The organism is Nocardia abscessus, from assembly GCF_015477775.1.
In the GTDB taxonomy this organism is placed as follows: Bacteria; Actinomycetota; Actinomycetes; order Mycobacteriales; family Mycobacteriaceae; genus Nocardia; species Nocardia abscessus_A.
On sequence record NZ_JADLQO010000030.1, the window covers coordinates 1 to 52,049 of the forward strand.

The 52,049-nt window shown below is 65.8% G+C and carries 55 protein-coding genes; 14 read left to right on the forward strand and 41 right to left on the reverse strand.

Annotated elements, in window-relative coordinates; translation table 11 throughout:
• Positions 1-305: 305 nt before the first annotated feature.
• Entirely contained in the window at positions 306-482 is a 177-nt protein-coding gene (locus IU450_RS37875) for a hypothetical protein (protein WP_195154525.1), read from the reverse strand.
• Between the two features lie 651 nt (positions 483-1,133).
• Here IU450_RS37875 and IU450_RS37880 point away from each other — a divergent pair.
• Positions 1,134-2,435, forward strand: a complete 1,302-nt coding sequence (locus IU450_RS37880) for a methyltransferase domain-containing protein (protein WP_195154526.1) — start codon at positions 1,134-1,136, stop codon at positions 2,433-2,435.
• A 168-nt stretch (positions 2,436-2,603) separates the two neighbouring features.
• On the opposite strand, the gene IU450_RS37885 is transcribed toward IU450_RS37880, so the two are convergent.
• The 3 genes from IU450_RS37885 to IU450_RS40450 form a co-directional block, all read right to left on the reverse strand.
• Positions 2,604-2,963, reverse strand: coding sequence for an ASCH domain-containing protein (locus tag IU450_RS37885; protein ID WP_228835702.1), 360 nt, complete (start codon positions 2,961-2,963; stop codon positions 2,604-2,606).
• Between the two features lie 97 nt (positions 2,964-3,060).
• Entirely contained in the window at positions 3,061-3,408 is a 348-nt protein-coding gene (locus IU450_RS37890; protein ID WP_195154527.1) for a hypothetical protein, read from the reverse strand.
• Positions 3,409-3,485: 77 nt separating this feature from the next.
• Complete coding sequence (locus IU450_RS40450) at positions 3,486-3,722, reverse strand: hypothetical protein (protein WP_228835703.1); 237 nt, start codon at positions 3,720-3,722, stop codon at positions 3,486-3,488.
• A 181-nt stretch (positions 3,723-3,903) separates the two neighbouring features.
• Here IU450_RS40450 and IU450_RS37900 point away from each other — a divergent pair, with 181 nt between their 5' ends.
• Positions 3,904-4,107: a hypothetical protein gene (locus IU450_RS37900; protein WP_195154578.1), complete on the forward strand. Its 204-nt coding sequence runs from the start codon at positions 3,904-3,906 to the stop codon at positions 4,105-4,107.
• A 66-nt stretch (positions 4,108-4,173) separates the two neighbouring features.
• Positions 4,174-4,665, forward strand: a complete 492-nt coding sequence (locus tag IU450_RS37905) for a GNAT family N-acetyltransferase (protein ID WP_195154529.1) — start codon at positions 4,174-4,176, stop codon at positions 4,663-4,665.
• Positions 4,666-5,117: 452 nt separating this feature from the next.
• Here the strand turns inward: IU450_RS37905 and IU450_RS37910 are convergent, their stop codons facing one another.
• From IU450_RS37910 to IU450_RS37980, 15 genes are all read right to left on the reverse strand, one after another.
• Positions 5,118-5,846 (reverse strand): hypothetical protein, encoded by a 729-nt coding sequence (locus IU450_RS37910; protein ID WP_195154530.1) that lies wholly within the window; start codon positions 5,844-5,846, stop codon positions 5,118-5,120.
• Between the two features lie 4 nt (positions 5,847-5,850).
• Positions 5,851-5,991 carry a hypothetical protein gene (locus tag IU450_RS37915; RefSeq protein WP_195154531.1) on the reverse strand — a complete coding sequence of 47 codons (141 nt, stop codon included), beginning with the start codon at positions 5,989-5,991 and terminating at the stop codon, positions 5,851-5,853.
• 418 nt (positions 5,992-6,409) lie between these two features.
• Positions 6,410-8,401, reverse strand: coding sequence for an NAD-dependent DNA ligase LigA (gene ligA, locus IU450_RS37920; RefSeq protein WP_195154532.1), 1,992 nt, complete (start codon positions 8,399-8,401; stop codon positions 6,410-6,412).
• Positions 8,402-8,720: 319 nt separating this feature from the next.
• A complete protein-coding gene (locus IU450_RS37925) occupies positions 8,721-10,466 on the reverse strand; it encodes a hypothetical protein (RefSeq protein WP_195154533.1) in 1,746 nt (581 codons plus the stop codon).
• A 340-nt stretch (positions 10,467-10,806) separates the two neighbouring features.
• On the reverse strand, positions 10,807-11,316 hold the full coding sequence (locus IU450_RS37930) for a hypothetical protein (protein WP_195154534.1): 510 nt from the start codon (positions 11,314-11,316) through the stop codon (positions 10,807-10,809).
• Positions 11,317-11,442: 126 nt separating this feature from the next.
• Positions 11,443-11,940, reverse strand: a complete 498-nt coding sequence (locus tag IU450_RS37935) for a hypothetical protein (protein ID WP_195154535.1) — start codon at positions 11,938-11,940, stop codon at positions 11,443-11,445.
• Positions 11,941-12,246: 306 nt separating this feature from the next.
• The gene (locus IU450_RS37940) at positions 12,247-12,891 is read right to left on the reverse strand and encodes an NERD domain-containing protein (protein WP_195154536.1); all 645 of its coding nucleotides are present in this window, start codon (positions 12,889-12,891) and stop codon (positions 12,247-12,249) included.
• Positions 12,892-13,181: 290 nt separating this feature from the next.
• The gene (locus tag IU450_RS37945) at positions 13,182-13,937 is read right to left on the reverse strand and encodes a Fic/DOC family protein (RefSeq protein WP_195154537.1); all 756 of its coding nucleotides are present in this window, start codon (positions 13,935-13,937) and stop codon (positions 13,182-13,184) included.
• The gene (locus IU450_RS37950) at positions 13,937-14,179 is read right to left on the reverse strand and encodes an alpha-mannosidase (protein WP_195154538.1); all 243 of its coding nucleotides are present in this window, start codon (positions 14,177-14,179) and stop codon (positions 13,937-13,939) included. Before IU450_RS37950 ends, IU450_RS37945 begins: the two co-directional genes overlap by 1 nt.
• A 213-nt stretch (positions 14,180-14,392) precedes the next feature.
• The gene (locus IU450_RS37955) at positions 14,393-15,016 is read right to left on the reverse strand and encodes a hypothetical protein (RefSeq protein WP_195154539.1); all 624 of its coding nucleotides are present in this window, start codon (positions 15,014-15,016) and stop codon (positions 14,393-14,395) included.
• Positions 15,017-15,269: 253 nt separating this feature from the next.
• Positions 15,270-16,136 carry a Fic/DOC family protein gene (locus IU450_RS37960; protein ID WP_195154540.1) on the reverse strand — a complete coding sequence of 289 codons (867 nt, stop codon included), beginning with the start codon at positions 16,134-16,136 and terminating at the stop codon, positions 15,270-15,272.
• A gap of 367 nt (positions 16,137-16,503) precedes the next feature.
• Positions 16,504-16,704, reverse strand: a complete 201-nt coding sequence (locus tag IU450_RS37965; protein WP_195154541.1) for a hypothetical protein — start codon at positions 16,702-16,704, stop codon at positions 16,504-16,506.
• Positions 16,701-16,964: a Fic family protein gene (locus IU450_RS40800; RefSeq protein ID WP_195154577.1), complete on the reverse strand. Its 264-nt coding sequence runs from the start codon at positions 16,962-16,964 to the stop codon at positions 16,701-16,703. Before IU450_RS40800 ends, IU450_RS37965 begins: the two co-directional genes overlap by 4 nt.
• 329 nt (positions 16,965-17,293) lie before the next feature.
• Complete coding sequence (locus tag IU450_RS41160) at positions 17,294-17,527, reverse strand: hypothetical protein (RefSeq protein ID WP_324197972.1); 234 nt, start codon at positions 17,525-17,527, stop codon at positions 17,294-17,296.
• A 179-nt stretch (positions 17,528-17,706) separates the two neighbouring features.
• Positions 17,707-17,874, reverse strand: coding sequence for a hypothetical protein (locus IU450_RS37980; RefSeq protein ID WP_195154543.1), 168 nt, complete (start codon positions 17,872-17,874; stop codon positions 17,707-17,709).
• 463 nt (positions 17,875-18,337) lie between these two features.
• Here IU450_RS37980 and IU450_RS41165 point away from each other — a divergent pair, with 463 nt between their 5' ends.
• Positions 18,338-21,892, forward strand: coding sequence for a hypothetical protein (locus IU450_RS41165; RefSeq protein WP_324197974.1), 3,555 nt, complete (start codon positions 18,338-18,340; stop codon positions 21,890-21,892).
• A 123-nt stretch (positions 21,893-22,015) separates the two neighbouring features.
• Here IU450_RS41165 and IU450_RS37990 read toward each other — a convergent pair whose 3' ends face one another.
• Together IU450_RS37990 and IU450_RS37995 are read right to left on the reverse strand one after the other, a co-directional pair.
• The gene (locus IU450_RS37990; RefSeq protein WP_195154545.1) at positions 22,016-23,806 is read right to left on the reverse strand and encodes a zeta toxin family protein; all 1,791 of its coding nucleotides are present in this window, start codon (positions 23,804-23,806) and stop codon (positions 22,016-22,018) included.
• On the reverse strand, positions 23,803-24,042 hold the full coding sequence (locus IU450_RS37995; RefSeq protein ID WP_195154546.1) for a hypothetical protein: 240 nt from the start codon (positions 24,040-24,042) through the stop codon (positions 23,803-23,805). The genes IU450_RS37990 and IU450_RS37995 overlap by 4 nt, the downstream gene beginning before the upstream one ends.
• Before the next feature lie 315 nt (positions 24,043-24,357).
• On the opposite strand from IU450_RS37995, the gene IU450_RS38000 reads away from it, so the two are divergent.
• The gene (locus IU450_RS38000; protein WP_195154547.1) at positions 24,358-25,356 is read left to right on the forward strand and encodes a tyrosine-type recombinase/integrase; all 999 of its coding nucleotides are present in this window, start codon (positions 24,358-24,360) and stop codon (positions 25,354-25,356) included.
• Positions 25,357-25,636: 280 nt separating this feature from the next.
• On the opposite strand, the gene IU450_RS38005 is transcribed toward IU450_RS38000, so the two are convergent.
• The 5 genes from IU450_RS38005 to IU450_RS38025 form a co-directional block, all read right to left on the reverse strand.
• Entirely contained in the window at positions 25,637-26,095 is a 459-nt protein-coding gene (locus IU450_RS38005; protein ID WP_195154548.1) for a hypothetical protein, read from the reverse strand.
• Between the two features lie 232 nt (positions 26,096-26,327).
• A complete protein-coding gene (locus IU450_RS38010; RefSeq protein WP_195154549.1) occupies positions 26,328-26,510 on the reverse strand; it encodes a hypothetical protein in 183 nt (60 codons plus the stop codon).
• 13 nt (positions 26,511-26,523) lie between these two features.
• Positions 26,524-27,132, reverse strand: coding sequence for a hypothetical protein (locus tag IU450_RS38015; protein WP_195154550.1), 609 nt, complete (start codon positions 27,130-27,132; stop codon positions 26,524-26,526).
• A gap of 165 nt (positions 27,133-27,297) precedes the next feature.
• Complete coding sequence (locus IU450_RS38020; RefSeq protein WP_195154551.1) at positions 27,298-27,639, reverse strand: hypothetical protein; 342 nt, start codon at positions 27,637-27,639, stop codon at positions 27,298-27,300.
• A 293-nt stretch (positions 27,640-27,932) separates the two neighbouring features.
• Entirely contained in the window at positions 27,933-28,964 is a 1,032-nt protein-coding gene (locus IU450_RS38025; RefSeq protein ID WP_195154552.1) for a hypothetical protein, read from the reverse strand.
• A 496-nt stretch (positions 28,965-29,460) separates the two neighbouring features.
• On the opposite strand from IU450_RS38025, the gene IU450_RS38030 reads away from it, so the two are divergent.
• Together IU450_RS38030 and IU450_RS38035 are read left to right on the forward strand one after the other, a co-directional pair.
• Positions 29,461-29,841, forward strand: coding sequence for a hypothetical protein (locus IU450_RS38030; RefSeq protein ID WP_195154553.1), 381 nt, complete (start codon positions 29,461-29,463; stop codon positions 29,839-29,841).
• Positions 29,842-29,936: 95 nt separating this feature from the next.
• Positions 29,937-30,131, forward strand: a complete 195-nt coding sequence (locus tag IU450_RS38035) for a hypothetical protein (RefSeq protein WP_195154554.1) — start codon at positions 29,937-29,939, stop codon at positions 30,129-30,131.
• A 96-nt stretch (positions 30,132-30,227) separates the two neighbouring features.
• On the opposite strand, the gene IU450_RS38040 is transcribed toward IU450_RS38035, so the two are convergent.
• The 5 genes from IU450_RS38040 to IU450_RS38060 all read right to left on the reverse strand — a co-directional run bounded on the left by IU450_RS38040 (position 30,228) and on the right by IU450_RS38060 (position 33,819).
• Positions 30,228-30,827, reverse strand: coding sequence for a hypothetical protein (locus IU450_RS38040; protein WP_195154555.1), 600 nt, complete (start codon positions 30,825-30,827; stop codon positions 30,228-30,230).
• A gap of 259 nt (positions 30,828-31,086) precedes the next feature.
• On the reverse strand, positions 31,087-32,319 hold the full coding sequence (locus IU450_RS38045) for a DUF1173 family protein (protein WP_195154556.1): 1,233 nt from the start codon (positions 32,317-32,319) through the stop codon (positions 31,087-31,089).
• Positions 32,320-32,454: 135 nt separating this feature from the next.
• Entirely contained in the window at positions 32,455-32,850 is a 396-nt protein-coding gene (locus IU450_RS38050; RefSeq protein ID WP_195154557.1) for a hypothetical protein, read from the reverse strand.
• Positions 32,847-33,002 (reverse strand): hypothetical protein, encoded by a 156-nt coding sequence (locus IU450_RS38055; RefSeq protein ID WP_195154558.1) that lies wholly within the window; start codon positions 33,000-33,002, stop codon positions 32,847-32,849. The genes IU450_RS38050 and IU450_RS38055 overlap by 4 nt, the downstream gene beginning before the upstream one ends.
• 295 nt (positions 33,003-33,297) lie before the next feature.
• Complete coding sequence (locus IU450_RS38060) at positions 33,298-33,819, reverse strand: hypothetical protein (RefSeq protein WP_195154559.1); 522 nt, start codon at positions 33,817-33,819, stop codon at positions 33,298-33,300.
• Positions 33,820-34,109: 290 nt separating this feature from the next.
• On the opposite strand from IU450_RS38060, the gene ligD reads away from it, so the two are divergent.
• Entirely contained in the window at positions 34,110-35,072 is a 963-nt protein-coding gene (ligD, locus tag IU450_RS38065) for a non-homologous end-joining DNA ligase (RefSeq protein WP_195154560.1), read from the forward strand.
• A 126-nt stretch (positions 35,073-35,198) separates the two neighbouring features.
• Here ligD and IU450_RS38070 read toward each other — a convergent pair whose 3' ends face one another.
• From IU450_RS38070 to IU450_RS38090, 5 genes are all read right to left on the reverse strand, one after another.
• Positions 35,199-35,378, reverse strand: a complete 180-nt coding sequence (locus IU450_RS38070) for a hypothetical protein (RefSeq protein WP_195154561.1) — start codon at positions 35,376-35,378, stop codon at positions 35,199-35,201.
• A 289-nt stretch (positions 35,379-35,667) separates the two neighbouring features.
• Positions 35,668-36,864, reverse strand: coding sequence for a PucR family transcriptional regulator (locus tag IU450_RS38075; protein WP_195154562.1), 1,197 nt, complete (start codon positions 36,862-36,864; stop codon positions 35,668-35,670).
• A 42-nt stretch (positions 36,865-36,906) separates the two neighbouring features.
• Complete coding sequence (locus IU450_RS38080; protein WP_228835705.1) at positions 36,907-38,184, reverse strand: lipase family protein; 1,278 nt, start codon at positions 38,182-38,184, stop codon at positions 36,907-36,909.
• A 397-nt stretch (positions 38,185-38,581) separates the two neighbouring features.
• On the reverse strand, positions 38,582-38,923 hold the full coding sequence (locus tag IU450_RS38085; protein WP_195154564.1) for a hypothetical protein: 342 nt from the start codon (positions 38,921-38,923) through the stop codon (positions 38,582-38,584).
• A gap of 104 nt (positions 38,924-39,027) precedes the next feature.
• On the reverse strand, positions 39,028-39,816 hold the full coding sequence (locus IU450_RS38090; protein ID WP_249645300.1) for a class I SAM-dependent methyltransferase: 789 nt from the start codon (positions 39,814-39,816) through the stop codon (positions 39,028-39,030).
• On the opposite strand from IU450_RS38090, the gene IU450_RS38095 reads away from it, so the two are divergent.
• The 4 genes from IU450_RS38095 (at position 39,766) to IU450_RS41535 (ending at position 43,267) form a co-directional block, all read left to right on the forward strand.
• Positions 39,766-40,014: a hypothetical protein gene (locus IU450_RS38095; RefSeq protein WP_195154566.1), complete on the forward strand. Its 249-nt coding sequence runs from the start codon at positions 39,766-39,768 to the stop codon at positions 40,012-40,014. The genes IU450_RS38090 and IU450_RS38095 overlap by 51 nt on opposite strands.
• Before the next feature lie 776 nt (positions 40,015-40,790).
• On the forward strand, positions 40,791-41,603 hold the full coding sequence (locus tag IU450_RS41530; RefSeq protein WP_416382945.1) for a ricin-type beta-trefoil lectin domain protein: 813 nt from the start codon (positions 40,791-40,793) through the stop codon (positions 41,601-41,603).
• A 116-nt stretch (positions 41,604-41,719) separates the two neighbouring features.
• Entirely contained in the window at positions 41,720-42,379 is a 660-nt protein-coding gene (locus IU450_RS38105; RefSeq protein WP_195154568.1) for a hypothetical protein, read from the forward strand.
• A gap of 456 nt (positions 42,380-42,835) precedes the next feature.
• Positions 42,836-43,267, forward strand: a complete 432-nt coding sequence (locus IU450_RS41535; RefSeq protein ID WP_195154569.1) for a hypothetical protein — start codon at positions 42,836-42,838, stop codon at positions 43,265-43,267.
• Here IU450_RS41535 and IU450_RS38115 read toward each other — a convergent pair.
• The 5 genes from IU450_RS38115 to IU450_RS38135 all read right to left on the reverse strand — a co-directional run bounded on the left by IU450_RS38115 (position 43,238) and on the right by IU450_RS38135 (position 49,101).
• On the reverse strand, positions 43,238-43,666 hold the full coding sequence (locus tag IU450_RS38115) for a hypothetical protein (RefSeq protein WP_195154570.1): 429 nt from the start codon (positions 43,664-43,666) through the stop codon (positions 43,238-43,240). The genes IU450_RS41535 and IU450_RS38115 overlap by 30 nt on opposite strands.
• A gap of 15 nt (positions 43,667-43,681) precedes the next feature.
• On the reverse strand, positions 43,682-45,787 hold the full coding sequence (locus IU450_RS38120; RefSeq protein WP_195154571.1) for an integrase: 2,106 nt from the start codon (positions 45,785-45,787) through the stop codon (positions 43,682-43,684).
• Positions 45,784-47,319 (reverse strand): hypothetical protein, encoded by a 1,536-nt coding sequence (locus IU450_RS38125; RefSeq protein ID WP_195154572.1) that lies wholly within the window; start codon positions 47,317-47,319, stop codon positions 45,784-45,786. The genes IU450_RS38120 and IU450_RS38125 overlap by 4 nt, the downstream gene beginning before the upstream one ends.
• Before the next feature lie 233 nt (positions 47,320-47,552).
• Positions 47,553-48,629, reverse strand: coding sequence for a site-specific integrase (locus IU450_RS38130; RefSeq protein WP_195154573.1), 1,077 nt, complete (start codon positions 48,627-48,629; stop codon positions 47,553-47,555).
• A gap of 130 nt (positions 48,630-48,759) precedes the next feature.
• Positions 48,760-49,101: a hypothetical protein gene (locus tag IU450_RS38135; RefSeq protein ID WP_195154574.1), complete on the reverse strand. Its 342-nt coding sequence runs from the start codon at positions 49,099-49,101 to the stop codon at positions 48,760-48,762.
• Positions 49,102-49,142: 41 nt separating this feature from the next.
• Here IU450_RS38135 and IU450_RS38140 point away from each other — a divergent pair, with 41 nt between their 5' ends.
• Together IU450_RS38140 and IU450_RS38145 are read left to right on the forward strand one after the other, a co-directional pair.
• The gene (locus tag IU450_RS38140; RefSeq protein ID WP_195154575.1) at positions 49,143-49,568 is read left to right on the forward strand and encodes a hypothetical protein; all 426 of its coding nucleotides are present in this window, start codon (positions 49,143-49,145) and stop codon (positions 49,566-49,568) included.
• A 119-nt stretch (positions 49,569-49,687) separates the two neighbouring features.
• A complete protein-coding gene (locus IU450_RS38145; RefSeq protein WP_195154576.1) occupies positions 49,688-50,941 on the forward strand; it encodes a glycosyltransferase 87 family protein in 1,254 nt (417 codons plus the stop codon).
• The last annotated feature ends 1,108 nt before the right edge of the window (positions 50,942-52,049 follow it).

A 52,049-nucleotide genomic window follows, 5' to 3' on the forward strand; every position in this document is an offset into this window, starting at 1 on the left:
CGGGCACGATGGACCATGCGCTGGAAACCCGCGGTCAACGCCTTCGCGATCACCTTCGCCGACCGCTGGCCCAACGCCCAAACCTACTGATGGAGATCGCCGCAAACACCGTTAGCGAGATAGACCCGATTACTACTGGGACCCCTTTGTGCAGCGTTCAGGCCGGCCAGTGTGGTGATCGAGTGGGAGTTCACCTCGCTGGGAGATGCGCTGCTCGATGGCGTTGGTCTTCGCGGATTCATGAAGTCTTGGGTGCCATGCCAGGGGGTGGTTGTCAGGCTGTGACGAGAGTCTGGTGGGGCCGGTTAGTCGTTGGCGTCGATGGCGGGTGGCGGGGTGTTGCGGCTGCGCGACTGTTGAGGGCCCGGCGACACGGAGCCGGTGTCGATTGCTGCTGAGGCGAGGGTGGTGTTGCCCAGGCCGGTCGCCGCGATGGCCTCGCCGGTCTCGCGGCTGGGTGAGCGGCGATATCGCGCCAGCACGACCCCGAGCTCTCGGGTGTTCGACGCCGGTGTCAGTCCTCGCGTCCGAACAGGCGAGCAATCCATGCCGGAACGGCGACGACATCTACGCATTCACGGCAGCGGCGAGCAAGCAGTCGGTCGATGCGCGCGAACGGGTAGTAGGCGGCTGGGCCATACGCACCCGACAGTCGCCGTCGCAGCGAGAACAGCCTGATCGGTACCGGAATCGAGAGCTCACACAGCCATTTCCGGATCGGCCGGTACCGGTATGGCATCACGCAGTGACATGCGGGGCAGCGGTGGCGCTTGTCTGTGTTCTCGTGCAGGTAGCGTGTCATGTCGTATCTCCTTCGATTGCGAGGGAAGTGCTTCAGGTATTCGATGGACCAGTTCGCCCGGCTGCGTCGGTCTCGGGTGTGGATCTGTGGGCGATGCTTCGCACACGCCGGTTGCAGCGTCGTGGTGTGTCGCTACTTTCGGTCGTCGCACGCACCAGCAGACAGCCCACGCAGATGGTCGGCGATTTCCCATTCGGTCAGGTAAGCCACCAGAAGGGCGAGCTGTGCGCGAATGCCTTGTCCCGAGGCGGTGGTGGCTCGTTCATCGGCGCTGTCGTGGTCGGTGTCGTACACCTGTGGCGGCAGCGGTTTCCAGGTAGGAAGGGGCCTTATGGTCTCGGCATTCGATCGGCATTTGGACGCATTCCGCGGCTATCAGGCCACACCGTGGGGTCGGCTTCGCTACGAGCAGGTCGCAGCCAACCTTGGCCGCCACCTGCCGAACCGTCCTCTTGCGGTGCTCGACGTGGGCGGCGGCAACGGCCTGGACGCGGTGCGCCTGGCCGCCCTGGGCCACCGCGTCACTGTCGTCGACACGTCGCGGGCATCGCTCGAGGAGGCCGCGGCGCTGGCCGAGGCCCACGGTTGCGCGCAGCTAATCGAGACCCGCCTCGCAGGTGCTGCGGACTTGACCGAGATGGCCCCCCGGGAATCGTTCGACGTGGTCATAGCTCACAATGTGCTGCAATACGTGCCGCACCGAGCCGAAGCGCTCGGGGCGATGGCGTCGGTGCTGCGGCCGGGTGGCCTGATTTCGGTGCTCGTGCCGAACCCTGCCAGCGACCCGTTAACTGCGGCTGTGCGGCGCGGGGAGCTGGATGAGGCGGTGCGGCTGCTGGACGCTGCAACCCGGACGTCGGTCACCTACGACACCGAGATCGACGCGGTCACCGCGACCGAGTTGGCTGCCGAGTTGGTCGCCGCGGGCCTGGGTCGACCAGTCCGTTACGGGGTGCGCGCGGTGTGCGATCTGATCAGCGACGACGACGCCAAACACGATCCGCGGTTCTTCGCCCAGCTGCTGCGGCTGGAGAATCTGCTCGCCGACCGGCACCCCTATGTCGAAACGGCCCGCTTCGCCCATCTGATCGCGGCGAAACCCGAAGCGACACCACCGGACAATGTGGCCGACCTCGAGCCACGGCGGGTGCCGATGGATCTGGCCGGCTACGAACGGCGGGTGCGGGCCGAGCAGTGTTTCGTGTGCGCCTTCCTGGCCGGCGAGCCCGGCTACGAGCACCACACGGTCTTCGACGACGGCGAGCATGTCGCGTTCCTGAACCGGTACCCAACGTTGCCCGGCTACGTGCTGGTGGTGCCGCGCCGCCACGTCGAAGACGTGGTGGGCGATCTGACCACCGAGCAGTACCTGCGGCTGCAATCGGTGGTGCACCGGGTCGCCCGCGCTGTTGCCGCGGTGACGAATCCGGAGCGCACCTACGTGATGTCGCTGGGCGCGAAACTCGGCAACGCGCATGTCCACTGGCACATCGCCCCGCTGCCGCCCGGCGTGCCCTACGCCCATCAGCAGCTCTATGCGGTCGACGCAGCCAACGGCATCCTCGACTACAGCGACGCCGAGATGACGCAGTTCGCGACGCGGATCCGTGCAGCACTGGCCGACGACTCATGACTGCGATCCGCTCGGCTCAGGACGGCTCGGGCTGGACTCGGCGCTCACGCACAATCGGCGCGGCGATGAGCTGATCGCAGAGTTTCGCCAGCCGTGGGTAGCGGTCGATGAGCGTATACCTCTGCGGCGGATGCCATGTGCCAGCTGCTGCGGCGAGTTCGGCGGCGGTCAGCCCGGGGGATTCGCGCACGCGCAGGATCGGTAGCGCGAGGCCGTGACCGGCAGGGGGCGAGGTAGTCGTATACGGAGGCACCGTTGCCTGGTCGGGGCCTGTTCAGCGATCTGGGCGATCTCGGTCGGGCTGCCGGGAATCGGTGCGGCGAGGTCGATGACCGCGGTCAGTGTGCTGGTCGGCGCGGTCAGGTACACGTACCAGGCCGACGCGCCGGTGATCGGGTAGCGCTTGCGGTACTCGAAGACCTTCTCACCGCTCATGGTCAGGTCGTAATACTCGGCGTGCAGCGACATCAGAACCCTCGGCACCGGTGCGCGGAAGTCGGTGTCTGTGTCGTCGAAAAGGTCAGGCACTGTGCATCCCTTCGGAGGCCGACTGTCGGGCGGGTGCGCTTTCCGGCTGCTCTCACCGGCGGCAGAGCGTAGTGGATGTGCCGGAACCTGTTGTTCTTCAAGGTATCTGGCAGTAATCCGAGAGGAGGTGACTGGGCCCTGCTGAGACGTAGGTCAGGATTCCGAGCGCCGCGCCCACGCGTAGGGCGAGACTGCGTTGTTGGGCGGCCGGCAGGTCGGCGAAGCCGCGGCAGATTGCGGATCGCTCCTGGTCGAGGGTGGAGTGGCACACGATGTGTCCTTCGTCGCGGAGCGCGTCGCACACCATCTGTGACCGGCGGCCGGCCCGGAGCATCATCAGGTTTCCTGGCCGGAAGATGCAGGTGGTGCAGCGGCCTTTGCAGACGCGGACCTGATTGTCCGAGCAGACGATCGCGGGCTGTGTGTCGTCGTGCTCGGCATCCATGGCCCCCTCCTGTCTACGTCGTTTCGACCCCGGCGCGGCCCACGGGGCGGGGCGGTGACAGCGTCGCAGATTCCCGGTCAGATCGGTATCGTGACGTCGGTTGGATCGCGATCGGCCCTGATCCCTCGGAAGGAGGCGTGCCGCAGCACTCCGGCGAATTCGCGGTATCGGATATCGGCGACGAGCACCGGTTCTACCCAGTGAGCTTGTGCCGCAATGTCTTTCGGTGCCTGGTAAGCGAGTGGGCTGGTGTCGCGGGCGATGTCGTCGAGGGCGGACCACGAAACGCGCGTTCCCGCGTTGCCGCGGGTCATTGCCCAGGCTGGTGAGAGCGAAAACGGGAGGTAGGGCCGTCGATCGCGGCCGTAGGATGCGGAGGTGACCGGCCCGATTCCCATCCCTGTGCATGTTGGGCTTCCCGATCCCTCCTCTCCGTCCGAGGACGGTGAGTCGAGTAGCTCGCGGCCGGCCCGGGGGACGGTTGAGACGCGGAGAATGCCGCTGGCGGCTGCTGGGGTCGATTGGCAACTGGCGGTGTTGATCGACCATCTGCTCGACGACATCACCGCTCCGGCCGCCGATGCCTGCTACGGTGCCCCCGCCGAACTTCAGGCGCTGGTCGCGAAGAAGTGGCCCGCCGGGACAGCGCTGAGTCGATCAGAGTTCGAACGCGCCCGCGGCGGCGCCGGGCGAGTGTGAGTCCCTCGGATGTGGATTGTGCGGCGTGCGCGTGCAGGAGATGGGCCGAGGTTGCGGGTGTTGCGGATGCGGGCGCTGCGTGAGGCCGGGCAAGCATTCCTTGAGACCGTCGATGAGGCGGCAGGGCTGGATGCCGACGCGTGGGAAGCGCGGATCTGCCGCTACAGCCGCCGCGGCCGCCAGGTGCTGGCCGTCGTGGAAGACCCGGACCGGCGGGAGTGGGTCGCGATGGCGGGCGCTTTCGTGGACTGCGAGCGCGACAGCGACGAGTTCGACCTGCCGGATCCACCCGTCACCGTGGGTGATCGATGGGCGATGGTGTGGGGGATGTACGTGGAACCGTGCCACCGCGGCCGAGGCGTGGCCGATGCGCTGTGCGCCGAGCTGTATCGGTGGGCCGGCGAGGACGCCGGTGTCGACTGGTTGGGTCTGCATGTGCGCGACTGCAATACCGCTGCCATCGCGCTGTACCGCCGCCACGGCTACGAGATTGTCGCCCGCCACGCTCACCCTGCGCTAGGAGTGACATCGCTGGTGCTGGTCCGGCCGGTCACCTGACGCGGACGTCGTGCCCGCAGCGCATATGACGGGCCCGCGCAGACCTTCGGTGTGCCGACCGGACAAGATGCGCTACCCATACCGCAGGCCGCGCAATCTTCGGCGTCGAAGAAGACACGCCAGGGTGTCCAAGCATCGACGGCGCTGCGATCGTCGTCGCGGTGTGCACCGGCGAGGACACCGGCGTCGGTGTCTGGACTGTGCTCGGCCCGGTGGTTGCCGGGATGCGGTGCCTCAGGGTGTTTGGGATCGGCGAGGGTGTCCAGCAGCAGCTGGCACAGGTGATCGCGACGTCGACGGCCAGTCGCGCATGCCCAACCGTCAGGCTGCGAGAGATTTGGCTTGACTATGGCCGGTGCAACAGCCCTGGTCGCGCAGTTCGGGGACAGGGCGCGAGCGCTATGTGAGCGAACCGGAATATTATCTTGCGGCAACAACTTTCGGATGCGAGATCAGTCACTAGGTTCGGCGGCAGGCGGTGTGTCGTACGTGGTGAAACTGTCGGGGTCGGGTGTTGCGGCGGCGGGTGCGTTTGGTGGTGGCATCAGGGCGTCGCGCACTTCGTCGAGTGTGGGTGGTGGCGCGTTGTCGGTGATTGCCTCCAGGACCGCAGCGTGCTGGCGGGTGAGGTGGTGGCGAGCCAGCGCGTTGTTGACCTCTACTTCGCGGACGCGGCGGGGATCGTATGTGACGATCGCGGTGAATGGCCTCGCGCGCACCAGCGTCAGCCTGCCACCGATTTCGGCGACGAGTTGTTTGATCGCCTGCTCGTCGCCTTGGAGCGGAAGTTCGGCGTCGTTCAATGCCAGCCGCCGCAGGACGCGGTCTCGGATCTTGTCCAGGCCGTTGGCGGGGCGTGTCCGGTACCGCGCCCAGTCCAGGGCGTCGGCGAGCGCTTGCCGCCACAGATGCACCGCCTCGAATATGGCGTCGTGCTCGGGATTGTGATGCCGCCACTGGAGCCAGTCCGGGTGCCTGCTGCGACCGTTGTCGATCCAGAGGTTCGCGTAGAGGTCGTGGTCGGCTTCGGCGTAGCCCTCGACGGTAGTGGGGATCGGCAGGTCGGTCGGGGCGGGACTGTCGGGTGCGCGGTCGAGGACGGCTCGGATCGAGGTGTGGATGTCGGCCAGAACTGCCGCGGCCCTGGCGAACCGTTGGGGGTCGGGCGGGTATTTCGGCATGGTGTCAGCTTTCGACTGGATGAGCGGCGCAGGTGCAGCGGATGCGCCAGACGATCAACGGTTCCTCGGCCGCTTCCATCTGGACCTGGCGGACCGTGACTTCACGCGTGACCACACGTGACAGCCCGCAAAGCCACTTGGTCATTGGTGGTGGATCACCGGGTAGGGTCGCTGCTGCTCGGCGGTCTGGTCGCCGTCGTGTCCGGGCCACCGTCGCCGGCCATGCCGCAAGGGCAGCCGCGCTTGGTGCTGGTGTCGTCCACCTATGCTGAGGGGCTGAGTCTTCTCCCGTGTGCTGGCGGACCAGGCCCATGACGAGGAACGACTCCTGCTCGCCAGGCGTGGGATCTTCCTGGACGCCTCAGCCGCCTGCCTGACAAGTTGTGGCGCTGCGGCCTCGTGATCAGCTCCCAGGTCAGAATCGACCGCAGTGCTCGTAGCCGATGATCTCTTCGATTCAGGCGGCTACATGTGAGTGGTGGTTGTGGGGAGCTGACGGCGGTACACGGCATTGGTGAAACACGTCCCGGCCGGTCAAGCGCGGCCGGAACATGCCCGAGTCTTTAGACGACCCTCGCGGTGATCAGCTTGTTCCAGATCTCGCCTTGGCCGACGATTTCGACTCCCAGTTTCTGCGCCTTGGTCAGTTTGCTCTGACCGACGTTCGCGCCGGTGATGAGCAGGTGGGTGTTCGCCGAGACCGAGGATGCTACCGTCGCACCCGCTTTTTCGCACAGGCGTTGGAATGTCGGGCGGGCTACCTTCTCGCCGGAGCGCGGGTCGCTGAGAGTGCCGGTGATCACCACCGTTTTGCCTGCCAGGGGTGCGTCGGCCGCTACGGCAGGGGGGAGGTCTTCCTCGCGGACGTCTAGGTCGACGCCCGCGGCTCGCAGTCGCTTGAGTTCCTCCCGCAGGCGGGTGAGGTGTGCGACGAGGGAGGCGGCGACCTTCGGTCCGATGTCCTCCACCGCCACGAGCCGTTCCTCACCTGCATCGGCGACCTCCTCGAGGGAGCGGAATCCCGCGCGGGCCAGGCGTGCGGCGGTGCCGTCGGAGGCCATCGGGATCGCCAGGCCGATCAGTGCGCGGCGCAGGCCGACTCGGCGGCTGGCGTCGATCGAGTCGATCATGCGCGCGGCGGAGACTTCGCCGATGCGGTCGAACTCGAGCAGGCGCTTCTTTGTCAGGGTGTAGAAGTCCGAGGGTTGCTCCAGGATGCCCGCCTCGGCGAGGCGTTCGATCCAGACCGGCCCGATGGCGTCGATGTCTGCTGCCGCCCGCGATGCCCAGTGGATCAGCCTGCGCACTGTCTGCGCGGGGCAGGAGAGGTTGGTGCAGAACAGTTCTCGGCTGTTGCCCTGTTCGGTCACCGGTTGCTCGCAGGAGGGGCAGGTGGTCGGCGGCGCGATCTCGCGTTCTTCGCCGGTGCGTTGGGAGGCGTCGAGCACGCCTGCGACGAAGGGGATCACGTCGCCGGCGCGGCGCACCAGCACGGTGTCACCGATCTTGATGTCGCGGGCGCGGATCACCTCTTGGTTGGCGAGTGTGGCCTTCGTGACCGTTGTGCCGCCCACGAACACCGGCTGCAGCCAGGCGACCGGCACGATCTTGCCCGTCTTGCCGACGTCCCAGACCACCTCGGTCAGCAACGTGGTCTTCTCCTCGGCGGCGAACTTGAACGCCAGCGCGCCACGCGGGGAGTGCGACCGAGTCCCGGCCGCGGCGTAGGCGTCGCGGTCGGCCAGCCGCAGCACGGCACCGTCGAGGTCGTAGTCCAGCTCGTTGCGGCCTTGCTCGATCGCGGTGATCGCCGCCTGCGCCTGCTCGGCGTCGGCGCACAGCCGCATCGCCGCCCCTTCGACCCCCACTGCCCGCAGCCCCTCGGCGAGGTCGGCCGCGGCGCCGCCGAGGGAGGTGTCGAGGTCGAAGCCGAAGAACCGCAGGCGGCGTTCGGCGACTGTGGCCGGGTCCTTCGCGCGCAGTGTGCCCGCCGCGGCGTTGCGCGGATTGATCAGCGGCTTGTCCGGATGCGCGGTGTTGTAGGCGAGGAAGGTCGAACGCAGCATCACCGCCTCGCCCCGCACCTCCACCCGTCCCGCGAGGTCGATCCGTTCGGGGACGCCATCGACCAATGCGCTGACCAGCACGGTCACATCGTCACCGGTGGTGCCGTCACCGCGGGTAACGGCACGCACCAGCCGCCCGTCCTCGAAGACCAGGGCCAGCGACAAGCCGTCGAGCTTCGGCATCACCACCACGGGCTGACCGGGGAAGCGGTCGAAGAACGCCGCGACTTGCTCCGGCTTGGTCGCCTTCTCGAGCGACAGCATCGGACGCGAGTGCCGGACCGGGGCGTGCAGCACCGCGGGCGCGCCGACCTGCTCCAGCGGGTTCGGGTCGGGCGTGAGGTCGGGGTGCGCCTCGATCAGGCTACGCAGCTCGTCCTCGATCGCGTCGTACTCGGCGTCCGCGACCAGCGGCGAGCCCTGGTAGTAGGCGTCGCGCAGCGCCACGATCCGGTCCGCGAGCTCTCGGATATGTTCCCCAATGTCCACGGTGGTGACGCTACCGATCCCCACCGACGTCGAACGGGAACGCGGGTGTGGGCGCTGGGCCTGATCGCGATGTGCCTTTTGGTTGTGGGCTGGGCGGGTTTCTCTTTCGATGCTCATGAGGTCCTATCAGTGTTCATGGTCGTGGGCTGGATTCGATGGGAGGCCATCACCTATGCACCCCACCGTTGCTGAACGTGGAGGAAGCGCCACACGTGAAGGCTTCCGGCAGTTACCGAACAGCTGCATGGCTGGCGGCAGCGCGGCAGCTGGTGGCCTGCCTATCGCGGGTTTGGCGGTCGCTTCGAGTTGGGTGCGGTGTTCAGAGTGTGGGGCCTGCTTGCGGCCCGGGTGGTGGAGCAGCTGCGGATTCTGGTGACGCAGCAGGTGATGCCCAGGATGCGTGTGGCATCGCTGGCAGTGCGGCCAAGAGGTCTGTGGTACCGGCGGCCAGGCTGGGGCTGGTGCGGGAGCGGCCGGAGTTGCCTGGCGATTGGTGCGTGCCGATCCCGCGCGGCAGATCGGGACCGTGACCGCTCGCAGGGGTGGCCCAGTATTCGTCGCGTTCGATGCCGTCGTGGGCGTGGTGGTAGGCAAAGTCGATGGTGTCGTGCAGAGTGCGGAGAATGTCGGTGCGCGCCTCGCCGGGCACGCCGCCGTGGGTCAGCCGCCGACCGAACTCGTTTGCCAGCGTCGTGCATTCGGTGCGCGCCGTGTCGATGTCGACCGTCCAGCGGTGAGCTAACGCGCTGAGATGGATGCTGACCCGCTCCCACGAGCTGCGAATCGGCTCGGCGTCGGTGTTGGTCAGCTCCCGCACCCCGGTGCCGGCCGCGTCGAGGGCGGCGATGAGTCGGTGTTCGGCGACCTCAAGCGTGTCGCGGCCGATCCGGTCGTGTTGTTGTTGGTCGGCGAGGTGTTTGGAGTGCTGGTCGATCAGCAGCAGATCGGGTAGCGCGAAATCGCCGTGATCGATTTCGTGGACCAGGCAGCGGATCATGTCGCGTTCGAGACTGTGGAGTCCGGCGCTGTTGTCGGCGATCGAAGACAGGTCGCGCCGATGGTGGTCCATGCGAGCCAGAAGGTCGTCGATGTCGATGATGTGTTCACCGAGCGGCAGGTCGGGGTCCGCGGCCACGCGGTCGGCGTAGGCGGCCATCGTGGCCGCGGCATCGGCGTAGTCGCGCAGCATGCTTCGCACCTGGTCACGATCGACGTCACGACCCGGCGGCGCGGCGCTCCCTTCGGCCGAGACGGTTTCTGTGGGTGTGGTGTCGGCAGTGGGCCCGATGTTTCGCGCCGCCACGCCGGCCTCGGCGCGCCGGGCTCCGGGTTCTGCTGTGGATTGAGGGCTGGGGTCGAGGAGTGTCGGGGATGAGCGCAGGTCGAAGGTTTCCGGTTGCCATCCCGAAAGGTAGGTGAGCCCGAACTGGACGATCTCTCGAGTGGCAGGTGGGACTTCGGCGCGCTGCATCGCCGCGTCGATGTCGTGGCGGATGGCGTCGAGCCGGAGGCGTTCGGTGTGGTCGGCGGATCGGGAGAACGACATCGTCCACCGGTGCAGCTGCTGATCGATCTCGCTGCGGCGCTCGGCAGGGACCCCGGCCAGTGTGTTGTCGGCGAATTTTCTGGCTGAGATGCCTCGGTTGAAGGCGCTGACGCGCTCGCTGGTCCATTCCGCCCAGCCGGGGTCGACGGCGGGATCTACGGTGACCGTGCCGGTGTCGGGGTCGAGGATCAGCCCGGACTCGTCGTGAAAGCTCTCGATCAGGTTGGCGAGGGTTTCCGCGGCGAGCGTCGAGTCGCTACGCCACAGCCACGCGTCGGTCAGCGCGGCCGCCAGCTGCTCGTCCGAGCCTTGGTAGTCCAGCTGCAGCATCCGCTGGTGGGCCGCGGCACGCCGGCGGGAGATCATGTCGTCACCGCCGGTGAGCCCCGAACTGCTGTCGGGGTGGCCCGAGACCCACTGCGAGAGCAGCACGCTCGCGCGGTGCTGCGCCACTTTGATCAGCAGATGCGCCATCCGCTGTCCTCGCCCGGCCACTCCCGTCGCCAGCGGCGCGCTCATCACCGGACCCCCGCGGCCCTGGGCGCGAGCGCGTGGGGTGGGTGGTCACCGATGACTGTGGTGAGGTGGAGGTCCATCGTCGCTTCACTTCGCAGGCTGGATGCAAGGTCAACTCACCCGGGCCGGGCACACGTGATCGGCCGTCCGGCCGATGTGCCTGGGGGGCTGGATCAGCCGTCGACAACGCGGTGTCGGGTTCGGCTGTTCGGTTTCCATCACAGCTGCTGAGACCGAGGTCATGGCAGTGCTCGGTGCGCTGCATCCTGCATTGATGCGCGCCAGCCTCACAGTCGATGAGCGCTGTGCACTGATCAGGGCGGGGCGTCAATGGGCGCGGGAATCAGGGCCGGCCGGTTTTCGTGGTGGTGCCGGGTGCGGCGGGCAGCGCGTTGCTCTGCGGTAGCGGCATCCATGGTCGTCCGTGCGGGTGGTAGCGGCGATCGAGCCAGTGGATTTCCTGACCGCAGGTGGCGCCGACGACTCGCGCCCATGGCAGTTGGCGGTCCTGGTGGCGCTGTAGCGATTCGAGTAGGGCCCGTGCCGGCGGGGTGAAGCGATTGAGGATCGGGTGCTTCGAATCGGAAAGCATGAGTGTGCTGCCCGCCCGATCGGTCGGGGTTTTGGCTTCGCTGTCGAGGGCGCGCAGCACCCCAACCGAAAACCCCAACTCGGACATGATGACGGCGACCAGGCAGCACGCAGCGCCGGCGACGACGTAGCGCGGCGCGTGCCCGGTCGCGACATGCCGATCACGGCGATCCGGGTCAGCGGTGGTGACAGCGACGAGCACGGTGTAGACCTCGGTGACGTCGAATCGACGACGCGGGCCGCGGCGCGAGCGTTTGCCCATGAGACATCTTCCTTTCGTGATCGACACTTCGATGACAGCCGCTGCCGGCACCGCGGGAGTGCCGGGCCGGGTACAGGTTGCTGGTGGGAAGGTCGCCGGTGCTTGGGTGAGGCCGCGTCGACAACCTCAGACAGGCTCGCTGTCGTGGAGTGTTGCCAGTGGTCGCGGTGTTCGCCCGTCCCACACCAGCACCGTGCGGCCGCGGTCGTGACAGCGGTGGGCGAAGACGGCGGGGACTGCGCAATAGTTCTGTCCGCGGACGCCGTGCTGATCGAGGTGTTCGCCGACGTTGTCGGCCAGCCAGTACGCGACGAAACTGCGGCGGCCTTGCTCCTCGGGCTTGTCGTCGCGGAACTCGATCATGGTCAGTTCACGATTGCCGCGGAAGTGTTCGATATCAGGACCCGACCACGGCCGCGCCTGTGACAGCGGGCGATACCAGTAATCCGTCGGATACATTCCGTGCTGCTTGGTCCAGTTCCAGTTGCGGAGACTGGTAGATCCGCAGGCGCAGGGTGCCGTCGAAGCCCGGTTACGCTCCGCGTGACCAATCAGCACGTTGGTACCCCAGCAGTCGCGCATCGGTGACGCTGGGCCCTTGTTCTCGGTGCCGACCAGCAACATCTCGTCCGGCCGGACCAGAATGCCACCGATAGCCTCCACCGGTTCGATGATCGGCACCGCTACCGCCTCGGGGGGCGATCCGATAGACCCGGCCGTCGCAGAGATCGGGTCACGAACATCCGTCCCGGCTGCTGGCGGACATGCCGATCACCGAGGTCGCACCGGGGCAGTCGATCCGCTGCCCGTACGCTTTGCCCCCGCGGCGCGTTGCCGTACCTCGTCGACGGTCCAGCCACTCGGAAGAATGCCCTCGTTCACCAACTGATTGTTTGCAGTAACCGTGCGATCGAAGCGATCCAGCGCGAACTACGAATGGAGGGGACCAGCCCCGAGATGGTCTGTCGCCGGGACTATCCCGGCGGATTCTAAAGCCTCTCCCACCCGGGCAACCCGACCGGCTGTCATTCGGATTCGAGCATCGTGGGTAGGCCGCGCGAGTCTCTTCATCATCTCCTCGACCGACACCACGTACCGGCGATCCCGCGCCGGTACGGCGGCGCGCACGCTGTCATTGGTCAGACAAACCAACGCGCGGATGTACACGTCCTCTCCCGCAGCACGCAGCAAGCGCGCGAGCGCTGAGCTCTTGTACGCTGTCAGCTGGAGCGCATCGGCGTGCTCGATCACCTCACCAGCCTCGGTGGTTTGGATCCATGTGCCGCCCTTCGCCTCGATATCTCCTCGCCAGGATTTGAGCTCGACCATGTATATCCCGTTCGGCGAGGTGATCAGAAGATCCACCTCGTGCATGCCGCCTTGTGCTGTGGCGAAACTGAAGTTCGACCACGCGCGCCAGGGGTCGGCATCGGGCAGGGCCCGACGAATACGCGCCAGCCCGGATCGCTCGTGCGCGAATACCGATTCATTGATCGCTGTCCAACGGGGGCGGCCGTATGGTCTGTGCTGCGGAATCATTCGCGGATGCGGCGTTGGATCTTTGGGGTAGCCCACTGCGTTGCTCTTCCTCTGAGGCGACGAATTTGCCGATCTATATCTGTAGTAGTCGGATGTCCGCAACGGAACCCATCACCGGTTCCAGGCCCGCTCATACCGCCTTCCCGCGGTTGTGGGCTGCGCAGCATCCGAGCACCTCGATCGATCTCGGCGAGCACATGCGATCAGGGCGTGCGCAGTTCGCGATCAGGGATCGAGCGCCACATCGGGAGAGGTTCGCGGTGCGGCCGCGCTGTTTGGGGTGGCAGAACCGGTAGCGCGACGAAGGCCAGGGCGCAGAGTCCCTGTCAGTCCCGCAGCCTCGATCGCGTTGCCGATTCCGGAGCCGGCCGTCTGTGCCCGGATCTTGTCGAGGATGGTCTCGAGGTCGCGGTGGTTGGTGGGATCCAGCACCGCGGGCGCGGTGGGGTCGGCGCGCGGGACGTGATGCGCCGGAAAACCCCGAGCAGGACACGATGGTCGGTCGGCTTGCGGCCACCGGTGTCACGTGACCACATCCCCGCCCAGTTCCACTCCTTCGTAGTGACCTGGCTGTAGTCCAATTCGTAGCGCCCGGAGACGACTTGGCGGTCGAGAAACAACTTCTCGCTGCGTCCGTTCCCTTCACGGAACGGGTGGGCGAAGTTGAGTAGCATGTGGGAGCGCGCGGCGCGGTCGACGAACTGATCAAGATCCAGGCCGGGCCAGTCGATTTCACGAATTTCGGCGCTCGCTTCGGTGAGGTAGTCCTCGAGCACGGACGGGCTAGCGAATTCGAAGTTCTCACCCTTGAACAGCCTGACGGTGCGGAATTCTCCGGCCCAGTCGTAGATGTTCGAGAACAGGTGACGGTGGATGGCGCACCACTCCGCCGCATCGCCGGTGGCAGGAATGTCGGCGCGGCCCTGCTCGATCTCGATCGAGCGCAGCGCGGTTTCGCGGTACTCGCGTGCGGCGAGTTGTTCGGGGTCGCGTATTCCGTATCGGTTGCGCAGAACATCGCTGCGCACCCCGTCCTCGGCGGGCCACAGGTAGGGGTCGGCCCATTCCGGGGTGTCGGGCATCAGCGCGGCCGCGGCCTGTGACTGCGACGCGCGGCCCAGTCGTCGGAGCGTCTGTTGTACTCCTCGGGGGTGATCGTCCCGGTCACTGCCGCGATCAGATCGGCGAGGGTCTCACGGTCGGGTTCGATCCCTACTTCTTGAGCGTGGTTGGCTACCGTCCAGGTGATCGCGCGGCGGGTCGGCCCGTCCAGGGATTCGAAGGGATCCGGGTACCGAAGCTCCCAGTCCTTGGCACCTTCCACGGCCGACCTCCCGCAGCATTGATCAACTGCTGTCAAGTCTGCCGACGTGCCCGGTGATGTGCCAGCGCCGAGATCTATGGTCGAGGGCCGCGTAACGGCCGGCGTGCTCGAACGGGGTCCAGCGGGCGTGTCCTGACGGCCTGCGCCGTTCGACGACGAGTGCAGCGACGGAGCTGGCGCACTGTGCCCGAGTGCGTGCTCGCCAGAGCAGCATCATGTCTTCGGTCGGTATCCGAAGCTGTGGTAGGTGCCACGGGCCGCCATGACCGCGGCGGTGAGTGCTTCATTGACACCGAGGGCCCGCCGATAGTTGGGCACGTGGGGGTCGTGGCACATTCCGTGGGAGATGTACCATTCGGCGGCGACGTCATCGGAGTTCGGTGTTCCTCCGCGCCAGTGCTGCCCAGAACCTGGGCAGGTGGACCGCCGCCCCGAGACCCATTCGTAGGCCTCGATCTGGCCTGTGATCCAGTCGTCGGGCTCGGCGTCGGCGCCGGAGTGGTCACGGGCAAACGCAAGCCCCTCCTCGATCGCCGGCAGCGGTGACTGAACGGGCGCAGGCGGAAGGATCCGCAATGCGCGGGCGATCGATAGTGGATCTGCCTGTGTTCTGCGCATCACAGCGAGCGTGACATCTCCTGGCCATTGCAGCAGTGGACGCGCTGTTCCGGCGATCCAGAAATCTGGCTGCTCGCCAGTATTTTCGTCGCGCCACAACTGCACCCAGTAGCAGTCGAGTTCCCACCCCCAGAGGCTTCGCTGTTCCCAGCCATCCAGCCACACCGCGTCGGTGAATTCCTCCTCGCGGCGGCGCATGAAATTGACCGTATGATCCATTCTCTTCGAACCTTCCGTGTCGTACCGGACCACGACATACCCCCGGCCAGCGGTATCGCTGCCGGATCGTGTTCGGCGTGTGTGCGTCCTGTCGCAGCGGCCCTGGGTGTGCAGCATCAGACGAGTGGCGGCCGCCGCGGGGTCGGGAGATGACCTGTACGGTCGCCTGCCGCCCGACAGTGACCTGACCATGTTTTCCTCGGTGCTGGGCGGTTGTGTCCGGTCCGTGACGAGGCTCGATGAAGCGGGCACGTCAGTTGGTGGTGTCGGCCGCGGATGAGGAACGGTAGGTGTGCGGCGGCGGGCTCGGCGACGAGGCACTGAGGTCGTCGTCGAATGTCGCGGAGCCGCTGGTCGTGGTGTCGAGTCCGGCCGCGGCGACGGCCTGGCCAGTATCGTGACCTGGGGTGGGGCGATATCGCTCCAGCACGGTGTCCAAGTCGCGGGGGTCGATGGGGTCCACTCCGAGGACGGTCGCGGTGCGGTGGATGGTGATTTGGGCGAATACCGGCAGCAGCGGATAGTGGGAGGGCGCTCCGTAGAGCGCGGGGCGGGATTCCCTGGAGGCTGCGTTCCACACAGCTGGCTCGATTCGGCTGTAGTCGAGTTTCCAGGACGCGTCTTCGATCTGGCGATCGAGGAACAACCGTGACGCACGGCCGTTGCCTTCGCGGAAGGGGTGGGCCCAGTTCAAAGACGCGTAGACCTGTGCGGTGAGCTCGATGAACGCAAGCCGGTCCAAGGAGTGCCATTCGATGCTGCGGATGTCGTCGAGGACGGTCGGGATGTAGGCGTTGAACAGTTCTGGGGCGAGGAAGGTCCGCAATCCTTTGCCGAGGGGAACATCGCGCAGTTGGCCGGCCCACTCATAGACATTTCCGAACAGATGAGCGTGGATGGCCTGCCACTCGCGCAGGTCACCGGTCCGGGGAATGTCGACCCGGTCGAGATGGATTTCCAGCGCCCGTTTGGTTGTTTCCCGGTATTCGCGACGGCGCAGTTCGTCTTCGTCGTGGAGCCCGTAGAGGTTGCGCAGCATCGTGCGACCGGGGCTTTTCTCCGACGGCCACAGGTAGGACTCCCACCGGTCATCGTCGGTCGCCGCCTGCTCGATCGTCATAGCCGAACACCGATCCCGGCGGCGGGTGAACGATCACACGGCATCTGACGGGAGATCGGCGCCACACCGGCGCCGACGCTCGACCGGGAGCCAGTTGTGAAGACGACATCAAGGTCAGCGGCGGAGTGACCGTGGCGTAATCGGCTTCCTGGCATGCCAATTACTCCCGAGTTCGACGGCAACGATGTCTGGCTCAGTCTGCCCGCGCTGACAGGTCGTTCGACGAAACAGCATCCGCAACGGCGATCGTGTCGTCACCACACGGCTCAGCGCGACCGTTGTCGTGGCTGCCGGCGCCGTGGTGTCCGCTGAGCCGCCGCGTTGCGCTCTTACGGCACCGCGGCCTGGATGCTGTCGATGCACTGGGTCATGGACCGACATCCGGTTCGGTCCCGGAGCCGGGCGAGGAACCGTATACCGGCTGTGGTGCCTCGAATACGGAGGCTGCTCGCGCGGTGGCGACAGCACCGATGTCGTGGATCGCGGCGCCGATGTCGTAGCCGCCGTGGCTGGACTCGGGGTGGCTGACGGCGGCGTGTGGTCGTGCGGAAGTGATCTCGTTGATCACGGGATCAGGACGTGATAGTCGGTGGGTGTCTGGTCGTTGGCGGGCCTGGAGAGGTGAGCCGCGGTATTCCACAGTGATGGGTCGATGGCGGTGTAGTCCAGCTGCCAAGCGGCGTTGGTGATCTGGCGGTCGAAGAACAAACGCATCGCGCGACCGTTGCCTTCGCGGAAGGGGTGACACCAGTTGAGCTGTATGAGGGCCCGGGCGGCGTGTTCGACGAACTGTTCACCCCCGAGGGTGGACCAGGCGACGGATCGAATCTAGTCGGTGGTCAGCGGGATGTAGTCGGCGAAGTGGCGCGGCTGAAGGTACGCGGCCGTCTTTGCTCATGGTGACCGCGCGGGGCATGCCCGCCCACTGGTAGATCCTGCCGAACAGGTGGGCGTGAATCGCTGACCATTCCAGGAAATCGCCGGTGCGAGCAATTCTACGCGGCCGGTCACGAGCTCGAGGGCGCGCATACTGGTTTCGCGGTACTCCCGGCGGCGCAGTTGTCCGCTGCCGCGGATACCGAGCAGATTGGCGGCCGCCTGTCCGTCGAGTGCGGCGCCCGACGGAGGGTAGTCGGCGCTGGGTTCGTTGTCCGAGCTCACCGGTCAGGTTTGGCTTGTGCTGCCCACCGGTCAGATCGCTGATCGTATTCGTGTTCGTCGATCGCACCGGTGAGGAGAGCGACGAGGTCGGCGACGGAGTCCCGGTCAGGTTGCAGGCCTTCGAGTGCCTGGCTGGACAATGTCTGGTCCAGGGCGTGACGTTGAGTGTCATCGAGGGGCGCGTACAGATCGGGGAAGCGCTGTTGCCATGTCGAGGAGGCGTCGGACACAGAGTTCTCCTGGATTCGCTCGAAGGTTGGTCGATAGTGTCGAGTCTGCCGCACCCGACGCTGGCGGGCGTAGGGCTCAGGGGCGTCGATGGCCTGAAGGCCGACACACCTTGGGGCGGTAGGACTCCCCGCGCAGTTGGTGGGTGCTGTTGTCGAGCTTACAAGCGCGGCTTTCGCCATCAATCGGATGCTTCATCACGTCGTTGGGTGGTCGGGTTCAGAAGGTGGCTTCGCCAGGTTGCCGGGATTTCGACGCCGAGGACGACGGACAGGACCAGCAGTCCGATCACTGGGCTGGGCGAGTGGACGATGAGCATGGCGCTCACCGCACCGAGCAGCACGAGCACGGTTCGGTGGCAGGTTGCGGATCGGCTTGAAGCAGGGTGTCGCTTGACCCTCTTGGGCATTGGTGGCTCCCGAGTTCGTTGAGTCCTGCTCGGTGCAGGTCTGCGGTGAGAACTCGATCCTCTTGCCGATCTGCGCCGCTGCCGAACTGTTCAGATCGACACCATGCGAGATCCGTACGCTCCCGAGCAGGGCCGATTCCGGTTCAAGGACAGTCCAATCAGGTCAATACAGGCAGTGCCGACCGTGCGTCCGGCCTAAAATTCCTGCGTGCCATCAGGACCGGCGAGGGGGCCCGAGCCCACTGGTATCCAAACCCGTGAGGAACTCGCGACGGCTCTCAGTGAGCTGCGTAGGGAAGCCGGGCTCACCGTCCGCCAAGTCGGTGCACTGCCTGGTTGCGCGTTGGGCACGGTGAGTGGGTGGTTCGCGGGCAATCATGTGCCGACCGATGCCAACGAGCCGATGTTCCGAGCCGTATTGAGTGCGTGTGGCATCACGACACGCGACGCTCAGGCGCCGTGGCTCGAGGCGGCACGGCGGGTCCGATCGACCACTGCCCGCCGTGGTGATGCGAACCCCTATCGAGGATTGGAGCCCTTCCGTACCGAGGACGCCGAATGGTTCTTCGGCCGCAAGCAACTCGCCCGACAGCTGTGCGAACGGGTCACCGCCGTCACAAACGGAGCACCCGAGAATCGAATCATTCTCGTGATCGGTCCATCCGGCTCCGGGAAATCGTCGTTTCTGCGCGCGGGGCTGACGCCGACGCTGCAGGCGGCGAGCCTGTCGGTGCAGGTCATGGTGCCTGGCAGGCAGCCGTACAAGACGTTGAGCAGACTCGGCCAGGTCGATGTGGTGATAGTCGATCAAGTCGAGGAAATTTGGACCCATTGCAGTGATGACGAGCGATCGCGATTCCTCGAGTGCCTCGGTGAGAGGCGAGAGCATCTACCCGTTTACGTGATCGGCATGCGCGCCGACTTCTTCAGCCGCGCAGCGCAGGAGGCCATGCTTCAGGACGCCTTGACGGCCAATCCGGTGTTGGTGAAGCCCCTGACCGTAGCTGAATTGAGGGAGGTGATCGTGGAGCCGGCTCGCAAGGCGAAATGGACGGTGGAGGACAGCCTGGTGCAACTGCTGATGGCCGAGCTGACGCCACGAACATCACCTGCGGCGGCGCACGACCTCGGCGTTTTGCCGTTCCTGTCCCATGCCCTTCGCGAGACGTGGCAGCACAGTGGTCGTCGGCGGATGACCATCGAGGATTACCTGGCGATCGGTGGAATCACCGGCGCCGTCGAGCAATCCGCGGAAGCCGTGTTCGCCACACTGACCGGCCCCCAGCGGCAGATCGCGCAGCGTGTGTTTCTGCGGCTGATCAACGTCGATGACGATACTCGGACCCGCCGCCGAGTCGACCGCGCCGAAATGGTGTTCGGCGTGGACACCGCAGACGATGTCCAGACGATCATCGATCGCTTCACTGAGGAGCGATTGCTGACCTCGGATCAGACGCGGATCGAGATTGCACATGAGACGCTGATCGGCGCTTGGGATCGGCTCACCGGCTGGGCCGACGACTACCGTGACGAACTTGTGCTCCACCGGAGGCTCACCCACGCCGCGCAGCTGTGGCATGACACTGATCGGGACCCCACTACTCTGCTGTCGGGTGCTCGGCTGGAAGCCGTCCAGACGTGGGCCCCCGTGGAGAGCCAGGGCGGGGAACTCAACCAGCGTGAGCGCGACTATATCGAGGCCAGCCTCGCGCATCAACGCCGCACGCAATGGCGAGAACGCGCGAGGTTGGTGCTTACCACCACGTTGGTGATCGTGTTGATCGTGACGGTTGTCGCGCAAGTGCAGTTGACACGTGGGCGTGCTGCGGATGCCATGGCCCGCGATGAGGCGATGTCTCGGCAAGTCGCCTATCTGGCGATCAGCTTGCGCGAGAGAGATCCAGCGTTGTCGGCTCAACTCGCTTTGGCCAGCTACCGGATTCATGCCACGCTGGAGGCTCGCTCGGCACTACTCGACACGTCCTCCACGGCTACGCCTATTCGCCTGCTCAAATCGGACGAACTCAAATCGGGCGAAGGAGCCCTGACGGCGACAGACCGTGGTGGACATCTCCTCGCGATCGGGCGAGCGGACGGCTCGGTAACGCTCCATCGCATGGCGGACACCCGAGTCGAGGAAATAGGACATATCACACTGAACAGCGGGGGGCAGGTGTACGCGCTCGAACTCGATCCGACCGGTCGCCTACTGGCCGCGGCCGGTATGAACAGTATCGAGCTGTGGGACGTTGCCAACCCGCAGGCACCACGATCCTTGTCGGAAACCACAGCGCAGACCCACTCCGGTTACCGGAACCTTGCCTTGAGCCCTGACGGCACACAGATCGTTGCAGCACTTGGCACGACAACTATCTCGCGCTGGGACATCACCGATCCGAAACACCCAGTTCCATTGCACGGCCTGGATCTTCCCGCTGGCGATCCAGTTGTCACCTTCAGTTCGGACGGTCGGCTGCTGGCTGCTGCCGGCAACGCCGGGGCGTTGCGGATCTGGGAACGTGCTCGTCCCGACGCGCCGCCTATCGCCGACATCGCTCCTGACGGTTCCACGGCGCAGGCGCTGTCGCTGCGATTCAGCCCGGATAGCGCAGTTCTGGCCGTGCCTGGCCGTGCCAGCGAGGTACGACGGTGGGACGTCCGCGACCCGGCGCACCCGGTTCCGCAGTCTCCATTGCGCGGATTCACCAGCTATGTCAACGATGTTGCTTTCAGCCCAGACGGCACCCGGCTGGCAGCGATCAGTTCGGACAGCAAGACGCGGGTGTGGCGGCTGGACACCGACCAGCTGGAGATGGAGTTGCCCAATCCAAGCCTCGTCGTGTCGGTGCGATTCGCTATGAGTGGGCGTCAGTTGGTCACCGGCGGTGTAGACGGCGCAGCCAGGATTTGGCCGCTGCCAGGACCAGTCCTGCGGGGTGCGCAGAGCGTGGTCTTCCAGACACCGATCGATCACAGCGGAAAGCTCATGCTCGCGGGCACAGGCGCCGCCGACGGCAACGCCCACCTGTGGAACCTCGGCGCGACACCGGTCGAACACACCGCGCTTCCCGTCGGAGAAGACGAGAAAAGCTCCGGAGCCGTCGCCCTGGCGCTCAACGGCTTAACAGCTGCGGTCGGCACCCGGTCCGGCCACGTCCTGCTGTGGGATCTTCGTGATCCGGCGCATCCGCGGCTGCGTTCAAAGCTGGCAGGGGTCGACGGCATCGTCTCCGCGATGACCTTCACCCCGGACGCCAAGACGCTCGTCGTAGCGGGACAGGACGATCCGGCGGTGACGCTGTGGGACCTCGGCGACATCGCCGCGCCGCGGCCGCTCGGCTCGGTCTACACCGCGCCGGGCCTGCCGGGCATCGCGGCTGTCGACGCCGGGGGAACGCAGCTCGCCATCGCCACGTCCAATGAGTCCGTGTACCGCTGGGACATCCGTGACCGGACTCGTCCGCGCGAACTGCCGAAGCTCTCCGGATTCACCAACGGCCTGGCCACCGTGGCCTTCAGCCCCACCGCGCCGATCCTCGCAGCGGGCAGCATGGACCACACCGTCAAACTCTTCGACCTGTCCGATCCCGAAGCGCCACGGCATCTCTCCACGCTGACCGGCGCCGCCGACGCGATCATCGCCGTCAACTTCGGTCCCGACGGCACGCGCCTGGTGGGTGGCGCCAGTGACAACGGCATCTGGGTCTGGGATATCACCGACCTCCGGGCCCCACAACAGCTTGCGACACTCAGCGCCTACCCCGGCCGTGCCAACGACGTCGTCTACGGCCTCGACGGCCGAGTGATACTGGCGGCCGGACCCGACCGGACCATCCGTATGTGGACCGCCGAACTCGATCAGGCCGCCGCCGAGCTGTGCAGCAACGGAAGCACCCCACTCACTGCGGCCGAATGGAAGCGATACCTCATCGGAGTCACCCCACGCGATGTGTGCTGAACATACAAGCCGAGTCCGAGGCGGGATCGCCTCCATCCGGCCGGGTTCGGTCCTGAGGCACGCCACCGACGCAGGTAGCCCACCCCTGGGGTGCTCCGGGAATTCATCGGCGGCCCTCGATGATCATGGGGATGGCCCGATATCCGGTCCGGCTCGATCGGGCGGCTGCGCCGGGTACAGCAACACCTCACTGGCATAGCGGCTGTCGATCGACAGGATGTCTGCGACCGCGACTGCGATGCTGTGTCCTGGGTGCTGGCCAGCTGATGTGGGTTCAGGATCCAGGCCGTGGTCGCGGCGGGGGAGACTGGCGATCTCGACACGCAAATCCTCGACCGCGGCATCGAGTTGTGCGGTGATCCTGTCGGTGGCCGCATCAGGGCGCGGTCCTTGATGCAGGATCCGCTGCGTGGTCATCGACGTGGGGTCGGCGAGAACTCGGTCAGGGCCGTCGACGGCGAGGAACGCTTCCCACGCTCCGCGCGGGATGTAGCGTCGCCACATCTCGGTGCCCGCACGCCGCATACCGGCAAGGTCGGGCTGGTGGTAGCGCATCGGCGCATCGACGACCGTCGCGTTGCGCCGCAGCGTCGCGGCGAACAACCGCGCCGCGGTCGCGTCGAGTGCGTCGTCGGCCCGCTCGGCGGCGAAGACGAGCTGGAACTGCTCGACCGGGAAGCGGGCGTTGATCTCGCCGAGGTCGGTGACCTCCTCGACGCGCACCCGCTCATCCAGTCCCGCGGCGGTCAACGCCGCAGTCCACATCGTCCTGCGCTGCTGGCTGCTGAGCGGGTTGTGTTGCTCGGCGCTGAGCCGATCGAGTTGGCGATGCGCCAGAACCAGATCCGCGGGCAGCTGTGGTGGCGGTGGCAGCGGCGGACGCAGGTTCAAGATCCCGATCGTGAGGCGGGGATAGCTTTGCAACATCGTGGCCACGGTGTCGAGATCGGCGACGGTGACAACCTGGAAGCGGTCGAAAGTCACAGCCGACAGTGGTGAGCGCGGTCGCTCGGCGGTCGGCCACAGCCGTGGTCGGACGAGTTCGCGGGCATGGTCCAGTGAGTCCCGCAGGCGCGGGTATGCGCGTGCGCGCAGGCTGGCGTGCAGCCGAAGCCAGTCGCGGCTCTGGGGAAATGACAGAGGCCGCGCGCGGAGGGTTTCGATGGCTTGGCGGGTGGAGGTGCCGCTGACTTCCAGCGGCGGGCTGTGGGGGTGCGAGGTGTCGCGGGGGGAGATGGTGGTGCGCCACCCGCTGGGGGTGCGGATACTGCGCAGGTACGGTTCGCTGCCGCGGCCGTGGTAGATCGACACAGCAGCTACACGCTCAGCGGTGTCTGCCCAGTCCGCGACGTCGAGCAGGCTGTGCGCGCGCTCGAACAGGCGATTGTTGCCGGGGTAGTCGGAGGTTCGCAGGCACTCGTAGTCGATCTGGGCTGTTTCGAGTGCGCCTAGGAGGCTTTCGTCGAGTGAGTGGGCGGTGAAGGCACATTCGATGCGGTAGGCGCCGGGGAGTGCGGTGATGACGTCGGCGGCGACTGTTCGGCTGGCGAGGGTGTTGTCGATGATGAAGCTGGCGCCGATGTTCGCCAGGTGTTTGGTGGCCGCGATCAGCCACTGATGTGCCTGTTCGGCGATGACGGGATCGGCGGGGTGTAGGCCGTGCTGGTGATGTGGGTGAAACAGAAGCAGGTCTTCGATACCGAAGATGCTCGCCGTGCTGCGCGCTGAGAAGGTGTCGGCGATCGTGCGGGCAAGCGCGGCTGAGGGGCTGCCGGGATGGCTGGTGAGCACCACCGCGCGTGGCTGGGGGTCCGGGAACGCTTCGGCCAGCAGTACCGGGATGATCTGGGTGGTGAAGATGTGGGCATGGTCGTGCTCGGATAGTCGCGGCGGCGCGGGCCCCGGCAAGGTCATTGCGGGGACGCCAGCTGCGCGGCCAGGTCGGCGGCGTCGATGTCCAGCACCGCTCGAATGTGGTCGTGGTGCTGCGGCCGCAACGCGGCCCGGCGGCGTACCAGGTTGTCCCGAGCCTCGCCCCATCGTGGGTCGTCGTCGGCCCGTTGGCTCGCCGCGGCGGCGAGCGCGGTCAAATAGCGTACGGCGCGGTCGTAGGCGGCGGTTTCATCCAGTGGCGGGATAGGGTTACCCACAGCGATTTCGTCCTCCCAGGCGGGCTCACGGCGTGTGCGGCGAGCGCGGGTACGAGGCTACGCGCGCAGGCACCCCCACCGTGGCCGGCAACCGACCAGCCGCATTCGTGTCGCGCGAGCAGTGACTCGCCGACGCCATGATGGGTGAGTTCGCTGGGTCGCTCTCTGGGATCTTCGTTCGAAATACGGTTCCCGCGCCGAATAATTCGCATCAATTAGTAGCGGCGCTAGAAACGATTTTCGCCACTAATGGATGCCGGTTTTTGTCGGTGGGCCCTGCGATTCTTAGCAAGGACGGCGAGGAGGTGATGGCTGGTGACTGGTGGGGTCGCTGCGGCTGATTTTCGTGACGGTGGTGTGTTCGGTGAGCAGCCGGGCAGTGATGGTGGTTGGGCGGAGGAGAAGGAGTTGTTTCGTCGCTGGCTTGCGGCGAGTATGTTGGCGTCGGCGTCGCAGACAACATACCTGGAGCGGGCGGGGGCGTTTCTGGGGTGGCTGAAGGCGGCTGGCGCGGAGTATATCGATGCGCTGAGTTCGCAGACCGGCCGCGACCGCGCCGTGGCGGCGTATCTTAGTCACCTCGATGTCGAGCGGGGTTTGGCTAGCTCCACGCACAATGTGTCGCTGGCGGCGCTTGATTCCTATTACACCTGGCGGGGGTTGGGGAAACCGCAGGTGGCGGCGGTGAGCGTGGTCCGGGGTGTGCCAGCGACGTTGACTGCTTGGCAGCGCAGTCGGTGTCTGGATGAGGCGGCCACCAGGTCACCGCGCGACTACGCGGTGTTCGTGCTGCTGTTGAAAACCGGTCTGCGACGCGAAGAGCTGGCCAACCTCGATGAAGACGACATTCACGTCGACGCTGTTTCCGGTTGGGTGCGTGCGCCCGGCCCGGGTGACACGGATCGGGTTATTCCGTTGGATGCGGGGACGCGACGGGTTCAGCTGACGTGGGCGGCTGCCCGGCGAAAGGTATTGGGCCGCAGGAAAGGCACAGCGTTCTTCCTCGGCCATAGCGGTAGGAGGCTTTCACCACGACGGGTCGGGGAGATCGTGGCCGAGATCGGTGCGGCGGCGGGCTTGGCTTCGGCTTTGTCTCCGGGGGTGCTGCGCAACACCTTCGAGCAGGATCTTCTGCTCGAGGGTCGGGAACTGGCTGAGGTCGCCTATCTGATGGGCCGGTCCAAGCCGGATCGTGACAAAGTGCGAGCCCTGCGCGCGGCCAGTGTTCCCGCCGGCCCGCAGCGTCGTAGGCCCGCGAGTGGCCGGTCTGGGGCTGCTGTGGGCGCGGTGGAGCAGTTGCGTATGGAGTTCTGACAGGCTCGGCTACCTCGGAAACTGATGATCGCGGCTATCCTTCGGCACCGCGTTCTGTCGCTGACGCGTGAACGATGAGATCGTTGATCGGCGGGCTTTGGCGGCGGCTCGGTCACACCGGATGGCGCATCGGGTGAATGTTGACGGTGCGACGTGCTGGAGGCTGACCGGTGCCGTGTTGCTTGCGGCGGTCCACAGCCCGGCGACGGCGCCAGCGCAGCACGACACGGAGGTCCCGGAATCACGGCGAACCCGCGGCAACGGGCTGCTGATGAGTTTTTCAGGGGATCGAATCCAACACGACGTCGTGCGGCCACTGCTGCTGCAACACTCGAGCCAGCAACCCATCCGTGGATGCTACGCACACCGGGAGTTGGGTGGGGTCTTTCACGATCGCCTCGACCGGTGATGTCAGCATTCCCCACGGCGGGATCTCGTTCGCCAGGTAGCCTTCGATGCGCAGCTCACGATAGCCCGGGCCCCACCAGTTTTCGCAGATCGATGGGAATGCGGCGGGATGAACCAGCAGCCAGACTCCGAAGGTGAGGCGGTAACCGCCAGTCAGCTCGACCGGCAGTGTCGCGCGTGCGAACGTTCCGATCTGCTGCACCTGAAGCAACTCCGAATCCCCGTAATCCGAGCCGCTCATCCACACAGCCGGGGCGGGCACCGGCTGTGATGCGTGCAACACCGGCTCCGGCAGCCTGAATTTTCGGTGGCGGTCGTGCTCGTCGAGCACACGTCCGCAGTCGGGGCATCTGTCAGAAGGCACGCCACCAGTATCAGTGACTCGGGGGCCTAGCTGTCGCGGCCCGACGGTTGGTGATGGAGCGAGTCACCGGTGCTTCACTGCTGCTGGCGCGCCGGGCTGACCGCGTCGAGGGGTGTCGATAGGGCTGAGTGGTGGAATCGGAGAGTGAGGGGGTCCGGCATTTCGGTGATCGTGCCCGGCTCGCTACTGGCTTGTGGATTCAGTGGGTGAGGTCGCTGCGGCGGCGCAGGATTTTGGTGATCAGGCGGCGTGCGAGGCGGTTTGGGCGATTGATCTGTTCGCGGCCGTGGGCAGCTGCTTGGGCGCCGCTGTCGAACAGCGGTGTCGGTGACTGGTAGGTGATAGCGGCGCGGTAGGTGCCGGGACTGATCTCGCCGGGCATCGCGCGTTCAGTTCTAGGACGCGGCCGTGTGCTTACAGGTTTCGGGTTCGGTGTAGGTGTTGTACCAGGTGAAGAATGCTTCGGCCTGCGGTTGGTCAAGGGACACGGTGAGCGCTGGATCGTCCTCGTCGAATTCGGCGGTAACGCCAGCGGGCAACTCGTCGCCGCGGCCGGTTTCGGTGAGCCACGTCGTGATCAGGCTGCACACCGGGCCGGTGGCCTGCCAGGTGGCGCACAGGTTGGTGACGACACTGAGTGTGTCGAGGTCGAGGTAGACCTCGGTACGAAGGCCTGTGATCGTCGAGTCCAGGCGCTGGGTGAGGTGGTCGATCCTGCCGACGGTCCGGCGGAAGGCGACGAATACCTCTGCACCAGTGGTGAGCCGGTCGCGGTGACGGGTCACCAGCTCACTGGCACATGCGCGCAGGGCGATATCGGCGATGTCGGCCAGGCGGTGCACGGTGATTTCTTCTTCATCGCGGTTGCTGTCGCGGGGGTGCACGGTTGCTCGACGGTCGATGCCGTCGGCATCGACCAACGTCACGGTGCAGGCGTCCGTCACCGGGGTAATGCGGATACTCCATCCGGCGGGCAGGCCGGTGGTGTGCTCGGCGGTGATCACAGCGGACTCCTCAAGGCGGTCATGGCGGTACCGCAGCGTCGAATCACGACGAGAATAGCGGCCGCAGGTCTCTCGGGTCAGGGTGTACTCGGCAGGAAGGGGGTACACACAAGTCCGTTTCGGTTGATTCGTGGACAGGGATTTCGTGCCCTCGGGTGCGTGAGGTCACGCCAGACGCCGTGGCTGTGCATGTTCTGCACGAAATCCGGCGAGGAGTCGTTGCGTGATCTCCTCGACGATCCGCTGTGCGGCCTTCGTCTTGCTCACCCGGATCGCGTCGCTGTGGCCGTGCGAAAGCCCCGCTCTGCGGTAGTTTTCGACCGAGACGAGCAACTTCCCCGCGTCGGCACGGCGGTGGCTGTGGTCGCCGTCGTTGATGTGTACGCGCTCATGGTCGACGCCGAACAGGGTCGCTGATCCGTCGCTGCTGATGCTCAGGTTCCAGGCACCGTCGAGACGGATGGCGATATCGGTGACTAGTGTGACGAATTCGGAGTTGGTCAGCATTGGGTTGGCATTCCTGGTAGCGGGAGAGGGTTATCGGCGGTGGGCGGCGACCTCCGCGCGGCATTGTTGGTCGGCTCGCATGGGGTGAATGTGGCGGCGGGCGTGCGGCGCCTGGGATGGGGTGTCCGCAATGCTTGTGAGGAGGTGCGCGAGGGTGCCCCGGGTTGTTGGGTGCCATGCGGAGTGCGGGGTCAGGCGGCGGTCGGTACGGTGAGCTTGCGATTCGGTCGCACTGAGGGTTTGAACCCTGGTTCTGCGTCGTACGGGTTGATGGCCGGGTCCGGTGTGCTCGGTCATGAGCGCGCCGGCGGGATCTGCTCGATCGGGTAGGCGCGGTGGAGCTCGCGCAGCCGTACGCGCGCGGCCGGAGAGGCTTCGGCGAGGTCGCGGTCGCGGCCAGCGCGCTGCTGGTCGGCGTCGTCGCTGCTGCCGCGGCCGGGGTCGATGTGGTATTCCACGACTCGGTCCTGGTGGCGGCCGTCGATGTACAAGTCGACGTCGGTGCCGGCGTCGGGATCACGGAACACCACCAGTTCGATGCGCTGCTCCGGATCATCGGGGGTCGGTGGTGTGGTGTCGGCTGCGAGGACCAGGCGCACTGCGCGTAGGTCGTCGTTGAGGCGGTCGAGGAGGTCGGTGAGGAACGCTGCGACGGCTTCGGCCTGGGTGTCGGTGTCGGCCGCGTAGTGCAGGCCGTGTTCGTATTCGACGGTGGCCAGGCGCACACCCCACGGGGCGTCGTCGGTCCCGGTCTGCGCCCACACCTGAACACCGACCGGGTCGGTCAGGTCGTCGTAGCGCAGTGTGACCGGCAGACCGCTGGGTAGGTTGGCTGAGAAGACGCCGTCGTGCGCCACGAGGCCGTCGATGATGAGCCGAGTATTTCTGCGCCAGCGTAGATTCCAGCCACGGGCAGTTGTCGGCACCGTTCGTAGCCAGGCGGCGTTGCGCAGGCAGTCGGCCAGCACAGCGTGGTTGATACTGATCAGGACGGGCGCGGGCGGCCCGAGCGGTGAATGTGGTAGCGCCGAGCGTGGTAGCGGCACCGCTGGTGTCGGTGCGTGCTGGTATGTCGGGGCGGAGTTCTCTGGTGCGGTGTTGTCGGTGGGGCCGCTGCCGCGGTAGACCTTTGCGCTCGTCACGCCGTTGGTCCGGGCAAACCCGTGATGCCGCAGCGTCTCGGCGTGGTCGATGAGTTCGGTGAGGTCTTCGGGTCGAAGATTCATGGCGGCGGCCAGCACCATGACAAGGTCGTCGGTGAACGTCACCGCGGCGTGCAGGTTCGCGATGAGTCGCGCGAACTGCCCGGGGTCATGCGTCGACATCGGGGGCTCCTTGGAGGAACGGTTCGGGGGCTTGCTGGGGATCGCTCGCCGCGCGTACGCGGGCGGCCTGAATGCGTCGGAATGGTCGGCGTGCGGTGGGCAGCAGCCGGATGATCTGGATGTCGGTCAGCGGCGCGAACACGGCACTGCCGAGGTCGATGTAGCCGGGGTCGGCGTCGGGGTTTCGGGCGGATCGCCTACTCGCTCGTCCGTGCGCGCCGCGGCGCAGGGGCCGTCGCGCCCGCGTCGAAGCTGCTCCTACGCGGGCGGGTTGCTGCATGATTCGTCGGATTCGCCTCTGGCGAGCAGGGTTCGAATTCTCGAGCGTGGTGGGCTCGACGGCAGCAAGGTCCGGGGCGGTGATCGCCTCCGACTCGAATGAGCGCTGCCAGCACCTCCGAACGGTCCGATCGAGAAGTGGCGAAACCTTGCTGCCCACAATCGCTTCCGCATACCGTGGATTGATTCAGTCGACATCTCGAATCTGGGGGCCCGGATGCACAGCCTCGAACAGCGGTACATCGACCTTATCGACACCGCCAAGCGTCTAGGGCACGATCCCGAGCCCAAGCAGATCCGCACACTTCGCGAGGAGCTCGACCAGCTCGACTACGAGTTGCGGATCTCCGTACCTGCTGGTCACCGGTACTACACGCTCAACATGGCAAGCCGCGAAGCCGATACCCGTCTGACCGCGGCCGATACGCGTGCGCAGACGGCGCGCAATGTGGCCGCTGCCGAACGCGCCCGTGAGCTTCATGACGCCCAGCACCCCACCGTGCTGTCCCCTCAACGCAGCGCCCTCAGCGACTACACCGGTGGCAACGCCATCGCCCGCACGCTGCGAGACCGCGAAGACCGTGGCCGGGAGCGGTAGGAGCCAACACGCTCCGACAGCCGCGGACTATCCCCGAACGCACTGGCGTCCCGGCACCACAGAGACCAAACCGACCGTTCTACCCGCGAAATGGGGTGGGCTCCGGGCCGAAACCGGTCGGTGAGGCCGAACGAGAAATCTGCGAGCAGGCCGAGCATGCGGCACAAACCCGCGCCGGCGCGGGCACCGAACCCAGCGCCGTCGACTATCTGGCCGCCTACGGCCGTGTCCGGGCACTGCTCGAGACCGCCGAGCAGCAGCTGCGCGAGCAACTCGGTGGCGGCCAGTGACCGAGTGTCGTTACCCACTGCCGACATCCGAGCAGGTCGAAGCAGCCCAACAGTGCACTGGGCGCGCTGCCGGGGAATCCCGACCATGTGGTGCCTTCAGCGGAATCCGGCGATGCGCCACAGGCGCTGCTGGTAATCCCGCGGCGCCATGAGTTGGCGGGCGGGCAGCGCGTCGGGCCATTTCGTGTAGGGCACAAAGCAGCCACCGCACCGGCCGCAATACCAGCTGTTATGCCAGACCTCCAGCGCGGTCGGTGTGCTGCGCGCGATTCGCCGGTTGGCCCGTGCCCGTACAGCAGCGATCAGAAAACCCAAGACCGCCGGGGAACCGAATACAGCCAGGCAGATTCCTGTCTTCACAACCACGTCACCGCCTTGGCGGGCCTCCTCCGCCAACACCAGCCCGAACAGCGGGAACGTCAGCATAAACGCGACCACACCGACCAACGCCAGAGCGATCGGCCCAGCGGTGGACCGCTGCGCCGGCGCGGGGGCGGTCTGCGCCGCCAAGGCGGTGGTATGCACCGCAACAGTCGATGTCGTGCCCGTGACCGGCAGCAACCCACCAGAAGAGGTGACACCGAAACCAGTGTGGGTGCTGTGGGTTTCGATCGTGCCGGTGCCTTGCTGGTGAACAGCCCGCAAGCTGACAACGGCATGTGTGCTCTGGCAGGCCGGGCAGATGTCGGGCCGCATTCGTACTCCCCGGGGTTTGGTTGATCCGGGAAACAAGACTACGCCCGAGGCAAGCCGCCTTCGAGTCGATTTCCTCCCCGCAACTCAGCACCACATCAGCGCTGCTCGATGCAACGAGACGGTCAGCCGTCCGCAGGTGAAGACCTGTTGCGGCGGCCGCCAGCGCGAACGATTGCGCTCGGACACGCCGACCGACACCGACGACAAATCCGCCCAGCTCAATGACGGGGGAGAGCCGGAAAAGGTGTCCGCGGCTCGCTCACCGCGGGGAAGGTGGTCCAGCGATGTGGGGGATGGGTTCGGTGATAGTCCATTCGATCAACGGCACACCGCTTGCTCGATACTCGGTCAGTTTGATGGCCTTGCGGGCTTCGTAGTCCGCCCTCCCAGGCAAGCCCCAAACCTCGACCACCGTGGCTGGTAGTGAATCGGTCAGGACGAAGTCCGGGAACACCACCGACTCCTCGGCGTCGTAGCGCAACGGCTTGACCAAGGACCGCCCGGCGGCGACGAGCGCGGCGGCCATGGTCACCTCGTGAGAGGAATCCGCAGGCAGATACTGGCGTGAAGTCAGCAAAACCGCCACATCCACGACAGTCGCGTGCCCGCCACGCGAGCGTTCGACGACCGCCAGCACGATCCGGCGATGAACGATGCGCTGCACCGCTTTCGAGAACGCAGAGCGATACGACCGTCGCGCTCGCTCGTCCAAGCGATGACCGACATAAAGCGGGCGGCGGTTGTGCGCCAGCTTGTATCGGATGCTGCCCGGGTTCGCCGGGGTGCCCCGGCCGGTCGGCGTGGTGTCGACCAGTTCCCCCAGCACCAACCCGCGCCGCCCTCCGGTCAATCCAGCCAGGAACCGGTCGAAGGCTTCAGCGTTGGCCTCCGCCGAATCCGGGGTGAAGGGCGCGACCATATACAAAGCGCGGCCCAACTCGATCCGATTGATGGTGGCATCGCGAACCTCATCACGCAGGGCCGCGTAGCAGTCGGCCCAGCCGCGGCGGCGCAGACCTGGATGCCACGCATTCAGGCGAGCGGACTCCCACAGCCAGCACAACAATCCGAACAAACTGACACTCCGCCGGACGTGTCCGGACTCGCCAGGAGAGACGCAGCCGCCGGTCGACGCAGCTGGGGAGCCGGTTACGAGCGGGATCTCCAGCCGGATCGATACACCCTGCACCGTTTCCCGGATCGCGCTCTCGCCGTAGACCACTCGCCCGGACAGCTCTTTGTCCATCTCATGGAAAGGGCAACTCGGGGCGTGGCGTTGCCCTTCGCCTGGCCACCGGGCGAGGTGATGACGCCCCGCACGTGAACAGCGGATCACCAGCCGCAAACCCGAAGGACTACATAAACACACCGCATGCCCATCTTCCGCCCGAGCCCGCAGGAAAAACGCGCTGTATCGACCGGGGTCCTCACGCAGATCGGCCAGGACGAACCCTCGACCCGCCAAACGTACGTCCTCGCGGTAATCCGCCATTCGCGCTCCGAGGGTGCTGCACAGTGACTGCCGAACCCTCCACCGTAGCGCGCACAGGGTGTCGGAAGGTCCTCGTCAGAACCAACCCTGCCGCCGGAGTCGTTGCCTGCGTCGAGCCTCACCCGTCAGGCTGGATCAGGGCAGCGGCTCGAGATCGAGCGGGAAGGGCAGGCTGCTATAGGCCCAGGGGTCAGCGGTCACGATGGGGTAGAACCCCGTCTCACGGGATTTATAGGCCGCGTGGGCAATGTGCTGATCGACCGACGTAGTAGCGCTGAGCATAATCGCGCCGATGTCATCGATGATGGCTTCGGTCAGCGCGACGATGGTGATTCCGCGGTGGTTGAGCTCTCTTGCTGTGATGCGACCGGTGCTGGCCGCTTGCAGAAGCGCGGTGGTGGGAATGACGATGCGGCGATCCTGAGCAAGGTTCGTCCGGATCAGGGTTTGAAGGAAAATATTGGAGCGCGCTTGAGCGATGGCGGTCGCGTCGATAATGAATCCGGCCGCCGCGGTGCTGGCATGGGTCACGCGACGCGGCGGGCTTCGCGGCCAGCTTGGCGCTTCATGAAAGCGTCGACAAGCGCTTCGGCTTTGGCAATCTGGTCAGAGGTGGGCGCACCGTTGTCGCGGTGCCATTGCTGCACCTGCTTGTCCCATTCTGCGACCACCTGCTCGCTCATGGTGGCCATGATACGAGTTCGGCCCTCGTTGCGGGAGTCGTGCAATCTGTCGAGCACCTCGGCAGAGTTGGGGCTGGCTCAACACACCGCAAGGGATTGTGGGGCGGGTAGCTCCGGCGATCGCAGTCGATGTCGGGGGACGATGGCTTGGCTTCGCCTCAGCTGGCTACGCATCAGAGCGGGCCCGGAATCATCGGCGCGGTGGTGGCGATACCCTCGGGTGCAAGGCGGTTTGCCCTGCCACTCCCGCATCGGAGGAGCCAGTGCGCGACAGGTGCGCACACCGCGTTGACCGCTACAGAGGCGTTTTGACTTCACGAGGAGGTTTGTCCGGCCTTACTCCTCGCCAGCTCGGGTGGCGCAGCCCTTCGGCTGTGACCTCGCGATATTCGACCATGCCGACGATCCGGGGTTCGACCCAATGCGCGTGCCGGGTCAACCACCCCTGTGGCGGTAGGTCGAAGGGGTCGGTGTCGCGGGCAAGTTCGTCCAGCCGGACCTGTAGGGCTCGGCGGGCGCGCATCGTCCAGCCTGTGCCGACATTGCCGATGTGAACCAATCTGCCCTTGCCGTCGTAGGCAGCCAGCACGAGTGATCCGAAAAGGGTGCTGAAGCGTCCGCGGCCGGGGAGCCAACCGGTAACGATGACGTCGGCGGCTTGGCGCAGCGGAGTCTTCACCCACGTCGGCGACCGGATTCCCGGCCGATAGGGGGATCTATTGACCGGACTAACGGGCAACACGCCGATGGTGAGGCGACCCGTTGGGGTCAGCTGACTGCGGCCGGGCAGCGGCGAAGTGGTCGGCCAGGATCTCATCCCGGCCGAGTAAGGAGAACTGCACGCCGTGGCGATAGACAGCGGCGCATATTCACCTGGGCGAACAACCGCAGATTAGTTGCCGGTTCGTAGGGCGGGGCAGTTCCGCGAGTGGTGCATCGTGGCGCCGACCCGATGCTGTCACACACCGGAGGAACGCAGCGCGCGGGCTCCATCGCTGCCAAGTCTCGGGCTACCCGGTGTTCGCACCTGGACGCCGCTGCCACGCCTACCGGTGCCGACCCACCCCTAAAGACCGATTGGTTTGTTATACCGGTAGGCTACCGCTCGTGGCGCGCGTTTCGGCGCCGATGCTCGCGACGGCAGGCCCGGTTCCCGCCGATGACGACCTGCGGTACGCCTATGAATTCAAATACGACGGCATCAGGTGCCTTGCCCGGATCGCCGGCGATACCTGCCGTCTGATCACCCGCAACGGCAACACGATCACGCACAGTTTTCCGGAGATCGCCGAAGAGTTGATCGCCCTGGCGGCTGGCAGGGAGCTGGTCCTCGACAGCGAGATCGTTACCCCCGACCGCGCCGGGATCCCGCGGTTCGCGCTGCTGAGCCAGCGCCTGGGGGTGAGGCGGGCCAGCCGCACCCTGCTGCGCACGGTTCCGGCCCAGGCCTACGTCTTCGATCTGCTGCACGTCGACGGCCGCGACCTGCGGGACCTGCCGTATTTGGCTCGCCGCGAGCAGCTGGCGCAGCTGGAGTTGCCGCACGGCCCGATCCGAATCAGCCCCTTCTACCTCGACATCCCGGTCTCGCGGATGCTCGAAGTCGCCGCCGAGCACCGGCTCGAGGGTGTTGTCGCCAAACGCATCGACGCGTCGTATCGCAGTGGGAGATCCCAGGCCTGGCTCAAACTGCCGTTGCGGCGCACCACCGAGGTGGTGGTGGTCGGCTGGCTGCCCACCCGCGCGAATCCGCTGTTCGGATCCCTGCTCATCGCCGCCCACGACGCCGACCAACGGCTGATCCTGCTGGGTGGGGTCGGGAGCGGGTTCAGCAGCAGCGCCCGCCGCGCGCTGCACCGCGAGTTGCTGGGCCTGGCCACCCCGACTCCGCCGGTCACCGGCGTCGCGCCCGCCTCACTGGTCGGCGCCGCGCGCTGGGTGAATCCGCGGCTGGTAGGTGAGGTCGCCTACCGGGAGCGGACCGCTTCGAGCTTGCGGCATCCCAGCTGGCGGGGTTTGCGCCCGGACCGAGAGGTGCACGAGGTAAAACTGCCCGCTCCAGATAACTGAGCAGCTCGTGCTCGCAACGCACGATAATGCCGATTATGTTGCGTTTACGAGGTGTTGCGATGGCCGCCTGAAACCGCACCGATTTTCGGGCGCGAACACGGTGATCGACTCCGTGGGCAACGGTCTTCACCACATCAGAAAGATCGCCGCCAGGCCCACGACGTAGCCGATGACCACCGCGGCCACACCACCGAGCACCGCCACAAGCCAGGACTTGCCGCGCCACCGAAGTGTCACCACCACGAGGGTGGTGAGCACGAGAATTCCGATGAGCAAAGCTACGGCAGGTGCGTGATTGGACTCCACGCTGATCGAATCGGCTCATCGGGAGTCGATGTTTCACCGAGCAGGGCCGCCAGGAGATCATGGCCAAACTGGCTGTACCCAGCCGAGGGTGCGCTCATGCCGCTGAGCGCTCGGATCGCAGCGAGATCGACTGCGGCGCAGGATGTCCGGAAATGCCGAATTGCGTGCGACGGAGACAGTGTGCAGTTCAACCTGCTGACTGTGCTGTCGCCGGGCGTGATTCTCAATGGGGCAGCTGCCGCAGGCAGAAAATGAAGCCGCCCCAGGACGAAGCGAGCGAAGATTCGAATCAGTGAGAGCGTGGATCGCCGGTGACGATGCGGAGTGCGACACGGGCCGCCATCAGTGTGGAGACGCCGGTAGGTACCAGCGGGTCGTAGCCGGTGATTTCCGCGATGCGAGAGAGTCGGTAGGTGACCGTGTTGCGGTGGATGAACAGTGCTTGGGCGGCGGCCGCGTGGTTGAACTCGGCCTCGATGAAGGCATCGAGGGTCTCCAGCAGCGCGGGGTGATCGGCGAGCGGATCAAGCAGGGCCGCCAGGGTGGGAAGTGTCGTTCCGCCCGCGGCTACGGAGTATTCGAACATCATGTGGTTTCGGGTGCAGATGGTTTCTGGCCAGGACAGGGCGCGCGCGGTTTCGGCGACGGTGCGCGCTTCGGTATAGGACCGGGGTATGTCAGCGTGGGTGGGCGCGACCGCGGCGCCGATCCAGTATTCGGGCCGAGTCGGTTTGCGGGGCAGCCCGAGTCGGTTGGCGAGCCCGGCCGCCGGGTCGGATTCGTCGATCAGATGCAGGGGGACGAGCGCGATCCAGCCGCCGTTGTCGCGATATAGGAACGTGCCCGTCAGCAGTCCGAGACGGTTGCGCAGGGTGGTGAGGGCGCCGGGGGCGGGTTCGCGTAGCCGCACCGCGGCGACGAGGAACGATTGCGCGATGGGGATATCGGGTGCGTCCGTCCATTCGGTGACCTCACGGCCGGCGAGGAGGTCTGCGGCGATCTCGCCTTGGCGGGCGAGCATGTCCCAGCGTGGGTGCCTGCTGTCCTCGACCACGACGGTGGCGATATGGCTGATTACCAAGCTGAGGTAGTTGGTCAAACGCAGACCCAGCTGTGGGAGGAGAGGGTACTCGTCTGGTTCGAGTGTCGGGACACATTGGTTCCACAGGAACGCGGTCCCGATCCGGTAGTTGGCCAGGATTTCCTCGAGGGACATGCCGTCGCGGATCAGCCGCAGCGCCCGCTCGACGAGCGGTTGCGTGTCTGCCCTGGACAGCTCGCGGCCCGAGGCCAAGGACCCGAAGAACAGCGCGATGTTGAGCTGGACGCTGGGTACGAAGTCAGCGTCCAGCATCGAATGTGGCAGCAGATCATCGGTCTGCAAGGTCGCGGCCAAACTGGTCGCTCGGGCATGTGCCCGAGCGACCATCTGCTGCCACCGCTCGTCGTGCGGGATGTCGAGCTCGGTGGAATGCCTCTGCCTCATGTGTCCTCCCGAGACCGCGGGGACCCGCGTCGACGGAACTGGTCAAGAGCCGGGGAAGCCTGCGGGCAGTGGTGCGGGGTATCCCAGGTTGAACGTCGGGCCGGGCGGCAGCCCACGCAGCACGGCACTGGTCCAGGCCACCGACGGTGTCCAGCCGGTGACGGCGTTGACCCCGTGCTCGGGCAGGGGGACTGTGATGAACCGCAGATTTGCACCGTTCTCCCAGTACTTGTTCACCGTCGGCAGCACTGTCGATGGCGGCACGACCTCATCCCAGATGCCGTGCCACCACAGGATTGGGCTGTCCGGAATGAACTTGCCGAGGCTGTTATCTTGCAGTACTCGAAGGATCTCGGGTTCGGTATCCAGTGATTTGCCAGGTTTGAAATAGGCGCTGATCGGGCGGTACATGCCCGACGGCGCGATGGTGAGCACACAGCGGGACTGGAAGTCGCTCAGGAGTTGCTGTCCTTCCTCGGTCAGCAACTCCTCGGGCCGGAACGCGTCTGGGTATTCCCGGCTGAGGCTGACGAAGCCGAGCCACATGGTGAAGTTGCCGATACCCGCGAGTCCGGTCTGTGGCGACATGCCGTACTTCGCGATGGCGACCAGGTCGCCGGGCGCGCCGCCGAGCGCGGTACCGAGCAGCCGGACATCGGGGGCGTAGGTGGCGCGCAGTTCGGCGGCCCGGATGGAGCCGGAGCCGCCTCCGGAGTACCCGTACAGCGCGATTCCCGAGTCGGTGAGACCGAGTCCCGGGTCGTTCTTCATCGCACGCAGACTGTCCAGCACCATCTTGCCCTCGGCGTAGGTGTTGAAGGTGTTGAACTTGCCGTCGAAGTCCGGGATGTTGATCGCGAATCCTTGCGCGAGCCAGGAGACGGCGAGCGTGGACTCCTTCATGGTGCCGGTCTGCAGCGTGTAGGACGGATTGCAAGACGAATCGGTGGAGTCGATGGCCTCCTGGAAGGACACCACCGGCCGCGCACTGCCCTGCCACGGGATGCCGGGCACGACGACGGTCGTGGCGGTCACAATCGGGTTGTCGTGGACGTCGTTGGAGCGGAACAAGATCTGCTTGGTGTAGACCGGGACGGGGAGGCCGACCAACCGGGTCTGCACCTCGCGGGTGCGCACGATCTGGCCCGGTGCGTAGGAGGCGATGTCCTCGGGGTCGTTGTACCAGGGGTCCTCGTCCGGTATCGGAATCGGCAGCAGGTCGTAGATTTGCGGTTCCGAGGGCAGCTGCGGCAGCTGATTCTGATCGGCGGGAAAGCCGATCTCGGCGGGATCGCTCACCGCGGTTCCCGCCCCGGCCATGACTGTTACCGCGGATATCGTCGCGATGGTCAGGTATCGCAACCGGGACGTGCCCATAAAACCTCCAGCATCGTTGCTACATAAATCGAGAGCCTCGCGGCGCAGAGGTAAAGAACATCGCATCGGTCCGTCCTGGGTCTTCGGCACGATTCCAGCGCTGGTTGCCGGCATTTGTGCACGCGCACTATCGGCTGTCCCGCTCGTGTCGGACGGCAGATGCGCGCTCATGCCGCTTATCGCTCGATTCGAGCCACCTAGGCGTGGGGTTAGCGTCATCGGATGCGTTGCAGCGCAACGTATCCGATGAACTGGCGAATATGACACTTCCGAATACTGCACATCCGCCACTCCGGGCGCCGGAGCCGGAGAGCTGACCGGGCGGCCTGATCGGTGCCGATCAGCTGCGTCTGCGCGTTGTTGCCGGGTCTGCGCTCGCTGCGAAATCCCACTCGGTGGGTCCCGAAATACACACCCCTGGCCGGGCGAGTGCGGTGTCCGGCCAGGGCGCATCGCCGGCGGGGTATGGTGCAGCCGGATGACCAGGCACCGGCAGGGTCTGCGTGTCGACGCGTTCGTCGATCCGTTGCTGAACCCCCTGAGGCGGGCCATCCCGCTGGGGTTCCCGCAGGACGACGCGTTCAGATACTCGTTCGCCGATCTGCGGGGCGTAATCCGGTTGAGAGGTCGCCAGTTTGCTGACGATGCCTTCCAATCGATGTTCCCGCGCCAGCTCCAGCATTGTTGCTGCATCGACATCGGTCCATTCACTGCCCGACAGTGGTGTCGAAACTCGTTGTGCGAGTGTAGATCATCGTGCAGTTTCCGGGCTGCTTGGGTCGGTGGTCATGTTGCCGGTTTCGGCACGGTGTTCGTCGCGTGCGCGAACGGTTCGGGCTGTTGGTCGTCTGGGACGTGGGAGACGACGATCGTTGTGTGCTCGCCCTGCTCGACAGTGGTTCGGGTGAACCCTGACTGGCGTAGTGCATCGGTAAGTTGGTTGGTGGTCGGTCCGCGGTATACCTGCGGGTCGAGGCGGCGTGGGAGGCCATGTTCAGCTGGTCGGAATGCGACGACCAGTCGGCCGCCGGGCGTCGGAACGCGGCGGATCTCGCGTAGTCCGGCGTCCAGGTCGTCCCAGAAATAGATCGTGTGCACGGTCAGGGCGGCCTGGTACGACTTCTCCGGCACGGGCAGTGCCCCGGCGTGCCCGTGCAGCACGTCGACTTGGCCTGCGAGGATCGCCGCGGCATTGCGGCGACATGCCTCCGCGATCATCCCCGAGGCGGGGGCGATTCCCGTGACTCGGGCGCCCCGCCTGGCGATTTCGGCCACCGCTCGACCCGGGCCGCACCCGATGTCCAGCACGGAGTCACCGGGCGAGGCCGCCAGTAATGCGATCGCCTGGTCGTTGATCGCGGCGGTCTCGTATATCCAGAGGCGGCCGAGTAGCCTTCCGAGAATGCCGTTCGGCCGCGCGCTGTGTGTGGACACAGCCCGGCGCCGAGCGGGCCTGGTCGCGGTGGCCTGATCACCGACACTGCACAACGTCAGGCACGAAATCACCGCGTCGACCTCGTGTGGGTGGGCAACGTCGGCACCGGGTACACCCGTGCCGCGCTGGCCGATCTTCACGTGAGACTCATTGCGCTGCAGCGCGACACGCCGCCGGTCGTCAACGGCGCCGCCGCGCAGGGTGTGGTCTGGGTGCAGCCCCGGCTGGTCGGTACTGTGGCGGTCGCCGAACGGACCCGCGAGGGCTTCCTGCGCCACCCGGTCTGGCACGGGTTACGCGACATCGATCCCCGGCACGTCCCGCCACGGACCGACTGACCACCAACCTGCACCCGGTGACCGAGATGACTGCGCCACCGAACAGTCTGTCCGCTCGATGCTCGCTCTGCTCGCCGCGACATTGGCCGATATGACCTCCGTCCGCGAAACACAACGCTGCACAATGATTCCCACGAACAAGCGGCGTGCGGCCGGTAATATCCACAGAGGCCGTTCATGCCCGACAAAGGGATGATGGCCGCGGGTCCGATACCACGCAGTCGCCCGCACTACTCGGCAAAGGTGTCCATCATGGGTCTTCCAGCCAGCAGCTCCGACCGAGAGAAGATCGTCACCGAGCTGCCCGAACAGCTCCACGAACAGCTGAAGGCCAGAGCAGGCCAGTTCGGCCTCGAGATCCAGACCGCCGTGGAACAAGCCAACGCCGGAAGGCGCGAGCTAAAATCATCGACACCGCGGGGGCCGAGCCGTTCACGACCTTCCTCCCACCCGGATTATGGACAAATTCCGGGTGATCGCCCGACAGCGCCGCGTGCCGCTGGTTCAGCGGGGTCGCCCAAGCAGTTCACATGTGGCTGGAGGCGCACCGCCCAGCGGAACCACCCAGGCGAGACTCGATCATCCTCGGCTGAGCCGACCAGAACATTCAAGAGTTCTGGTTCAGCCGAGTGTGGCACGCATGCGATCACCGCGGCGGCGCTGGGCTCGTTCACGACCGCCGTTATTCGCAGCCGCGATTGCAGAGGTTAGCGCAATGGAGAGGTGGAAGAATGAACCGACTGAAAAAGCTGGCAGCGGCGGTGTGTGCGGCTCCTATGGTTATTCTGGCGCTGTCCGACCCGTCAGCGCGGGCTGATAACTCTTGGGCTACCGGCCCTGTCGTGGGGGCGGCTGGTAAATGCATGGCCGTGAGCGGGGACGGCTCAGCAGATCGTACGCCGATCGTGTTGGCAGACTGTACCGGCGCAGTGAACCAGCAATGGGTGGTTCAGCCTGACGGCTCCCTGACCGCTCTTGGCAAATGCCTCGGCCTTGTCGGCACCGGAACCGGGGGTGGAACCCTGACCCATCTGTATACCTGCAACGCGACAAAAAGACAGCAGTGGATGTCGGACGGATCGAGGCTGCGTAACGTGCAGACGGGTAAGTGCCTGGATATCGTGGACGGCTCCACCGATAGCGGTGCCCGGCTTCAGATTTGGGAATGTCACGACGGGGCGAACCAGAAGTGGAGCCTCCCTAGGACCGGCCCTGTCATCGGGCCCGGCGGCAAGTGCATGGACGTTTACGAGGGCTCAGATGCCGCGGGCACACCGATTGTGTTGTGGCCTTGCCATGGGGGAGCGAACCAGAGGTGGACCGTTAACGCAGACGGCACGCTGCAAATCCTCGGAAAATGCCTTGCCGTAGACGGTGGCGCCACGAAGAACGGCACGCGAGTGCAGTTGTGGCCCTGCAATGGAGCAGAAGCGCAGCGGTGGGAAAAAGGCGGCACAGCAACGCGTTCTACGCTCCGTAATCCTCATTCGGGTCGATGCCTGGACGCCGAGGATGTTTCCGATGGCACCCAGCTGCGGATTTGGAACTGCCACGGGCAGCCGTGGCGCCTTCCGGCCCACATCAAGTAGAACAACTCTACCGAAGACCAAGCACAGAATTTACCTGACCGACTGTATCCATTGTTACGGCGAGACTTTCCAGCAGGGCTACAGACGGTCCAGGAACGCGATACCAGACATGGAGGATGGAGAAGATGAAAACCTGCCCGGCGACGGTACCGCGGCGCGTACGGCGAGCGGCCCTCATCTCGATCATGACTCTCGGAATTTTTTCGATAATGACGCCGACAGCCTCTGCCGAGGAGATCATCGAATATAGCGCCACGGATCCGTCCAGTTGGGAAATACTGACGGAATGCGAGAGCCATGGCCTTAACTGTACATTCACTGTCGAAGGGGTCAGTGAGGTGCTCGAGACGCCAAGAGTGTCATTTAAGCAGGTGGGTTCATCGGCAAAAAATTGCAGCGCGGCCAGCCTGGTGCAGACCGTCGCATGGAGTGATGAGACGAGAGCTGCGTATACCTTTGGCGTGACCGTCGGCCCGAATGTGGCGAATATGGCCTTCGGAGCCTCATCCGAGACCGCACACACCGAAGGCGGAAGCACTCAGGTGACGGTGAACGAGGGGACCATTGCTTTCATCGAACGTGCGCAAATCATGAGGATCTATTATGGGTACCTGGAGACTCCATATATGCAAACTTACCCCGACGGGCCTATTAACCAGAAGTATCGGATCCGCACTGGTATCTTCAAAGCTGTCCCGGATGGAACAGACGGTAAGGCTTCAACTATTCAAGCAACGACTCGCGAACTGAGTGATGAAGAATGGTCGACCTGTTAGCCCAACCAGTGACTTAAGGATTTTACCTGATAGGTCTGCGGCCGAGGTGTGTGGATGCCGAGACCTGGTCAGGTCAAGCCGGAAACGGATGAGCGATTGCCCGACCGCATCGCGGTCGGGCTGTCGACGCGGACGTTTCCGCCGGAGTTGGTGGATCGTGTGGCGGCCGATTGGGGCCGGGCGGGGCAGCAGACGTGTTTGTCACCGCGGGGGCGCTGGGCTCGTTCACGACCGCCGAACCGGTGCCGGCCCGTCAGCTGTTCGAGCATCTGGGTCCTGGTGATCTGTTGCTGGCCGATCGTGGTTCTACCGGTGTGCAACTGTGGCGAGCAGCGTGCTCGGGCGGAGCGGATCTGTTGTGACGCATACGATCCCACCTCATCCTGCTGGCGGTCGAGGAGTTGCCCGACGGTTCGTATCTGTCGGAGATCGTAGAGGCGAAAGGTCACCGCAAACGTGCCGATCCGACGACTGTGCGGGTCATCGAATATACCCTCGAAGGACCGGGGTTCCCGGCATTCGACATGTTCTGACATTTCGGCTTACCAGCACCCGGATCAGGAGCCAACACGCGGTTGTTCGGCTCGTTGGTCGTCGCCGGCCACGACAGCCACGGCAGCTTGCCATGCACCGGTTGCGTCGGCACCGGATTCAGCTACGCGGCCCGCCGGACACTGCGCAAACGCCCTGGACCAGATTACCCGCGAGACCAGCCCACTCGATGCGCGGGCACCCGCCGCGGTCGAGCGCTGGGCCCGGTGGGTGGATCCGGTTTTCGTCGCCGACGTCGAATATCGTGAAATGACCGCCGAGGGCATCTTGCGGCATCCGAGTTTCCGGGGAATCCGCACCGACCGCTCACCGGAGGACGTCGGTTGGCCCGGATGAGTCCACCCGCCGCGGCGGCAGCAGCACCAGTTTGCTGGCTTTGGTTTCGTGGGTGAGCTCGGTGATGACCGCGCAGAGGGTTTTGATCTGGTCGAGGTGTTCGCGTTCGCGGTCTTCGAGTTCGCGTATCCGATCATGTGCGTCAGTGGGTTGCTGTTGCAGGGCAACGGCGTTCGCGAACGCCGGCGCGTAGCCGGTTTTGGCTTTGAACTCGGCGACGAGCTCGGGGTGGTGTTCGTAGAGCCGTTGCCGAGACAGCGCGGCCTCGGTGGCGAGGGTGGAGATGGTGAGGGTGCCGTTGCTGCGGTGCGGTGCGCCGGTCAGCAGGCGCTCGGCGGCGTCGCGGATGCGTCGACGCTCGTCTGTCAGCTGGGCAGAGCGGCTGGCGGGGCGAGACAAGGGGCAGGGTCCTGTCTAGGGTCGGCTGGATTCGTGTGTGGCGATCGCCTTTTCGTGCTCAGCGAGGCGCTCGGCGATGCGGCGATACAGCGGCATCGGCAGGCCGGGGTGGGTGAGGTCGGTGGCGAGGACGTTGACGTGGCGGCGCAGCTGGGTGATGTCGCGGTCGGTGTAGGCGATGTTGGAGCAGCTCAGGCGGCACCGTGGCCAGACCGGGTCACCCGTATCAGCGGTGATGTCGCTGTGGCAGGCCGCGGTTTCGGGCCGGAACACGCATGTCAGTAATGCTCCGTGATGAATCTGGAGGTCGGGGTTGGCCAATGCGGCACTGGCTTGGGCACCGGTGGTGATGGTGACGCCGTGGAAGTGGTGGGCATCTGCGATCCGGTGGCGATAACGGGCGGCGGCTGGACCGGAGATGTGCTCGCCGTGGGCCAGTCGTTGGTGGTCGTCGTGGAGTTGCTCGGTGCGCAGCAGGAACTGCTCGAAGGTGATTTCGTCGAGGAACCCGGCGTCGGCTTGACCGGCGTAGCCGTGAGTCATGCCGGTGTAGAGGTGTCCGTACTGAGTGGCTGCGGCGATGGTGCCGCCCGGGCGGCGCACGATGTGCCAGGCCAGGGTGCGCCGCAACCGGCCGCCGGTGGCGGGGCCGTGCTCGTCGTCGCGGATGCGCGGATGGCCGATGGTGTCGGCGAGGGTGGTGTTGAACCAGATGACGAAGTCGCGCAGGTCGTCGTTGATCTGTCCCTTGGTGCGGGTTCTGGTGGATTCGATCCAGTCGAGGGTTCCGAATTTCCCGAAGGGAAACAACGTCGCGGAGGGTGCGAGGTCTTGCAAGACCGAGATGGCGTGAGCCCCATGCCCGTTGATGACCCAGGGAACGGTGGCCGGGGTTCGCTGCGCGCGCTCAGAGGTGGTTTTGAGCTGGCGCCCCGACAGGAAGATCATGCCGAGTTTCTCATCGCGGGTGACGCATCCGCGTCGCAGGTTGAGTACCTCCCCGACCCGCATTCCAGACAGATAGGCGATGACCAGGTAGCAGGCGGTAGTGACGTGACGAATCAGCGTACGCGGTTCGGGTGCCTCGATCGGCTGATGCCGCCACGGTTTGCCCTCGACCTTGGTGAAACCGGTGACGCGTAGCAGCCCGGGCTCAACCGGGAGTCCGCTGCCGGCGATCGCTGCCGCGCCGCATTTGCGTTGCAGCTGTTGATACCCCAGCTGGCCGGCATGCGCTAAACCCAGTAAGTCGACGACTGTGCAGCCGCTCTCTTCGCGGCCCGGTAGCGGGAATCCTGCGGCGGCGAAGACCGGCAGGATGCGTTCGAGTCGCTGTTGGGTGGATCGCCAGCCATGCGGGGAACGAGGGTCCTGTGTCTGCAGATCCTCGGTGGCGCGAACGGCAAGGGTGCGCATGGCGACCAGGCGCCGCGCTGCGGGCACGATGTCGGCAGCGATGATCTCGGTGACCAGCAACGTCGCTGAGAGCAGTGTGCCCATCACGTCGGGGTGGATGCGGGGTGTGCGGTTGCCGACGCGGCGCGGGTCCGGGTCGTCGGCCAGCTCCGCCGCGCTGGCACCGCCCCAGATCACCGGCACGGTGATCCGGGCGAATTCGGGCAGCCAGTCGGCATACAGGTGCAGGCGCTGGACGGTCAGCAGCCTGGCGCGCTGGTGGGAGGAGGTGATGGTCTGGCTGAGGGTATAGGCGTAGTAGGAATTCAGATCGGACTCGGTGATTGCGGTCAGAGCGGCGATCCCGCGGTTGTGCAGCCATCGCAGAAAGATCCGAAGGTGCCGCAGATCCGTCCAGATCGAGGGAATTGTCAGCACCCGCGACCGGGAGGTCGATATCCGTGGTGCGTCCTCGACGATATTGAGCAGGGCGAAGACATAGAACTTGCAGGCCAGCCGCAACGATTCCGGGTACGTGCCCCAGTGGATGATTTCGTTGGAATGATGGCGGTCGGGCAACGCCGGGAACAGGTCCCATGCCGGATCCGCGAATCGGGACAACACCGCGGTCGGGTCATAGATGGGGCGCCGAGCCAGCACCGGGGTTTCCGCGGTGACCAGCAGATCGCCGATGACGACCTCGGCGCCAGGGTGGGGATTGGTCATAACGAGTCGAGGTCTCCTGCCAGCAAGCGGACTGCCATGGTGCGGTGGGTGTCGGTGATCTGGGCTTGGGCGTGGTCGCGTTGCGCGGGCTCGAATTCGGCGATGATCTGTTCGAGCTGCGCGACCCGTCCGGCGAATTCGCCAACCCAGCGGGCTATCGGCATTGCGGCCCGCGCGGCCGCCAACTGGTCGAGCACCGCCAGCTGGAAGGGCAGATGCCGCGGGAACGCCCGTGCGTTCGAGCAGTCCAGGCAGGTCAGAAACGTTTGGCGACAGCGATTTCCGCCGTCGTGTGGGGAATGTTCGTAATCCACGCAGGCGCCCACGACCGTGTCCGGGGCATCGATGGCGGGGCTGGTGTGCACCTGGATGCGGCGGCGGGCGAGTGCGTCGGTGACCTGAGCGTCGAGTGCTTCACGGATGATCTGGTAGCCCTCTTCGGTGACGGTGTGCATGTTGCGCAGGTATCGGCGCAGCGTGGCCGGGGTGTGGGCGACCGGTCGCCGGTGTCGCTCCAGGTGTGTTTTGCGTAGCCGGCTCAACCCGAGGCCGCGGATCACCTCGTCGCGGTGAGGATCACCGGTGAGCAGGTCGCTGACCCACAGCGCGCGGCTGGAGTTGTTGATGCCGGGCGAGCGGTCGCTGAGACCGGTTTCGGCACTGGCGTTGTAGAACGCGAACGCGAACTCGGTTCTCATCATCGCCCGCGCGGATGCGGTCAATTCGACCAGCAGCATGAACACCCCGAAAGGGGTGGTCAGCGATGTGCGCAGCACCTGCTGCGGCCGCTGATCCTCCGCCAGCGGATGCAGTTCGCTGCGCAGATCCGTCAGCGCCACGGTCATCGCTGCCCGCGGACCGCGCCGATACTTGATCGCATCGACGAACACGATCCCCGGCTCATCCGGAGCTGAAGCTCGCGTGCGCGGGACTGGCAACTCGAAGACCGTCGAGGGATTCAACCCCGTCAAACCGACCAGCAGCGCACCGAACGCCCACACCTCCCCGGGCTCGAGGTGCACCAGCGACTTCAGCGGCCGCTCCGCCGCCCAGCCGGCGATCAGGACCGTCGGAGAGTCGAACCCGCTTGTGGTCGCCTTCGGCAGCTCACCGACGCGCAGGTAGTAATCCAGCACCGCACCCAGACAGCGATCCGGATCCAAACGGTGGCGTGTATCGAACTGCCCGGCCCGGAAGTTCTCCACCAACTGCCGGTGGGCCAGGATGCGGTCGCGGGCCGGCCGAATGATCCGGCGCAGCGCGACGGTGATCCACCGCCACTCCTGCTCGGTGTACGGCTGGGCGCCGCCCTGATGAGGTCGACCATTCATGTGCCGGGAAATCTCGCGCACGACCTCCACCCGCACAGTCGGGCAGTAGCCCAGTATAGTCCGCAGCTGCGACACCGGCCGGTCCCCATTGGGCGAGCGCATCGCGTTGAGCATCATCCGGGCATCAGCGATGCTGAGCTCGGCCAGCACGGTCATGGTGGGGCGGTTCTCGGCCAGCCAGAGCGTCGCTTTGCGGATCACTGTCCATACGCTGTTCGCCGATCCCAGCCGCCGCCGCGGCCCCAATGGGCCAATCGTCTCTGCGAACGCCGCAGCGAACTCTTCCCGAATCTCCACCTGGCCCGGTAGAACCGAGAAGTCGAAGGTCCTGCGCTGGCGGCCGTCCTCACTGACGAACTCCACCACCAAGCCACGCTGCCGCGGCGGTGGTCGCCACCCCCGCGGCGGCAGACCCGCCGCGTGTCCTTTGCCGCTCACGCGTTCATTCCGGTCAGCACCCGCGGCTGCCCCACCGTCAAGGCGTCGACCAGACGCTCCAAGGCGCGGCGGTCATCGGCCTCCATCAACCCCATCAGCGCCTCGACCTCCAAGGCCTTGAACGGTTCGAGATACACCTCGCGGGTGACCTCGGCGCTGCTGTGCCCCAACAGCGTCGCCATCAAATACCAGACATCACCCAGCTGATTGCGGAAGTCGCGCTGCTCCTCTTTGCTCAGCAAGTCGGTGCGATGCCAGGCCACGAACGTGGCAATGCAATACCAGCGCAGCGCAAACGAATGCCGCAGCATATGAGGGCGACACCACAACCGCGGCGCCCCACCCGCAGCGCCCATCGCCCGCGACACCCGGGTATTGGCGCGGTCGAATGTCTTGTACCAGGCATGCTTCGGCCGCGGTATGCCGTCGTAGTTCAACCACAACCACACCGGCTCCAGCCCTCGATCCCCCTCACGGAACAACCTCATCCGCAACCGCGGCGCCATCGCGTCCAGACGAATATCACGCAAACGACCGAGATCATCAACGACCCGGATCACCCCACTGTTGCGGACTTCCCGAAGCAACCACCGGCCCGCGACGCTGTCGTAGCGGCCTGCTGCCTGCGCACGCGCGATCGACGCACTGCGGCCGCCGTCCTCGACATAGAACCTCACCAGCTGCGCCACCCGACGCCGCATCCAAAACGGCCGACCCAGCGATCCCTTCGCGCACGCCGCCGACAACTGCCCCCGGAACAACCCCTCCTGATGCGGTGACGGCAACTCGATGGTCAACTGGCTCGACCACTCACCGAGACGTAACCCAGTGCCGAACAGTCCCTCGACGAAGGCAACATCACGGTCCTCGGTACGCCCTCGCCACGCCTCGACCGGCAGCCCATCAAGCGTGAAGCCCCGCAATCCGACATTGCGCCACAACCGAAACGCCTCGGGCGTCAACCACTTCACATCGGCACGGCGGATCGCTGCAGGCGTGCCCTCGAGCACTTCCCGGGCTGCCCTGCCATCGATTCCGCGCACAATCGCGCGAACCCGAACGGGGTTCTCCACCCGTCCGTGCCGCGCCGCCCACTCGTAGAACCGGCGGATCGCCGCGCGATCGACCTGGAAGGAACTCGGCATCACCGCGTCCGGGTTCTCCTCCGCCGACAACCGCCACTGCTTGAACATCGCAAGCTCATCACGCCCGACCTCCTCCCACCGGACGCCGATTACGTGTAGGAAGTCCAGCCATACCTTCATGCGCCGGGTTCGGCGCATTTGATGTGATCTGCCATTCGGCGAACGGGCGCACGATGCGCTGCTGGGATGTCGGCAGGGTGGTGATGATGCGTTCGGCCCACAACTGCAGTTGGGCCAGGTCCTCGTTGCGGCGGTCGAGAAGCCCTGCCGAGACGAGGATTTCGCGGATGTGGCGTGTCGCGGTGCCTTGTGGGAGGGTGTCGAGCGCGTCGTGGGTGATGTCGGTCTTCTGCGCGAGGAGTTGGGCTGCGCCGCTGCCTGACCGACGACACCCTGCCACTGGAAGTCCGCATCGCCGGAGCCTTGGTCCGGCTCTACGGGATGCCGCTGGCCTCCATCGTCGAACTCACCACCGACCGGTTCACCCACGACGAGACAGACGCCTACCTCCTGTTCGACACGCACCCCATCCTGCTTCCACCGACACTGGCCCGGCTCATCGAACAGATGATCAACCGCGGCGGCACCGAATCACTCATCCGCACCCTCACCGGCGACCACCCGAACTACCTGTTCCCCGGACGACCACCAACCCGGCCACGCAACCCCTACGGACTGCAACGCGTCCTCACCCGCCACGGACTGCCGCTCCTCGCCGCCCGCAACACCGCCATGATCACCACCGTCGCCGACATCCCGGCCACCGTGGTCAGCGACCTGCTCGGAATCAGCCCCGCCACCGCCGAACGATGGTCCCGATACGCACAGAACGATTGGGCCCAATACTTGGCTCACACACGAAGCTGACTGAGACCGCACGCTTGCTAGCGTAACGGCGACAAGGCATTTCGAGGTGAAGTTATGGGGGCGCGATGGGACGGAGCGAGGACTCGGTCGGAACTGCGATCTCGACAAGGTGGGCAGTCTTGGCTCTCGCTGCAGGCGTGGCGGCGTTGCTGCTACAGGCCGTGCTGGTGCCATTCACCGCTGCCCCACAATTCGGATTGCTGGTCAACCAAGGTGACCTGGCGATCTACCGCAATGCGGGCCGAGCAGTGCTCGACTCGCAGGCCCTCTACACCGCACCGATCCCGCCGGGCGGCTGGTTCACCTACCCGCCGTTCGCAGCCCTGTGCTTCCTTCCGTTCGCAGTCGTGTCGTTCGGAGTCGCGAAAGTCGTCTGGTTCGGGATTTCGCTGGCGGCCTTATGGGCCACGATCTGGCGCTGCTGGCGAGCGCTCGGATACCGCGGCGACACCCGCCTAGCATTGCTGTGCCTCGGACTCGGGTTGATCGCCCTCGACATCGAGGCGGTACGCGGCACCCTGTGGCAGGGCCAGATCAACCTGCTGCTGATGGCGATCCTGGTCTGGGACCTCACCCGCCCCGCCACGACACGGCTGCGTGGCTTCTCGGTCGGTCTGGTCACCGGGCTCAAACTGACCGCGATCGTCTTCCTGCCCCACCTGCTGCTCACCCGCCAGTGGCGCGCCGCTGCCACCGCGATCGTCACAGGTCTGGCCACCGTGGTCGTCGCCGGACTGATCCTGCCGCGCGACGCCCAGGACTTCTGGCGTGATGCGGCCGGCGACGTCGATCGCATCGGCCCGGTCACCCATCCCGGCAACCAGTCGATCAACGGCGTGCTGTCGAACCTGTGGGCGCCTCATCCCGCGCCGAACTGGCTATGGCTGGCATGCGTCGCCGGTGCCGCTGGTCTCGGCTACGCCGCCGCAGTCACCGCGCACCGTACACAACGGCCGTTGCTCGGAGTGGTCGTGGTCGGGTTGATCGGGTGCGTGGTGCCGCCGCTGGCCTGGGGACATCACTGGGTGTGGTACGTGCCGCTTCTGATCATCTTGCTGCACTCCACCGCCCGCGCCGAACAGAACCGAACCCTGTGGCTCGCGACGACGACCGCCACGTTCGCGGCCTCCTCGATGTGGCTGACCAGCTGGCTATACGCCGAGATCAAACATCTCGGCTTGACCGGGGCAGCGACTTACATCCCGGCCATGACCGCCGCTGCCGAACACATCCCCCATCCGGCCCGAGCCATCGTCTGCGGCGCTCCCGTCGCGGTCTACCTCGCCGTTGTGATCGCGATCCTCACCCGGCAACCGACCAGACGGCGAGAATCAGACTCCGCCGACAAACGGCGCCGCGTCCCAACACCATGACTTCAGGCGCCCGGTGGTCTATCCCCGGGTCACGAATAGCGCAGCCTTTGAATACATGCACTCCACCGGTGGCCAATGGCCACGTCGCACTGAGCATCCGACAGTGGGTGCCCTGGGACTGCGTCAAGCCGGCGTGAAGCCAGTGGCCGGTTTGCGCGCGACTGGGCTGCGGCGGCGGATTCTCCGCCGATCGTGCGCGTCCGGGTAAACCATGTATGGCGCTCGAACAGCGCACATTGCACACGTGGCAGCAAACGGATATGACGCGGACGCTGCGACGGCGACTGGGGTCCGGACGATAGTAGGAGAGCGTGATGGTGGCGCGAAACCGTACCCGTACCTATCTTGTTCGTCTGGACCACGTCGTGTTGACGCTTGGCACATCCGCCCGGGCGATCCGCACCTCGCGCTGTGCGGCTGCTACGCACCGACGTTCGTCATCACCACGTGGATGCTGATCCCGGTCGAGGCAGCGGCTTCGCGTCCTTCGCGACCGAGCCCGGCGCGATCACGTATCTGCGGCACGACGACTACTGGCGCAACGGCGCGATGCTCGGTCTCGCCGATACGTCTCACTTGAGCGGTGGGATCGGTTCGCGCGATGTCCGTTTCTCACCTTAGTTGTCGGTGCCGACGCGGGGATTGACAAATTCACTGCGACAGATCAGCCTGACTCTGGTGGCGAGTAGGGTCCCGAGAACGACAGCCGAGATTTGAACGGCTCACCTTCTGGCGTAACGAACGCCGTCCACTGCCCGCCGGTCAGCAGCTTCCCGGTCAAATACTCGGGCTGCGGCGTCGATCAAGATCGCCGTTACGTTGATATCCCCGGCACGGGGGAGCCGTCGGGCCAGGAGCAGCTGCCGTCGTCGTAGCAGGTGTGTCAGCGTGGGCTCACGCTGAGCAGTTGAGCGATCGTCAGTTGTCACAGCTCGCGATCGACCCGACATGGGCTCGTGTCCCGGCCGCCGATGCGGAGGTGCCGCTGGGGGAGCCGGTACGGGATCGTCATGGCTTGGCCGAGCCCGCGGCCACCACCCCCAGGTTGCGACCAGTCCTTCGATGAGAACTACTCCGCGACAACGGCGATTCCGCCTACTCGCAACCC

Coding starts and splice junctions, on each gene's coding strand:
- IU450_RS37880 (WP_195154526.1), top strand. CDS start 1,134: ATGGTCTCGGCATTCGATCGGCATTTGGACGCATTCCGCGGCTATCAG.
- IU450_RS37890 (WP_195154527.1), bottom strand. CDS start 3,408: ATGGATGCCGAGCACGACGACACACAGCCCGCGATCGTCTGCTCGGAC.
- IU450_RS40450 (WP_228835703.1), bottom strand. CDS start 3,722: ATGACCCGCGGCAACGCGGGAACGCGCGTTTCGTGGTCCGCCCTCGAC.
- IU450_RS37900 (WP_195154578.1), top strand. CDS start 3,904: ATGCCGCTGGCGGCTGCTGGGGTCGATTGGCAACTGGCGGTGTTGATC.
- IU450_RS37905 (WP_195154529.1), top strand. CDS start 4,174: ATGCGGGCGCTGCGTGAGGCCGGGCAAGCATTCCTTGAGACCGTCGAT.
- IU450_RS37910 (WP_195154530.1), bottom strand. CDS start 5,846: ATGCCGAAATACCCGCCCGACCCCCAACGGTTCGCCAGGGCCGCGGCA.
- IU450_RS37915 (WP_195154531.1), bottom strand. CDS start 5,991: ATGACCAAGTGGCTTTGCGGGCTGTCACGTGTGGTCACGCGTGAAGTC.
- IU450_RS37925 (WP_195154533.1), bottom strand. CDS start 10,466: ATGAGCGCGCCGCTGGCGACGGGAGTGGCCGGGCGAGGACAGCGGATG.
- IU450_RS37930 (WP_195154534.1), bottom strand. CDS start 11,316: ATGGGCAAACGCTCGCGCCGCGGCCCGCGTCGTCGATTCGACGTCACC.
- IU450_RS37935 (WP_195154535.1), bottom strand. CDS start 11,940: ATGTTGCTGGTCGGCACCGAGAACAAGGGCCCAGCGTCACCGATGCGC.
- IU450_RS37945 (WP_195154537.1), bottom strand. CDS start 13,937: ATGCCCGACACCCCGGAATGGGCCGACCCCTACCTGTGGCCCGCCGAG.
- IU450_RS37955 (WP_195154539.1), bottom strand. CDS start 15,016: ATGGATCATACGGTCAATTTCATGCGCCGCCGCGAGGAGGAATTCACC.
- IU450_RS37960 (WP_195154540.1), bottom strand. CDS start 16,136: ATGACGATCGAGCAGGCGGCGACCGACGATGACCGGTGGGAGTCCTAC.
- IU450_RS41165 (WP_324197974.1), top strand. CDS start 18,338: ATGTTCCGAGCCGTATTGAGTGCGTGTGGCATCACGACACGCGACGCT.
- IU450_RS37990 (WP_195154545.1), bottom strand. CDS start 23,806: ATGACCTTGCCGGGGCCCGCGCCGCCGCGACTATCCGAGCACGACCAT.
- IU450_RS38010 (WP_195154549.1), bottom strand. CDS start 26,510: ATGCCCGGCGAGATCAGTCCCGGCACCTACCGCGCCGCTATCACCTAC.
- IU450_RS38020 (WP_195154551.1), bottom strand. CDS start 27,639: ATGCTGACCAACTCCGAATTCGTCACACTAGTCACCGATATCGCCATC.
- IU450_RS38025 (WP_195154552.1), bottom strand. CDS start 28,964: ATGTCGACGCATGACCCCGGGCAGTTCGCGCGACTCATCGCGAACCTG.
- IU450_RS38030 (WP_195154553.1), top strand. CDS start 29,461: ATGCACAGCCTCGAACAGCGGTACATCGACCTTATCGACACCGCCAAG.
- IU450_RS38040 (WP_195154555.1), bottom strand. CDS start 30,827: ATGCGGCCCGACATCTGCCCGGCCTGCCAGAGCACACATGCCGTTGTC.
- IU450_RS38045 (WP_195154556.1), bottom strand. CDS start 32,319: ATGGCGGATTACCGCGAGGACGTACGTTTGGCGGGTCGAGGGTTCGTC.
- IU450_RS38055 (WP_195154558.1), bottom strand. CDS start 33,002: ATGAGCGAGCAGGTGGTCGCAGAATGGGACAAGCAGGTGCAGCAATGG.
- IU450_RS38060 (WP_195154559.1), bottom strand. CDS start 33,819: ATGAGATCCTGGCCGACCACTTCGCCGCTGCCCGGCCGCAGTCAGCTG.
- IU450_RS38075 (WP_195154562.1), bottom strand. CDS start 36,864: ATGAGGCAGAGGCATTCCACCGAGCTCGACATCCCGCACGACGAGCGG.
- IU450_RS38080 (WP_228835705.1), bottom strand. CDS start 38,184: ATGGCCGGGGCGGGAACCGCGGTGAGCGATCCCGCCGAGATCGGCTTT.
- IU450_RS38085 (WP_195154564.1), bottom strand. CDS start 38,923: ATGCTGGAGCTGGCGCGGGAACATCGATTGGAAGGCATCGTCAGCAAA.
- IU450_RS41530 (WP_416382945.1), top strand. CDS start 40,791: ATGGTTATTCTGGCGCTGTCCGACCCGTCAGCGCGGGCTGATAACTCT.
- IU450_RS38105 (WP_195154568.1), top strand. CDS start 41,720: ATGGAGAAGATGAAAACCTGCCCGGCGACGGTACCGCGGCGCGTACGG.
- IU450_RS38120 (WP_195154571.1), bottom strand. CDS start 45,787: ATGACCAATCCCCACCCTGGCGCCGAGGTCGTCATCGGCGATCTGCTG.
- IU450_RS38140 (WP_195154575.1), top strand. CDS start 49,143: ATGCCGCTGGCCTCCATCGTCGAACTCACCACCGACCGGTTCACCCAC.